We start from the raw sequence: 57,671 nt of genomic DNA on the forward strand, positions 1-57,671 counted from the left end.
ATTAATGAGTCCTGAGCCTAACATGGACGTCACAATCAGCAACGTTATCCGCCAATCAAAAGATGCGATCAGCCACGATACGATCAAAGGCAACAATGCCTGCCCGACAGACCCCATCGCCGAGGTGACACCAAGGTAAAAACCGCGTTTTTCCAGCGGTGCGGCCCGACCAACCACCGCAAGAACCGTTCCAAATGCGGTACCGGAAATACCCATACCCACCAAAACACCCGCCCCCAAATGCTGAGCCAACGGCGACGTTCCAGTCACACAAACGACCATTCCCAAAACATACAAAAAGAAGCCCAGCCAAATCGCGCGCCGGTCGCCAAATTTGTCAGCAATGATGCCAAAACCGGGCTGTGCAAGCCCCCAAACAAGGTTTTGAATGGCAATCGACAGGGAGAAAAACTCTATCCGGCCACCAAAAAGATCGTCTGACAACGGTTGGATAACCCCGCCAAAAACGGCACGGACACCAAATGCCAACGCCAGCACAACACTGCCTGCGGTTACAATTATCACTGTATCATTCCGTTGCTTGCTCGAAATCGTCGAAATCATTTGCCGTCCCTCATCCCTGTATCCCTGACAACCCAAGCCCGTGAATCACCAAAAGACGATAATTCACCCCTGAGCTTGATCAGAAGGGTAACAAGGACTAAAACTTAAAAATAACGAATATATCTGAACTCTTACTTTCGAAATTTTGAAATGAATCCTGCTTTCGACATAGATGCGCTACGCGCAATTGTAACGGGAAACGATCTTGGCAGTTTTGCGCAGGCCGCAATTCATTTGGGCCGGTCGCAATCGGCAATCAGCATGCAGTTAAAAAAAACTCGAACATCAAACCGGTCAGCAACTTTTCATTCGTAAAGGGCGTGGACTGGTCGCAACCGAGGCTGGCGAAACCTTTGTCGCTTATGCGCGACGAATTTTGGTGTTAAATGACGAAGCAGCATTTGCGATGGGTGCAGCAACAACCACCGCGTCGGTACGGCTTGGTCTGCCGCAGGATTTTTTTGACGACGTCATGCCTGCGACGCTAACGTCATTCGCGCAGGCACACGACAATGTTCATATCGACGTGCGCGCGGGCGAAAACCACAGCATTGCAGAAGAAGTCCGTGCGGGCCGCCTTGATGTCGCCATTGCGTTTTTCAGGTGTGGAAGCCCGGAAACAGGCGATGTTTTATGCAAATTGCCCATGCACTGGCTGGCACATGCCGAAACAGCAAACCAATTAGAGCAAGATCCGTTGCCACTGATACTGTTTAACCATCCCTGCCTGTTTCGCCAGGCCGCCCTTGCCGTGCTTGAACAAAAACGGCAACGCTGGCGCGCCGCGTTAACGACACCCAGTTTACCAGGTATATGGGCTGCATTGCGATGCGGTCTTGGTATTGCTGTGCGCACGGAACATGGTAAACCACAGGACATTACCTGCGTTGACAAGGCGTTAAATCTTCCCCCATTGCCTGACATTGAGGTGCGGTTACTATGTGCGCCAAATATTTCATCCATCGCCAAAGACGTGGCCGACACCCTTCGTCAGGAAACACAGGCAAGGGTCTGGTAGTTTTCCGACACCGACACACGGAACTGCAATGATTAACCAGCCGCAATCCCCCGCGCTCTCTCGCCCGATCGCAGCAACAATTGCCGTGGTCATCCGAAATGACCAGGTTTTACTGGTCCGCCGGGCAAATCCGCCTGATGCAGGCAAATGGGGGTTCCCCGGGGGAAAAATAGAACAGGGCGAAAAACTGGCAGACGCCGCCCTTCGCGAACTTAAGGAAGAAACCGGTATCTCGGCCGATATACTGCGTGTTTTTACCGCAACAGATGCCTTTGAACAGGATGAGCACGGGCATATACAGCGCCATTTCATTTTGATTGCCGTGTTATGTCGCTGGAACCATGGCGAACCGATGGCGGGTGATGATGCACTGGAAGCCCGCTGGTTTCCAATCAGCAACCTTGCAACGTCCGGTCTGGAACTCAGCCTTGATGTCACCGAAGTCGCGCAGCAAGCGGCACAGGTCATGTCAGAATGTTATCAGTAACCCGCCGATAAACACACGTGCCCAAAACTCTGCCAAACCTTCTGCCAAATGGATACGACATCCGGTGACAACGCTCATATAAATATGGCTCAGCCTGCTATCACAAGTTCGGTTCCCGCGGCATCGATCTGGCTGCACGCGGCATCAGAAGGGGTGGCATCGGTAATCACTGCGGAAAATGCCGAAAATGGCGCCAGAACATGTAAAGCCGTATGGTCGAACCGCAAATGATTTATCAACAATATTGATTGCGTTGCGGCATCCATCATCCGGCGTTTTGCCCGTGTGATGTCATCATCCATATGATAAACGCGCCCTTCACCCGCTGCAGGCGTCGATATAAATGCAAGATCGGCACGTAAAGCATCAAGGGCGTCCTCTGTTACCCGCCCAACCCAGGCATTGTATTTCGCTGAATAACGCCCCCCAAGCGCAATTACCGTAATCCCGGCTTCGGACTTCAATGTCTCCATCACGGCATCATTATTGGTAATAACCGTAAGCGGCCGTTTTTCTGGCAAAAGACTGCCCAGAACCGTGGCTGTGGAACCGTCATTGACCATCACGGTCATGCCCGGTTCAATCCGTTCAAGGGCGGCGCGTGCCATACGTTCCTTAAGGTCATGCCCCTGAAGATGACGAAACCGAAAATCGCTTTCAAATTGCGAACCCGGCTCAATCGTGGCCCCACCCCTTATCCGGCGCAGCAAACCTTCACCTTCCAGATCATCAAGATCACGGTGAATGGTCATCTTCGATACGCCGAAGGTTTCTGCCAGTTCATCCAGCTGCACTTCGCCATTGCGGACCAGTGCATCCAGAATCTGCTGCCTGCGGTCGTCTCGTTTCATGGGGTGTCCTTTTATGCGTCTTTATATGGTCAATCGAGAAGGGCGCGTGCCGTTCTTTCGTCGGTGATCAGCCCGGCCACCCGGCCCGACCGCAACACCGCCCGGATCGCATTGATCTTGTCCGGCCCACCCGCAACCGCAACAATATCCTCTTTGCGCTCAGGATCATAGCCCACCGCAAGCGTTCGGGCCGAAAGCGTGGTTTCAACAACATCCCCCGCCGCATTAAAGAAATCACCCAGCATTTCGCCCTGCGCCCCGGCTGCGGCAATTTCCTCGATTTCGGAAGGTTCAATCATACCGGATGAAACAAGCTGCGCTTCTGCCGTTGCCGTACCAATCCCGACAATTTTAAGCGTCGCTGCCTGTGCCATATGGAAAACTTCGTCTACGCCGCGCTGCGATAGCAACACTTCGCGATCTTCCACTGTATTGGCAAAAAACGGAACCGGCATAACATAGGCCCGCGCCCCGGTTTTTTCGGCCAGACGGTGCATCACATCATGCGGATTTGCTGAAAAATTCCGGGTCAGCCCGCCAAGAAGAGAAACAAAGTGAAGCCCCCTTGCATCAATCCGGGGTAATTGCCGGGTAATTTCGGCCAGGGTCCGTCCATGACCCAGCCCGATGATCGAATGCTCGCCCGCCTCGAACTGACGTTTCAGGTAAGCCGCCCCTGCCAACGCCAACGCCCGCACAGGCAGGCCTTCCTCGCCAATATCGGGGGCCACTTCGCAAAGTTTAAGATTATATGCCTCAAATAACCGCGTTTCGAGCTGAACACATTCAACAATATCGCCTTCAATCGTGACTTTGACACGCCCGTCAGCCACCGCCTTGGCGATAAGCCGGTGCGCCTTGACCGATGGCAGGCCAAGCCTTTTGGCGACCTTTGCCTGTGTAAGGCCACCGACGTAATGCATCCAGGCCGCCCGAATGGCGAGCGCTTCGTCCGTATCGTTCATAATGTCCTTCAGCCGGCCGGGCACCAACCAGCATGTTATTTTTTGATAAAGGCCCGGGCGCAGCCAGGGAAAAACATGCCCAAACAGCACGTTATCAGAGTTTGAGGGCCGATGCACCCGTATCAATATAAGGGGCCCAAAAGGCGATGCTTTCCGCGATTTGCGGGATCACTTCCCGATCATTGGGCTCACGCTCTTTAAAGGAAAGTTCCAGACAGATTTCATTATTCCGGGCGCCCCCTTCGGCAAAAGCCGCCAGCAATGGTTGGGGCTGAATACGCCCACGCGCATTAAATTCCGCCGTAAAAGGGCGATGCCCGCCCTTGTCCATCAGGCTTTGCTTGATATGAATAATCGGCGAAACACGCGGAACGGCACGCGCCCAGGCATAGGGGTCAAAATCATCCGGGTTGTCGGATGTGACATCGCCGTGGTCAATATCGGCCATCATCCACATGGGAATGGCCATATCAGCCGCCGTCAGCCGGTTCTGTAATGCCATACATTCCCCAATCGTTTCGCCAAATTCGCGTGCAATGCTCATAGGTTCCCAAAACACATAATCCAGGCCCGCAGCCTTGCCATGTTCGGCTACTTCGGCCCAACAATCCATTGCGGTGCGGATCATGTTTTCGCGTTTTACCGGATCATCCTGTTCACGATACGTCAGAATGGCAAATTGTGTCCCAACCGATTTCCCGCCCAGATCGGCGGTTATATCAGCAAAGGTTTTAAACCAGTCGACATAATAGCGTCGCACATCCCGATCGGGATGACCAAAATGGTTCAACCGGCCATAAGGGCCGGTCATGCCCGATGTTACACATACGCCAGTCCGCGCCAGTGCCGCCGCCATCTGGCGTGTCAAACGACGGATCACCGCAGCAGGCCAGGACGGATTAAGAAATTCATGGGTCAACTGCAAATCGCGGATCCGCAGGTCACGCGCTACGCAATTAATCAGGTCATCCGGGTCGGCAAAGCGATTGACCAGCGGATTGGTATTTAACGAAAGGGTCAGTGCCATCAGCTTGCCTCCGCCCGGGTTGCTTCAAACCAGTCGCCAAAGGCGGCGATTTCGTCCGGGGTCATATCCAACCGATGTTTGGTGCGCCGCCAGATAATATCTTCCGCGGTTAACGCCCATTCATTTTCGACCAGCCAGTGCACTTCTGCCTCGTAAAGATGCGCGCCAAAATACCGGCCCAGTCCATTCAGGCTGGTTGCCGAACCGACAATATTGCGAGTCAGCGTGCCATATCGACGCCCGTAATATTCACGCAACGCACGGGTCATCCACGGATATTCAGCTTTCAGGATTTCGCGAAAGGCCGAATAGTCGGCATTGGGCATATCCCCACCGGGCAGCGGAGCCGTTTCGGTCCAATCCTTGCCCATATCGGGGAAAATATGTCGAATTTCATGCATCCCGCGTTCGGCCAGTTCGCGGAAAGTGGTAATTTTACCGCCAAAAATATTCAAAAGCGGCGCGCCGGCCGTCTCATCAAGATCAAACACATAATCGCGCGTCACCGCCGAGGGATTACCATTGCCATCATCAAACAACGGTCGCACCCCGGAAAACGTTTCGAGAATATCCTCGCGACGAAGCTTTTCCTTAAAATAGCGGTTTACACATTCAAGAAGATAATTGATTTCATTATCGTCAATCGCAACGTCTTCGGCCCGCCCGTCATAGGCGATATCTGTCGTGCCGATCAGGGCTTTGTCCCCTTCATAGGCGTTGATGAAGATGACACGCTTGTCATCGTTCTGCACAAGATAACTGTGCGGGCCGTCCCAAAATTTGGGAACAATAATATGACTACCTTTCACCAGCCGGACATTGCGGGTAGAATTGGCCCCGGCAACCCTTGTCAGCACATCGGTCACCCAGGGGCCAGCGGCATTGACCAGGCATTTGGCAACAAATTCGCGTGTTTCGCCGGTCAACCGGTTTTGCATGGTGACGTGCCATTTGCCATTTTCGCGACGCGCGCTGATGGCGGGGGAGCGCGTCATAACAATCGCGCCACGCCGGGCGGCATCAAGGGCATTTAACGTTACCAGGCGGGCATCATCCACCCAGCAATCGGAATATTCAAAACCACGGGTATATTTATCAAGCAACGGCGCCCCCTCGGGATCGCGCAGCAAATCCAGCGTGCGGGTACCTGGCAGTTTTTTGCGCCCCCCCAAATGGTCGTAAAGAAATAAGCCAAGTCGTACCAGCCATGCCGGGCGGTCCTGCGGGGAATGGGGCAGCACAAAACGCAAAGGCCAAATGATATGCGGTGCGGCATTCATCAGAACCTCGCGCTCAATCAGGGCCTCGCGCACCAGCCGGAATTCATAATATTCCAGATAGCGCAATCCGCCATGCACCAGCTTGCCCGACCGTGACGATGTGCCTTCGGCCAGATCATCCTTTTCACAAAGGGCAACCTTCAGGCCACGCCCGGCTGCATCGCGGGCAAAGCCTGCCCCGTTAATGCCACCGCCGATCACAAACAGATCCAGTTCCTGCGTCCTCATGTCACGATCCTCCTTGCGTCACATGCGACGCATCAATGTCCGGGGCTGTATTACGCGCACGATGACTGGCCAACTGGTCCCAAACGGGTTCCAGTGCCTCGCGCGCGGCAGCATAAGCGGGGTAAAGGGCGGCATAGGTTGCCTGAAGGCCGGGATCAGGGGCTTCCGCATCGCCCAATAAGGGCGAAACCCATTCGGCAATACAGCTTTCCATATCCGAATAGGCACCAATCGCCACGGCCGCCATCATGGCACACCCCGCCGCTCCGGCTTCTTCACGCGACGATACCCTTACCGGCGCACCGACAGCGGCAGCCAAAATACCGCGCAATGCCTGCGAACGGGCAGCACCGCCCGTCAAACGCAATTCCTGTGGCAAGCTATCCATTGCGCCATAACAGTCACGTGCCGCCAGGCCCAGACTTTCCACCACCGCCCGGATCATGTCGGGGAACCTGTGGCCCGCCGACAAGCCAATAAAACCGGCCCGTGCATTGGCATTCACCATCGGCCCGCGTTCCCCCGCCTCGGAAACATAGGGATGATAGAGCATGGCACCGGGTTCGGACCGCGCCAACCAGCCATCAATGCGCGCAACCAGATCGGCGTAGTCGTGGGGATGGCCGGTTTCGCCCATCAAATCGGCGGCAACGCGCAACGCCCAGTCAATATTTAGCGTGGCGGCCATGTTGGTTTGAACCTGCGTCACCATACGGTTTGCGGGCAGGCAAATCACATATCCCGATTTGCCATTCAAACGAACCGCATCATCACGCACGGCACGCATATGCACCCCCGTTGAGCCAATGGTGGAACAGGCCGCGCCTGTCGTGCCGGTATAGACACCCGCGCCCAGGGCGGTCATCACCATATCCACATAACCAAGGGTTACGGGCGTTCCTGCATGCAGGCCGGTTTGTGTGGCGGCAGATTCAGTCAGGGGATGTGTTATCTGGCTGCCATCGATAATCTCGGGCAACAAATGGCGACGCGCGCCCAGTTCAAGCGCATCAATCACAAGATCGGAATATTGACGGGTACGAAAATCGCCAAAGGTAAAACTTGCTTCCGACGGGTCCGTGGCACGAATACCGGTCAGGTTAAGATACAGCCAGTCCTTGCAATGCAGGGCCACTTCGGCCTGATCAAGCAATTCCGGGCAATGGCGCTGCATATGTACCATTTGCGCGCCTTGCTGGCAGGTATTAAGTGCAGTACCGGTTGCGTTAAAGCGTGCTGCATCCGCCGGGTTTTGGGCCAGTCTTCGGGTGGTTTCTGCCGCCCGGGCATCAAGCCATAACCAGGCATCCCCTACCGGCCGATTTCCCTCTCCGACCAACCACGTACCGTCGCCCTGTGCTGTCACGGCAACGGCGGCTGTGCGGTCGGCAAGGCCGTCAATCCGTTTGCCAAGGTCGCGCAACGCGCTGGCACAATCGGCCCATGTCCGATCCATGTTCTGGGTGGCAGCACCATTTGGGCCACTGTCATACTGATTGGCAATGGCGGCGGCACCAAGCTGTCGCCCCGTCAGGCTGAACGCCACCGCCTTGATGACGGATGTGCCCGCGTCGATACCAATGATGATGTCACGCTCAGCCATGCCGCACCTTTTCGCCGTGCGAATGGTCAATCATGCAAAACGCATGCGCCATGTGACCTCCTCCCTATGTTTTTGCCCCACAGCCTGGCTGGCCGATGCGGTTCTTGCCGGGCCATTGCGCCCAGGTTGATTTCAGCATAGCCACACAAAGTCACATGTCGAGTGTAATTTTTTTCTTTAACAGAAATTTTTTTCAGTTATGGTGATGAACACGGACCGGATACACCGCCTGCCAGATGGTTCAAAAAGCTGGCGCAAAATAACGGGGGTTTCGGGGCGTGACAGGCGAAACGGGCGCAAGCACGTCTCGCATTGTGAAACGGGAGGATTATGGCCTGCACCAAGACAGGCCGGGCTGGTTCTCGTCCGCGACGCGCATTTTATTTGCACCCTTCAGGTGACACCAAAGTTGCGCATAAACCGGAACAGGAATCAGACAAAGCCGTACCCAGCGGCTTTGCACCAGCATCTCCCGCAAGGAAACAACAGGCCCCGTCGGGGTCGACGGGAGGAGCAAGAGGCCATGAGTGCCAACGATATATCCATTACCCCGATGAAACCGCGCCTTGGCAGGCGGGGCATAATCATCGGAGCAGCAGCATTTTGCGTTGTCGCTGCAATCGCCCTTGATACCACTGTCGTAACCATCGGGTCCGAACAGGACACCCGTGTGGCTGGCTTTTCGCCTGATGCCTATGGTGCCAAGGAATTCCCCCGAATTCGCAAGGATATTGAAGCCCGCGCCGTCGATGCGCCAACCCTTGCCACCGCGCTGACCACGGATAAAAAAGCCGCAGCAAAAAAATACGGCACCGGTGGCGCAATGCCGGTACTACCCGTCAAGCTGACCGGAACGGTTGGCGAAGGCAAAAGCGGCATTTACGACGTGACCGTAAAGGACGTTGAAAATGTGCGTATCCGGGTACAAACCGGCCCCGCCATTAACGGCACCGACCTGCGCGACGCGCCTGGCGACATCGCCTTTGGTGAATTTAAAAACCAGATCGAATATCAGGATGCGGGTGCCGGCATTAACCGGGCCATGAAAGCCGAAATTCTTGAAGGGTTTGATAATTCAGACCTGACCGGCAAAACAATTTCCGTCACTGGTGTTTTCAAACTGATCAACCCGAAGATGTGGCTGATCACACCGGTTGAGGTGCAGGTCCAATGACCGTGCAACAAAGCATACCCGACGAAAAAAAGACGGGTGAAGAAGTCGTTATGTCCGCCCGGCATGTTGCCAAGCATTACGGGCCGATCAAGGCCCTTAAAGGGGTGAATTTTGACATTCATCGCGGTCAGGTTACGACCCTTTTTGGCGAAAATGGTGCTGGTAAATCCACATTAATGAAAGTCCTGTCGGGTATTATTGCCCCGACATCGGGTCAGATTCTTCTGGACGGCAAACCTGTCAATTTTCATGGCGCAAATGATGCTCTGGCACATGGCATTTCAATTATTCACCAGGAACTGGCCCTCGCCCCGAACCTCAATGTCCGCGACAATATTTTCATGGGTCGCGAAATTCGAGCCGCCAGCGGCGTCAATTTCGCCGAGGAAGAACGCATTACCCGTGCGCTGATGAAGGAACTTGAAGAAGACCTTGATCCCCTGACCCCGGTTGAAGAGCTGCGCCTGGGCCAACAGCAGATTGTCGAAATCGCCCGCGCCCTTCAGGCCAAAAGCCGCATCCTGATCATGGATGAACCGACATCGGCCCTTTCTGCATCTGAAGTCGACGTGCTGTTCAAGGTAATTAACGATCTGACGGCCAAAGGTGTCAGCATCGTTTATATCTCGCATCATCTTGAAGAAGCCCTTGAAATAACTGACCACGCCGTTGTTTTGCGCGATGGCACAATGACAGCCTGGGCGCCACGCGCAGAGATTGATCTGGAATGGATCGTTCGCAACATGGTTGGCGAAAACTTTGATCTTGGCAGCCCGCCAAACAGCAAAATGGGCGATGCGGCCCTGACCATTGAAAATCTGTGCGTGCCCGATGCCTCGGGTCATGGGCTGGTCGTTGATCATTTAAACCTGAATGTCCGGTCGGGCGAAATTGTTTGTATTTACGGATTGATGGGCGCCGGGCGCACCGAAATGATGGAATGTGCGGCTGGCAGGCTTTCGGCGCAAAGCGGTACCATCAAATTGCAGGGCCGGGAAATTTCGCCTCTGTCTATCGCCCAACGTATTGATGCCGGGCTGGTTCTGGTCCCGGAAGACCGGCAACGTGATGGTCTTGTTCCCACAATGACAGTGGGACAAAACCTGTCGCTGGCCTCAATCGCGGCCTTTACCCGCGGGCTGTTTACCAGCCGAAAGGACGAGCGCGAGGTGATTGAGAATTCCATTCGCGAGGTGACCGTCAAAACCGATGGCGGCGGGGCCATGATCGGCTCGCTTTCGGGCGGCAACCAGCAAAAGGTTGTGATCGGCAAAATGCTTGCCACCCGACCCGAGGTCATTCTGCTCGACGAACCATCGCGCGGCATTGATATCGGCGCCAAGGCCGAGGTTTTCAAATTACTGGCAAAAACGGCCGAAACACGCGGGTTGGCGGTGGTTTACACAACCTCCGAAGTCAGCGAATGCCTCAGCATTGCGCATCGCATCATCGTTATGAACAAGGGCCGCATCGCGGCCGAGTTCGACCATACCGTAACCAAAGAACAGATCATGGCCGCCTCTGGCGAAGCCGTACATCATTAAGAGAGGCCAAGATGGCGGACATTACCAATTCCAAGCCCGCAACAGGTGGCATGAACTTCAACTTAGGTAAAATTCTTCTTGAAGGGCGCGCGTTTTTTGCCCTTGTCGTAATCATTGTCGCATTCTCATTCCTGTCGCCTGTTTACTTCAGCGCGAACAATTTCCTTATCATGTCATCACATGTCGCGATCTTTGGCCTTCTTGCGATCGGCATGCTGCTTGTCATTCTTAACGGCGGCATTGACCTTTCGGTTGGCTCAACCCTGGGTCTTTCGGGTGTGGTTGCAGGCTTTTTAATGCAGGGCGTCGAACTGCCATCTGCCGGTGTCATCCTGTATCCGCCGGTTTGGGCTGTTGTGGTGCTGACGGTTTTACTCGGCGCGTTTGTCGGCGCAATTAACGGTGTGCTGATCGCATTCTTTCGGGTGCCGGCCTTTGTCGCAACACTGGGTATGCTTTATGTCGCACGCGGTGTTGCCCTGCTAATGACCAACGGCCTGACCTATAACAACCTTGGCGGTGCCGAAGCATTAGGCAATACCGGTTTTGACTGGCTGGGCTTTAACCGCATCGCCGGTATACCGATTGGCGTTATCGTCCTTGCCCTGGTTGCGCTCGCCGTTGGCCTTGTTCTGATACGCACGGCCTTTGGCCGCTGGCTTTACGCGTCGGGCGGCAACGAACGTGCCGCCGAATTATCCGGCGTCCCAACACGCGGTGTTAAAATCTCGGTTTATGTGCTGTCAGGTGTTTGTGCCGCCATTGCCGGGCTGGTTCTTTCTTCGCAATTGACATCGGCGGGCCCGACAGCCGGGACCACTTATGAACTTACAGCCATTGCTGCCGTTGTTATTGGCGGTGCCGCCCTTACAGGCGGTCGCGGCAACGTGCGCGGCACTATGCTGGGCGCTTTTGTCATCGGGTTTCTTAGCGACGGCCTCGTCATCATCGGCGTATCCGCCTATTGGCAAACGGTTTTTACCGGTGCGGTGATCGTCCTTGCCGTGCTGCTTAACAGCCTGCAATACGGCCGCGCCGGCCGATAAAACACATCGAAATTCGCGGTCGCGGGACAGGGTGGTCCCGCGCCCGAATAACCGCCGGTCTTAACCGGCAAATATCAAAACCCACGGGAGGACACCCAAAATGAATCTTTTTAAACGCACAATCCTTGCATCCGTTTTAGCCTTGCCATTCATGGCACAGGCCGCAATGGCCGATGGCCTGATTTCGATCATCGTCAATGATCCGTCCAACCCCTATTGGCTGGCAGAAGGCAATGTTGCCAAGGCCACTGCCGAAAAACTGGGCTATAGCGCAAATGTTGGCGCACACAAGGGCGACACCAACACCGAAAGTAACCTTGTCGATACCGCAATTACCAATCAGGCAAAAGCCATCATCCTGGACCCGGCCAATGCCGATGGTTCCGTTGGTGCGGTGAAAAAGGCTGTGGAAGCCGGTATTCCGGTTTTCATCATCAATGCCGAAATCAACCAGACCGGCCTTGCCAAGGCGCAACTTGTTTCCAACAACGCCCAGGGTGCTGCCCTTGGCGCCATGGCGTGGGTTGATGCCATGGGCGACAAGGGTTCCTATGTCGAACTGTTTGGCGCACCGTCTGACAATAATGCCCAGACCCGTTCCAACGGTTTTGAAACAGTGTTAAGCCAGTATCCCGACCTTGAGAAAAAAGCACAGGAAGTTGCCAACTGGGACCGGACGCAGGGCTATAACAAAATGCAATCCATGTTGCAGGCTAACCCGGACATTAACGGTGTCATTTCCGGTAATGACGAAATGGCCCTGGGCGCTATCGCCGCCCTGAAAGAAGCAGGCAAACTTGAGGGTAAAGTCATTGGCGGCTTTGACGGCTCGCCCGATGCCGTCGCGGCAGTAAAGGCCGGTGAACTTACCTACACCGTGCTTCAGCCCGTCGCGATTTTTGCCAAAGACGCGGTAGAGCAGGCCGATTACTTTATCAAAAATGATAAGCTGAAAGTATCCGAAGAAAAGCAGCTCTTCGATTGCATTCTGATCGATTCCAGCATCCTCGACGTTTATTCCTTTGCTGGCCCGTTTCAACTCGACCGGTAATCAACCTTGCCGATCCGCTCCTGTCTGAACGACAAACCCCGGTCCAATTCAAATTGGCCGGGGTTTTGTTCTCTCAAAAGCATGAGGATAACGCAGGTATTGGCACCTTATCAGCACTGGAAAGATCTGCACGCACCAACAAAATCATTCTTCACGCCAGGCGCAGGGAATGATTTTGTTAACAGAATACAGAACACGATGAAGGCCTACATCACCTGGTTTCGACAATATCAAAATCAAGCACTGATCACGCCAGATGCCATCGCTTCTAGCGGTAATGGCTTAATACGATCCGCTTGCCCCGCCGTCCCAAATGCCTCAAACCGGGCCTGACACAGTTCCATCATCAGGGCCGTTCCTTCTTTTAAATATTTGCGCGGATCAAATTCAGCCGGATCATTGGCCAGAACACGACGGACACCCGCCGTCATCGCCATACGATTATCTGTATCAATATTCACTTTCCGCACACCGGAACGAATGCCACGTTGAATTTCCGCAACCGGCACCCCCCACGTTGGGCGCATGTCACCCCCAAAATTGTTAATCATCTGGCGCAAATCATCGGGGACAGAAGATGAGCCGTGCATCACCAAATGCGTATTGGGCAAGCGACGATTAATTTCTTCGATAACCGACATGGCAAGAATGTCGCCATCCGGCTGGCGCGTGAATTTATATGCCCCGTGACTGGTCCCCATCGCCACCGCCAGGGCATCAACCCCGGTCTCGCGCACAAACTGTTCAGCTTCTTCCGGGTCGGTTAAAAGCTGGTCCTCGGACAGTTTCCCGGTTGCGCCATGACCATCTTCCTGGTCGCCCATACCAGTTTCAAGCGACCCCAAAACGCCCAATTCGCCCTCAACCGAAACACCACAAGCATGGGCCATTTCAACCACACGCGCGGTAATATCGCGATTATAATCATAATCCGCCGGGGTTTTGCCATCCGCCAGCAGCGAGCCATCCATCATCACGGATGTAAAACCATGCTGGATTGCCGTTGCACAGGTTGCAAGGTTATTGCCATGATCAAGATGCATACAAACCGGGATTTCGGGAAAAGTTTCTACCAACCCGTCAATCAGTCGCGCCAGCAACCGATCTCCGGCATAGGCCCGCGCCCCGCGTGACGCGGCAAGGATCACCGGCGCATTGGCCTTGCGCGCCGCATTCATAATCGCAAGACCCATTTCCATGTTCGATATGTTAAAAGCCGGCACGGCATAGCCATGTTCGGCAGCATGATCAAGCAATTGGCGAAGCGTGATACGAGCCATTAATCAGGTCTCCCCGGATATGTATTTTGCGATAATGTCGACTTCATCAGAGGCACCAAACACAAGCGGCACATTCTGATGCGGTGTTTCGGGCACAAGGTCGAGAATACGATGCGTGCCATTGGTGGCCCGGCCCCTGGCCGCTTCGATCAGGCAGGCAATGGGCACGGCCTCATAGGCCAGGCGCAAGCGACCTTCACGATAGTTTTCCCGCTGGTCCGCCGGGTATAAAAACGCGCCGCCCTGCAATAAAATGCGGTGCAATTCGCCAACGGCGGCCGCCAGCCAGCGCATATTAAAATCACGGCCACGCGGGCCATCCGCCCCGGCACGCAAATCAACGGCCCATTGCTTCAAACCCGGGCACCAATGGCGTTCATTAGAGGCATTATAGGCAATTGTCGATGCCGCCGGTTTGACACGCACATCGCGTGCCGCCATTCGAAAATCCTGCCCGTCGTAGGTGGCGATATGCACACCCTGCCCGGTGGTAAAGCCAAAATCCAGCGAATGTCCAAAGGATGCATAGCCCGCGGCAACCGCTTCGCTGCCTTTACGGCAAAAATCGCCCGAACCGGCAGGGTAAATCACAAAAAGCATCCCCAGCGGCGCGCCAATACCAATCGATCCCGAACCATCAATTGGATCGATGGCAATATCGTAAACCCCCTCGGGATCAAGCAGTTCAACAGCTTCGGCTTCTTCTGAAAGCATATGGCGCACACCGCGGCCCTGAAGCACCGCTACCATGTGATTATGCGCGCCGACATCAAGCGCCTTTTGCGCATCGCCGCTTTCATTCTTGCCACACAGCGCGGCTGGATCACCGGGCAATTTCCCGGCCGCCAGCCGTGCTGCAATTGCGGGCAATGCACCGGCGATGGCATCAATAACGCCACCCAGTTTCCCGGCAGGCAGGCAGCTGTGCAGGATCGCCGCCTCCAGGGCACGATCATTTGGCAATGTCAGCATGTCGGGATATCCGTTACGTAAAGCATGTTAAAGGAAACATGCTTTCGTCAAAATGGCCAGGTTGTTTAAAGCCCCGGCGCGTAAACCTGCAATTCAGGCAGAGTGGTATTTTGCATCAACAGCGTCGATAGCATTAACGTTGCTGGCCGATTTGCCCTGCGGATCAAAAACAGCGGACAAAAACGCATCGGCAATATCCTTGGCAAGTTCTGTTCCCACAACGCGGGCACCCATCGTGATGATATGCGCGTTGTTAGATGTTGCCGCCTTCCCGGCCGAGTAGGTATCGTGCGTTTGTGCCGCACGGATGCCAGGTACCTTGTTGGCCGCAAGGCACACACCAATGCCGGTGCCGCAGCACAAAATTCCCCGGTCATAGGTACCCGCCTTGATTTCCGATGCCACCCGGTCCGACAGATTGGCATAAAAATCATCGGGGCCACTTTCGGTCCGCGACGCCTCTGTTACCTCATAAGCAGGGTTTTGGCTTAAATATTCTGCCAGAACCTTTGCCAGGCCTTCACCGGCACTGTCACCGGCCACTACGATTTTCATGTTGTTTCCTCCATTTTGGCTTGCGCATCCAGCGCTGCATCGCAGCGCCTTAAAATGTCGAGATAGCCCGCGACGTCCCAGGCTGACCGGCCGATAAACAGCCCGTCGATATGTGGGCAAGTCACCAGATCGGCGCAGTTTTCCGGGTTGACTGACCCGCCATACAGACAGGGAACCCGCCGCCCCAAAACATCCTCGGCCACGGCAATAATTTCGGCCTGGCGCGCATCGGCATAATCCGACGTTGCCGGTATGCCGTTTTCACCAATGGCCCAGACCGGCTCATAGGCCAGCCAGATTTGCGCCTGCTTTTGCATGTCGCTTAGTTTGGCAAGAGCACCGCGCACCTGGCGCGCCAAAACCTCGGCCGCCCGGCCCTGCTCACGATCCTGCAATGTTTCGCCAATGCAAATCAGCGGGATCAAACCGTGCCGCACAGCAGATTCGGCTTTCAAACCAACGGTTTCATCGGTTTCGCCAAAATGTTCCCGGCGCTCGGAATGACCCAACTCGACAATATCAAGCCCGCAATCCACCAGCATCGGGGCGGAAATTTCGCCGGTCCAGGCACCCTGATCGGCCCAGTGCATATTTTGCGCACCGACAAGAACAGGCACCTCGGCAAGGGCTGCCTTAACGTCCCGCATGACCGTAAAGGGCGGAATGACAAAACTTTGAATGCGCGACGACAGATCTGCCTTCGCGATCCCCTCAGCCCAGACAAGGGCTTCGGACAATGTCTTGTTCATTTTCCAACTGGTGCCGATCCAAACTTCGGGCATGACAAAAGCTCCTCTGTCTTCATTTCAAGAAATAACATCAAAAATGTAAAATTCAACATTAATTTTGTTATTTTGTTATTTTTAATTGTTAGATCACAACCTCACTGTTAGCTTATACGCCACAGGAGGAACTCATGAACGCTCAATCCCAAATCGCGGCCAAAACCGCCATCGACCCCGAAAACTTCGCCCTGGCAAACTGCTTGCGCGCCCTTGCCATTGATGCCGTTAACGCGGCGAATTCCGGCCATCCCGGTGCCCCGATGGGCATGGCCGATGCCGCAACGGTTTTGTTTCGCAAACATCTGAAATTCGATGCCTCGGCACCGGACTGGGCAGATCGTGACCGTTTTGTCCTGTCAAACGGCCACGCATCCATGCTGCTTTATGGCTTGCTGCATCTGACCGGCTATGAAGACATGACGATTGATCAGATCCGCAATTTCCGTCAATGGGGTTCGATCACGGCGGGCCACCCGGAATGGGGACATGCCAAAGGTATTGAAACCACCACCGGCCCGCTGGGGCAGGGTTTGGCAACCGCTGTTGGCATGGCCCTGGCCGAACGGGCACTGGCTGGCGAATTCCCCGGCCTTGTTGATCATCGTACATGGGTCATGCTAGGTGATGGCTGCCTGCAAGAAGGCATAGGGCAGGAAGCAATCTCGCTTGCCGGGCATCTTGGCCTGGGCAAACTTAATCTGCTTTATGATGACAACGACATCACCATTGATGGCCCAACCGCCATTTCCTTTTCCGAAGATGTCCCTGCCCGCTTTCGGGCGTGTGGCTGGCACGTCATCAGTTGTGACGGCCATGACGCAAATGCCCTTGATGCCGCAATGAGTGCGGCAAAAGCCGAAACCACCCGGCCGACACTGATTGCCATGAAAACCATCATCGGTTTTGGCTCCCCGAACCGCGCAGGAACAGCTAAGGCACATGGTGCCCCGCTGGGCGAGGAAGAAGGCGCGCTGGCAAAGGCCGCACTGGGCTGGAATGCCGCCCCCTTTGAAATACCGGCCGACCTTGCCGCATCCTGGAAAGAAATTGGCACACGCGGTACCGCGGAACGCAAAGCATGGGAAGCCAAACTTGCGGCCTCCAACCATGCCAATGCCTTTCGCGACCGCATTGCCGGTAAACTGCCCGACAATTATGAAAATAATGTCAGCAAGGCCCGAAACGCTCTGTTTGAAATGCCGCAAAAAGTTGCCACGCGCAAAGCATCGCAAATTGCGCTGGAACATCTTACCAGCGTCGTTCCGGCCATGATTGGCGGCAGTGCCGATCTTACCGGCTCCAACCTCACACGGGTCTCCGCTGTCGACAGCCAGTTCACCGCCGAAATGCCGGGCCGTTATATTGGTTATGGTGTTCGCGAATTTGGCATGGCGGCAGCAATGAACGGATTGGCATTGCATGGGGGCTTCAAACCCTATGGCGGCACTTTTCTGGTCTTCTCGGATTATGCCCGCAATGCCATCCGTCTTTCGGCCCTTATGGGGCTGGGTGTTACCTATGTTATGACCCACGATTCAATCGGCCTTGGCGAGGATGGGCCAACACATCAACCCGTCGAACATCTGGCATCCTTGCGGGCAATCCCCAATCTTAACGTTTTTCGCCCCGCCGATGCGGTGGAAACGTTCGAAGCATGGGATATCGCGTTAACGTCATCCACCACGCCGTCGCTCATGGCCCTGTCCCGGCAAGAAGTGCCGCAATTGCGCGACGCCGGAGACGAAAACTTAACCCGGCGCGGTGCCTATATCATCCGGCAATTTGGCAACGCGCGTGACATAACGCTTCTCGCCACCGGCACCGAGGTTTCACTGGCAATTGATGCAGCACACCTGTTGCACGACGAAGGATACTCGGTCGCCGTCGTATCAATGCCGTGCTGGGAATTGTTCGACGCGCAGGACGATGCCTATCGTGACGCGACACTGGGCGACGCTCCGCGCATTGCAATAGAGGCCGCCGCTGCATTTGGCTGGACACGCTATGTTGACCGCGAGGCTGATGTCATCGGCATGCCCGGCTTTGGCGCATCCGCCCCGGCCGAACGCCTGTATGAGGAATTTGGCATCACCACCAAGGCAATTGTCGCCTTGGCAAAAATGCGGATTGGCCGATAGAATGCACGGACCCGGAACTTAAAATCCGGGTCCGTCTCATCCGCATCTTTCGCACCAAACAGCCGAAAGGCGCGCCGCTTCCCGCAAAAAGTTAATCAGACAACATAGCCACAATACCGAAGATCATTGCATGTAACGGAAAATATCTGGCGCAATAATCTTGGATAGTGTTTTCAACACTTGGCAGACACTGTGACACTGTCCGTTGAATTTTGGCGAATTGCCGGTGGTTCCAGACCGATAAAATGGGAAATCGTCGCCAGCAAATCTGTCTGCGAAACAAGACCAACAATTTTTCCATTCTTTTCCGTAATGACAACCCCGTGCGTTGTACCACCGGCAAAGCGTGGGACAATATCAAACGCAGGACTATCGGGTGCGGCGACAACGGCTGGCACCATATGATCCTCGACCGGACCGACAGCAGTAACGATCTTGCTGTTTCACACGACATGCGTTGACCAACCGATATTACATCACGTGACATAATATCCTGACATTGCGGGTCACCACCATTTCGCGCCAACGCCTGAAGAACGACATCACCAATCAACCCTTCAAGGTCATCGGGGCATCATCTCGCGGCGTCGCCACCACACAGGATGCACTCTAAAAATAACATCGAAAAAAAACCTGAAGATATAACCTTGGCCGATTATCAGACATTGGCGGAATTTCGCTATGTCTTGATGTCTTGCGCTGCTCTCTGGACTTCAGCCAGAAGGCTGCCAAAAACATCGGTCTTACGCCGCGCCAGCATCAAGCTTTGCTGGCAATAAAAGGATTTCCAGAGGACCGCAAGGTCACAATCGGTGACCTTGCCAAACGTTTGCTGATCCGCCATCACAGTGCGGTTGAACTGGTCAACCGGCTTGTCGAGGCCGGACTGGTGCAACGCGAACCCAGCCCCGATGACAACCGGCAGGTAATCCTTGAACTTACCGAGCTTGCAAATCAGGACCTGGCAGAGCTCTCGGCTGCCCACCTTGAAGAACTTACGCGCATTCGCCCCTTGTTAGGAGATTTTCTGTAATAAAACGGAAATGACCACACGGCTTTTTGCGATCAGGTGTTCATGAAATTATGCTTATACCAGTTTTCTATCCGTGAAACTCATTGAGAACTTGTTAGGCGCGACGCCGCCGCGCGGCCTAAGAGCGATTGGCAAGGGCTTCAGAGAATCCCGCCCGCCGATTGAGGGTTGCACTGATCAATTTCGATCAGTGCAGATTGGTATTTGGCCCTGTCGGACAAAACACATCGCTGTCCCGCCACCTCGGCCAATGCTCCGGGGCCCAACGCAGGACCACCGGAACAGACTTTAAATATCAACTGGCATCAGCGTTCAAAACGCGGGAACAAAACCCTGTTTTCAATATAGATATGCGCAACCAGATCCTCGATCAGCTTTGCAACACCATCATAAAGAGCGCGCCAGGAATTACACGCACCACCTGGAAGCGAAAGATGCGACGTTACGGCCTCAAGCCTATGAATATATTCGCCATGATTTTCGTGCTCGAACCGCATCTGGGCAATTGGCCCCATCACCATTGCATCCGCGTTTAGCATGACCGGAAACAAAACCGTTTCTTCCTTGATCATGTGATCGTTCAAGTCGATCAACAATTCTTCAAGAATGGCAGAAAGGCCTATCGGACAGTTTTCGTCATTGGCATGTACACGCTCAACTTTGCGTGCCAGCAAAACCAGTTCTTGCAACTCGGCACGATGGGTATCGTGGTAGCGGTTCAAAATAAACGTAATCAATGTTGGTGTATCCGCAGCAACAGGCAACGCATCATCAACATTTTCAAGCGCGACAAGCTCGTCAACGATCACTTGTGCATCCAGCCCGCGCTTTTCGATGGCCTGGATCAGTTCCCGTTCTCCGGCACAGCAAAAATTAATCCTGTGCCGACGAAATACGCGCGTAGCACCAGGGATAGATGCTGCCAGTTCACCGACACGTCGGTTTAAAAAATCTGAAGCTACAGGTACAGTTTGAGCATCGGCGCACATTGCGGATCTCCATCGGGAAAAGGGTATATCTGGCCAAGTCCGCCTGCGGTCTTTAGTCGAGGAAAATGGCTCTCGATCCGAATAACAAGCGGATGCTTCTTACCAAAAAAGCCAGCGGATTTTATCCTCGTAACGGAACCTGCATCTTGACTATCGTCAAAAGTTAATCATCCGGCCTGTAACATCTTAACCGGTTTTTCATTCGCCACAGGCAAGCCAAGCACCAAAGAAACCCGGGTTAAAGGCAGCACGGTTGCAATTTCAGCCGGTGCCATTACAGAAAATGCAGTTGATAAGGCATCTGCTTCGGTTGCACTGGCTGCCCTTACCGACAGACTATCCCATATTACCGGTGAAGCCCCGGTTCGGGGATCCAGCAAATGGGATCTTTTGCCTGGCAAGTCAAAACGAAACCCGTATCCGCCCGATGTCGCCAGAGCGTCGGCAAATAAACTGATCGCTTCACGCCCGGGCAAGCCTGTAACAGGCGATTTTATCCGCACATTCCACGGATCACCGCTGATACGCGGCCCGGTGGCGCGGTGTTCACCCAAATCCACCAACACATTGCAAAAACCATTTTCAGACAACATGTTGGCAATGCGATCGGTCATATAGCCTTGGGCAATACCATTTAATGTCGCTTGCATACCCGGTCGATTGAACGATACACGCCCCTCGGAAACAATCAGGTTTTTATATCCAACATCGTCCAATGCGCGCAAAACCGTTCGGTCAATCAGGGCCTCGTCACGCACTTTGTTAACCGACAAATCGGCAAGCGCTTGCCATAACGGTTGCACAGTGGGATCAAAAGCCCCACCAGTTATTTCTGCAAAATGCTGCGCCAATGCCAGCAGTTCAGTGAATTCCTGCTCGGGGCCGATAACAACGCCCTTTGCATTAAGACGCGACAAGGTTGATTCCGGTCTATACAGGCTAAAAATACCTTCGAGACGGTCAATCTCCTGCGTGATCTGGCCGATCAGGCGATCTGCTGTCTTTTCGTCCACCCCTTCGAAAAAAATGGTCGCCTCGGCCCCCATCGCGGTGCCGCGCCAACGACGAGGATGATCATCGCGCACCGCGCCCGCACGGACCAAACGTGGCAGACAGCTTCCCGCCAGCACACTGGCGAATACAGTCAGGCTGCGCCTTTTTGCCAGATCGGTCATGACTTTACCTCCGGGTTATCACCACCGCCAAGCACATAGCTTTGCGGAATTTCCTGAAAGGAAACGACCTGACCGTGATGCACCCCAACATAATCGTTTGCCGCCTTGCGGGTAGAAAACGGAACCGTTTCCCCCACCCCCATGCCGCTGGTCTGGTCGTTATCAATTACGAAAAAGGCGTCTTTAGCTAAAATCCAGTGTTGGGGCGGGTTTTTCCAGTCGCGGTAACCGGTCATATCCGTTACATAAATTGCGACAATATCAATGGCTTCGCCGGGCATCATGGTATAGGCGATGGCATCGCGAACAGACGGAAACCACAACGGGCTTTCACCCGTCTGCTTATGTATTTGCGCCTTCGGGCCGGGATGGTCAAAAACGATCATTCCGCAAAAATATCCCGATACATCACGTGTCAATGCCACCGGATCGGGCATTGTCGCCGGGCTTTCAGGCTTGCATGCGGCAAGTGCGGCCAGCGACAGAAAAATAACTGAAAAAAGTTTGTTCATATCTGTTTCCTGCGGAAAACCATAACCGATAGCAGCAACGGCACAACCATCCACAATACCATTGAAATCAATGGCGTAATGCCCGCAACAGGCCCTGTCATTTCGGTACCGAGTAACCCGGCGGCGGCGCGAACATCTTCAATGCCTGCCAGGTTCGTCATACGAAAGGCATCCGCCGGATTAAGAACCAAAAGGAAATTAAACAACCACGCCCCGATGGATTGCCCGCCATCAGCAACCAGCCATCCCAATAACGCCATGTCGTACATCACCACCAGCAGCAACCAGACAATAAAGGCAAAAGCCGCTGCTGCCGCCCGCTGACGGGGGAAAGCACTGATCAGTAACCCAATGGCAACAAAAATGCCGCCCAGCATAATCGATGTTCCCACCAGCACCAGGTAGCCAAACCAGTTGGTACTTTGCGGTGCCAGCCAGACAAGACACCCCGCCGCCACCCCGAAACTGATCGCCGTTGCACAACCAAGACCGACAGTTTGCCCCAGAAACTTGCCAATCACCACCTGCCACCGCGCAACAGGATACGTCAGCAGCAATGCCATCGTGCCACGTTCAACCTCGCCCACAAGGGCATCATAGGACAATAGCAAAGCCATCAGCGGCAACAAAAACACCGACAGGCTGGCCTGACTAACAATTGTTACGGCCAACCGGTCCACGCCCACCGACCCGGAAGGCGCGCTGCCCAGAAATGTTAACCCAAGTGCAAATACTGTGAGGGCACCCGCCGCGCCAAGAAACCAGCGATTACGTATACCGTCACGAAATTCCTTGATTGCGATGATCAAAATCGATCTCATGACGGGACACTCTGGTTTTGAAAATACAAATACAAATCCCCCAGAGACGGCAAGCAAACCTCGAGATCGGCGATACCGTCTGAGGTGCTGGTAAGATGACGAAGAATTTCCATTTTGCGTATCGCGGGTAAGGCAAGCTCAATCGCGTGGCCGTTAAAACGCTTTGGGGTTATGCCATTGGGTAATTGCGACATAATGTTATCGCTGGCACCGGTGTCTTCCGTCCGAAGCCTGACATGGATTGGCAGATTGGCGCGCTCTCTCAGTTCGGGCAGGGTTCCTGCCGCGATCAATACACCATTGCGTAAAATCGCAATTTTACGGGTATGCGCTTCCAGTTCGGTCAAGGCATGAGACGATAGAATAACGCTCACCCCTTCTTCTTCGAGATGACGCACGATTTCGTAAAATCCGTTGCGCAATTCCGGGTCAAGGCCGGTTGTCGGTTCATCAAGCAGCATGACTTTGGGGCTACCGATCAGGGTTTGCGCCAAACCAAGACGCTGTCGCATGCCTTTGGAATAAGCCCCAACCCGTTTGCCCGCCGCCCCGGCCAGGCCAACACGGTCAAGTATGCGCGCGCAATCGCTGACCGGGTGATGTTTAAGACGTGCATAAAAAGCCAGCGTTTCCGCCCCGGTTAAAGACGGATAAAAAGCGATATTTTCGGGCAAATATCCGAGAAAACGGCGGGCCGTATCGGCCCCTTTTCCAACCGGATCAACCCCAAGGATACGAACCTGGCCAGCATCGGGCCGCAACAGACCAAGTATCAGTTTCATCAACGTCGTTTTGCCCGCACCATTATGGCCAAGCAATGCCAGGCTTTCACCCGCACCAACCGACAAAGTAAGGTTCTGAAGGGCGTACTGGGTGGCAAAAATTTTGGTGACACCCTGTATTTCAACGGCATTTTCAACCGGCATGGCGGGTCTCTTTTCGGGTTATGTTCACGGCTGGCGGTGCCATTAAAGGTGCGCTGTCTACTACGCCGCCGGGATGCAAGGCAGGAAACCGCGATTGCGCCCATTTAAGAATTTGAAGGGCTGGCGAATTAATAAGAAGCTTGGCCGCCGGATATGCCCAGATCACCTGGTCAATAACATCATTGGGCCGATAAGGCTGGTCGGCAATGCCATCACCATTAAGGTCAAAGGCAACATTGTCGCTCCAGTAATTGCCACGGCCATTTTCCGACCATTCCAGCCATCGCGTCCCGACATATTTGACCTGGGTACGGTTGCCGACAAACGCATTGCCAACAATTGCGTTCCGTTCAGACCCGGCCGTAAAATGAATACCGATCTGGCAATTGCGAAACAGGTTATCTTCGAACCTGTTTTTATTGGAGTTGTAGATAAAAACGCATTTGGTGCCGCCATCTTCAACGGCATTTCCCTTAAAGACCGAGGAATTGGCGTAATTCATCATAATGCCGTGGTCGCGATCTCCGCGGGAAAGATTGTCAAACACCCGCAAATGATCGGAATACATCAACGCATATCCAACGGTGTTACCATAAGAACGGTTACCGCGAATTTCACTATCGTTGGTGTACATGTAATGCACCGCAAAACGAACGTCGCGAAAGACGTTATCGGCAAACAGATTTCTTTTACTGGTCGTGACAAAGATGCCATCGCGCCCTTGCGAGACACGATTGCCAACGATCTTTGAACCCGGCGTATTCCATAACTGCACGCCATTGCCCCGTTCGTTGACACGCAAATCACGGCGGCCAACAATATCGTTATTCATGACCACCGCATTTTCCGGCCCCGACAAATAAACACCAATCAGGTTATCAAGGATCCGGTTATCCTCAATCCGGGCGCGATCCCCGTTTTCAGTTACAAAAATGCCGGAATCCTGCGTCGATAACGTCAAACCGGAACCCGTAACCGTAAGTCCGTGTATCCGCACATCCGGTGCATCAACTGTAATTGCGTTTCCTGTGCCGGCCCCCTCTATCACCGCGCCGGCAAAGCCTGTCAGGTCAATAGAACGCGAAATGATCACTGGCCCGCGATGAACCCCTGGCGCAAGTATCAAGTGATCGCCATCTTTTGCATCCATCAATGCCTTTTCAAGCGTCCCGGGCGCAGCCGGGACGGTGATTTCCACCGCCCGCCCCGAAACAGGAACCTGAAAAAGCAGGACGCTCGCAAGACAGACCACCTTCACCCAAAAAGTCCATCGCGAAACCAGTAACATCAGTTTCCCCTGTTAGGCCGGTTTAACCAGCATACGACCGCGCATTTCCATGTGCAGCGCATGACAGAACCACTGGCAATAGAACCAGTGAACGCCCGGACGATCGGCCTTAAAGGTGACAGAAGCAGTCGCTTGTGGTGCCACCTCCATCGCAATGCCATAATTTGCAATGGTGAAACCATGTGTCAGGTCATCAACGTCATCAATATTGGTGATGAAAACGGTAACTTCGTCGCCCTGATTAACCTCGAATTTTTCCAGGCTATACATCGGCGCGCTGGAATACATGTAGACGCGCACCTTGTTACCATCGCGGATAACATCCTCGGCACTTTCAAGATCAATACCATCCTTTTTCGCCCATGCGCGCGCATCATCCCAGGTCGGATCATTACGATCCCAAACCCGAAGCGGATTCACGATTGAACGTTTAACGATGATACAATCATGCGGTTCGGCAAAGGTTGGGCCATCGTGAACAATCACCGGAGTATCCCCGGTAATATCCATCAACTGATCATTTTCCGGTTTTAACGGACCAACATTGATAAACCGGTCTTTGGAAAACTTGTTAAGGCTGACCAGCCACTTGCCATCGGCTTCCTTGGTTTCCCCCATCGAGGTATGGTTATGGCCCGGCTGATATTCGACATCGACCTTGTTCAGGATCGGATCAACTTCTTCGCCCTTGAACTTCCGCAGGGCTTTATCAATGTTCCACTTGCAAATCTGGCTATCGATAAACAGGGTGGTAAAGGCATTTCCCTGACCATCGAAAGCTGTGTGTAGCGGACCAAGGCCCAATTCCGGTTCGGCAACAACCACACCGCGCGGTTTGATTTTATCGTTAAAGCAATCTTCAAACAGGGTGACATCCAGAACCGTAACGGTCGGCGACAGTTTACCATTAATCACAACATGGCGGCCATCCGGTGCCGTATTACAACCATGCGGGCTGTTCGATACCGGCACATAACGCGTCAGGGGCGACCCATGGCGACCATCAAGCACCTTAACGCCATTCATAACCTTGAACTTGCCGTCACGAACGGCCTGTTCAATACGTTCAATCGAGAAAATAACGGCCCAATCCTGCTCTTTTGACGTCATCTCGGCCAGGGTCGTGCCTTCTTCCGAGTTATAGCAAGTCGAAATCGCGTATTTGCCCTGATAATCGGCATCGCAGTTATCCAGATTACCGTCGACGATCACCTGCCACGCCACTTCCATGCTGTCGCCATCAATGGCCGTAAAAATAGCATGGTATTTTTTCGGTTCGTCGAGAATGGAACCGTCATTGGGCATCGGCACACGATGCTCGCCATTGGCAAACACATAACCGGTACGCGGGTATTTCTGTGGCCGCAAACCGTGAATGTCCGACGCATTGGGGATTTCGGTAATTTTATCGCATTTCATAACATCGCAACGAATACGCCCAACCCGGGTGTTGGCTTTGTCATTTACAAACAAATAACGTCCGTCATAGGTGCCATCGGTAAAGGACATATGCGGGTGGTGCAAATCGCCATTCACCCAGACCCCGCCTTTATCCGCCAGAAATTTCTTCGTATCTTCGGTCAAACCTTCGGTTAAGATCTTCCGGCTTTCATTGGTTTGCCCCCAACCTGTGGCACTGCACCGGTTAAAAACGGGAATGCGCATTAATTCACGCATTGATGGCACGCCCATAATACGCACTTCACCCGCCTGGCCGCTGCTCCAGAAGCCGTAATATTCATCAAGGTCGCCTGGCGCGACCGTGGCAGATTCATGTGCAGATGCGGCTTTTGCAGAACGGCTGTTACCCAACAGCACCGAACTTCCCGCGATACCAGCAGCACCGGTGGCCGTTGCAAGACCCGCCAGTCCGGCGACTTTTGCAGTGCCTCCCAACAGGCTTCGACGTGTTAATTTCATGTTCTCGTCGTGATTAGACATAATAATGCTCCTGAAGGTGCAGGTTATGTGCCGTTCCCGGCATTCGGATCGGAATCAGGCCCAGCTTTCCCCCCGCCACCGGAAACACCCGTGGCAGGATTATTCGAAATGGGAGAAGCTGGAGGTTTGGTTTGCAAAGCCAGACGACGTTCAATCCGGGCCATTTGTTTAATGACCACCGGGCAATCATGTTCGTCGTAATAAAGTTCCTGGCAATGCAGGCAATAAAGGCATTCATTGGGGTCAATATGCCCGTCAGGGTGAATGGCCTGAACCATGCATTCGACCGAACACCGCTGACAGGGCGACCCGCAATCGCGATAGCGTTTAAGCCAGTCATTTACCCGTAAACGCGCCGGAATGGCCAATGCTGCCCCCAACGGGCAAAGATAGCGGCAATAAAACCGTTCAACAAAAAGCCCGATCACCAGCAAGATGACGGCGTAAAGAACAAACGGCCAATCGCGGACAAAAGACAAAATAATCGCGGTTTTAAACGGTTCGATTTCGGCAATACGCTCGGCCTGGTCAAAGGCATGAAACGCCACGCCAAACAACACCAGGAACGCGATGTATTTTAGCGGCCACAATCGTTGATGAACAGAAAACGGTATGGTCAGTTGCGGAATACGTATTGCTTTCGCAAGTTTGTTCAGTAATTCCTGCAATGCGCCAAACGGACACAGCCAGCCACAATAAGCCCCACGTCCCCAAAAAATCATCGCCGCCGCAACCGCAAACCACAAAATGAAGATTATCGGGTCCATCAGGAAATAGCCCCAATCGAAACCGGAACCAAACGATGTTGCCACCGTTAACACATTGATGACGGACAGTTGGGCGTGGGCGTAATACCCAATCCAGATAACAGTAAACAACAGGAAGCCAACACGGATCCGCGCAGTTAGTTTGCGACGGCGAACGAACCAGTCCTGGAAAAAGAACAGCCCGGTTAACAGCAGCATCGCTGTAATCAGCACCGCTATATCAACAACCCGTCCTTTCCAAACCCGAACCCATAGCGCGTCACGGCCATCGTCGTCATCCGCGATGACGGTGTTTCCATTTGGTGTCGACGTCGCCATCGGTGCGGCAACAGGCTCGGATTTGGCGATCTTGCGCAGATATTTGACGGGTGGTGTATAATCAAGCCCGACAATCGTGAAGATTTTATCCAGTGCACCCAATTGGCGCTGCACCAATAATTGCAAATGCCACGGTGCCGCCGGATCGAGTTTCACATCGCGCGGAACAACAAACAGGGAAACTTCGCTAAATTTTGGGGCACCCACCGCGGCAATATCACCCAACCGTTTATGATGGCGGTCCCGAAACCGGATACTGCTATCCCCTTGATTAACCTGAATACGATCGAACACACCGCCCCGAACATAGCCGGAACCCTTAAACGAATATTCGCCGTTTGCCGCAATCAGGATTGCTTGCTGGTCCGGTTTCAACATTTTTTGCAGGTTTGAATATTCAGCATCGCCCAGAAGGCTGCGTCCAATCGTCGGGATAGAGACCAGTGCTGCATAAAGATCAATAAACGTTGTATCGCCCGGAGGTGGCAGCGCCTTGCTGACGGCCCGGGGATCGGCATTACTTTCAAACGCCTGATTTATGTCATCCCGTGTGACGTTAAGCCGCCGTACAGACCCGTCACCCAACAAAGTTTGCCAGTCAACGATGGTGCTTTGGGTTGTATCAACGGCATATTGATCGGCAACACCCCCCGAAATACGCAAACCACCCAATTGCAAAGCCCGGGCAACCTTGATCGCGGACCGGCGCATTGAATCGTCAATCACCATAATGGTAACCGTTGCACCGCTTACAATATCGGAAGGCAACGCATCCTGAGTTCCGCTTTTGGCATATCCTGCCACGTCGAAACCCTTATAATTATCAATATAGTGGGTGATTTTACTTTCAGGAATTCCGACCAGAACAATCGGTTCCTTATGCGCGACCATACGGCCACCGGCAAGAACACCGTCAGCGGTAATCCCCAGCACAATATCGATTGGCTTTCCCGAATACCCAATCGAATTGGCCCAGTCGCTATTGAGGAATAAATAACCCAATAAACGGCTGCCTTGAAAAACCGGCGCCACCGGGACATCATCCTGAATGGCCCCGACACTGTCTGCTTCAGGGAAAAAGTCGGTAAGGGTGATTTTATCAAGGTAAGTGGACAAACGTTCGGCATGTGCGCCGACACTGCACAATACCAAGATCAACCCCACCAGAAAGGCACACGCCCTTCGTCCCCAAACTGTTCGGCAATATTCAGGCACGTTCCCAATTCCCCGCGTACGGGCGGTTTCAGATAAAACCGCGACCAACGTGCGAAGAACCTATCCCTTTGAGCGCGCCCCTCACTTGACTTTGGTCATTTTCTGTACGCGAGCTGGAATTGATCTAAAAGATAATTTGAAACAATAACTTAATGAAAATGATGCCATAGAATTACGTCATCAGAACAAGGGGGGAATGGTCCCTTTATTAGCCAGGCTGCCCTTGCAGCAGCCCTATTCCGTTAACGGCACGTCAGATTCATCAATTAGCGGGCTGGGCTTTGCCAAATTTTGCAGCGCGTCAAAATCGGCAATTTTTACATGCTGGGCGTCAATTTCAACGCCATAGGGCCGGAGCCCACGAATAGCACGCGACAGGTTTTCAGGGGTCATCCCTAAAAAAGAAGCGATCTTGCGTTTTTCGATCGGCAAATCAAACTCGGCATTGCATCCTTCAATCTCATATTGATGCAGCAAATAATTTGCCAACCTTTCCAAAGAACTGCGCAATTTCAAATTTTTGGTGTTTTTAATTACTGTACGATACCGTGCCGAAAGTTCCCGAACCACACTACGGGCAAAAGCACCATCCGCATCAAAGACCTTCCGCACATCGGACGACGGCAACAAAATCAACCGCGATTTTTCCAATGTTCGCGCCGACATAAGATAAGGGGCATCGTTAATTGTCGCCGCCAGAATAAAGGTCGCAATCGGTTCTACCGTTGCAATCGTGGTCTCATGACCGTTCCATGATGCAAATAATTCCACCCTGCCTTCCAAAACGACATGCAGAAAATCACTCATATCCCCCTCGGTGATCAGGTCAACCATTGGCGGAAAAGTCTGCACGTACGCACCATGCATCAAGTCCTCGAATCGTTCTTCCGACATCTCACGGAACAACTCAAGATCACGCAAATCAGGCACATCCGACGGGCGCATGATGTTTATCCTTCTTCTCACTTGATAATTATCAAGCATAAACAAAAAATTACTCAACCAAGTAAGCAATAAATATTTACTTCAATACTGAATAATCAATATTTATAATTATCACCTTTTGTGTCCACGATTATTTTACACGACTAAAATGATTTATTGATTCTGATCAAGTTTTTGACCTCTCCCTGACGCATTACTGCATTCCGAAAGGCGCACGGATATCGCGCCAACGGAAAAGAGAGGGACGAAAATGTATGCTCTCAGCAAGGTAACCCGAACAGATCAGGCGCGAGCCCTGGGGTTAAGCACCTTTGCATTCACCACGTGTTTTGCTGTCTGGACTATTTTCTCCATTATTGGTGTCAAGATCAAAGGCGAACTTGGACTTACAGATACCCAATTTGGCCTGCTCGTCGCAACACCTGTGCTGACCGGGTCGATCAGCCGGATTTTTCTCGGCATCTGGACTGAGCAGTTCGGCGGGCGAATTATTTTTCCGCTGCAAATGCTGATAACCGCAATTGCCGTGTGGTTACTTACCTCGGTTCACAGCTATCCGGTATTCCTGCTAGCCGCCCTTGGACTGGGTCTGGCGGGCGGGTCCTTTATTGTTGGCGTGGCCTATGTATCACGCTGGTTTGAAAAGGATCGCCAGGGAACGGCGCTTGGCATTTTCGGGGCTGGCAATGTCGGTGCCGCCGTTACCAATTTTGCCGCCCCCTTTCTTGTTGTTGCGTTGGGTTGGCAGGGTACGGCCAAGGTATATGCCATCGTACTGGCAATCATCGCGGTGCTTTTTTTCGTGTTTGCCAAAACAGACCCGGTACATCTGGAACGCAAACGCTCCGGTGAAGGTCCAGTATCGACCAGTGCCCAACTCGCCCCTCTAAAGAACATGCAGGTGTGGCGTTTTTCAATCTATTACTTCTTCGTTTTCGGCGGCTTTGTGGCGCTGGCATCGTTTCTGCCACGCTATTATGTCGGGGCATATGGCCTTGAGCTGACAACAGCGGGTGTATTTGCCGGTCTTTATTCCTTGCCGGGGTCAATCTTCCGGGCATTAGGCGGCTGGATGTCAGACAAATGGGGCGCACGCGCCGTGATGTATCTGACCTTCATCGTCTCGCTAATCTGCCTGTTTTTCCTAAGTTACCCGACGACAGCCTATACCATTTCAGGCATTCACGGACCGATCTCGTTTAATTTCGGGGTATCGCTGCACGTTTTTGTCGCCCTTACCATTGCGCTTGGTTTTGTCATGAGTTTGGGTAAAGCCGCCGTTTACAAACATATACCGGTTTATTACCCGCACCATGTCGGCGCGGTGGGTGGCCTGGTTGGTATGATTGGCGGACTGGGTGGTTTTTTCCTGCCCGTCGCCTTTGGGATGCTGCTGGATGCAACCGGGGTCTGGACCGCGCCCTTCATGCTGTTATTTGCCATCGTCGCAATTTCAACGGTGTGGATGCATGTCGTGATCCGCAAAATGGAACACCGTCGCCATCCGGCCCTTGCCGACGAAAGATACCTTTCCGATTTGCCCGACCATCCCCTGGGCGCTCCAACATCGCGTGCCAAAACGATGTCTGACACCACTGGTGTGAACACCACCGGTCGGCCAACTGCACGCTAAAGGAAACTTGTCATGAATGTTCAAACTCGCCAAAATCGCTATATCCTTACCGATTGGCGCCCGGAAGATAACAGGTTTTGGGACACAACCGGGGCCTCTGTTGCGTCCCGCAATCTCTGGATTTCCATTCCGTGCCTGCTGCTGGCCTTTTCTGTCTGGATGGTGTGGTCGGTGGTGGTGGCAAAATTGCCCGCCATCGGATTTAACTACACTACGGGCGAATTATTCTGGCTGGCGGCTTTGCCTGGTTTGTCTGGTGCAACCCTGCGCATTTTTTACAGCTTCATGGTGCCAATTTTCGGTGGCCGTTTGTGGACAACCCTGTCAACCGCATCACTTTTGCTCCCCGCTATTGGCATCGGCTTTGCCGTACAAACCCCGGATACACCCTATTATATCTTTTTGATATTGGCCCTGCTTTGCGGGCTGGGGGGCGGAAATTTTGCCTCATCAATGGCGAATATTGCCTTTTTCTACCCTAAAAAAAGCAAAGGGAATGCCCTGGCCTTAAATGCCGGATTGGGCAATCTGGGCGTATCGGTCATGCAATTTGCCGTGCCAATGGCAATTACCACCAGTGTGTTTGGTGTACTGGGCGGCGACGGGCAAACGCTTTCTGATGGCGGGCAGTTGTGGGTGCAAAATGCCGGTTTTATCTGGGTACCATTTTTGATCATCGGTTCTATCGCCGCCTGGTTTGGCATGAATGATATTGCCGACGCCAAAGCCAGCTTCAAGGAACAGTCGGTTATCCTCAAACGCCGTCATAACTGGATCATGTGCATCCTTTATACGGGTACTTTTGGCTCGTTCATCGGGTATTCCGCCGGTTTCCCGCTTCTGATGAAAACCCAGTTCCCCAGTGTTGATGTTTTGGCATTTGCCTTTCTTGGCCCGCTTGTCGGGGCTCTGTCACGCGCGGCCACCGGCTGGATCTCGGATCGCTTTGGCGGCGGGCGTGTCACCTTGTGGACGTTTATCGCAATGATCGCCGCTGTCATCGGTGTTTTGCATTACCTGCCTTCGGGCAATGTACCGGGTGACTTCTGGGGCTTTTTCACATGCTTCATGGCGCTGTTTTTCCTGACCGGCGTTGGCAATGCGTCCACCTTTCAAATGATCCCGTCAATTATGCGTCAGGAAGTGCCGCGTTTGATGCCCACGCTTGACGGTGCGGCAACCCTCAAACAGGCCGAACGCGAAAGTGCTGCGATTATCGCCTTCACCTCTGCGATTGCCGCATACGGCGCATTCTTCATTCCCAAAGCCTATGGCACGTCAATCGGGCTTACCGGTGGCCCCGAAGCCGCCCTTTGGTTGTTTGCCGCCTTTTATGCGGTTTGCGTGGTCATTACCTGGGCTTGCTATGCCCGCAAAGGGGCAAAGGTTCCCTGCTAAGTCCCCGCTGGCAAGTCCCGCCTTGCTACGCCCCTGCCTTCAGGAGAGAGAGAGAGAAAGAAAAATGAGCCATCTGCTCGACAGACTGAACTTTTTTCAGTCCAAAGAACTGGAAACATTTGCCAATGGTCACGGTCAGGTCACACGTGAAAACCGTGATTGGGAAGATACCTATCGTAATCGCTGGCGCCACGATAAAATTGTTCGTTCGACACACGGGGTAAATTGTACCGGGTCGTGTTCCTGGAAAATCTATGTCAAATCCGGCATTGTTACCTGGGAAACCCAGCAAACCGATTATCCGCGCACACGACCCGACCTTCCCAACCATGAACCGCGCGGCTGTGCACGTGGTGCCAGCTATAGCTGGTATCTATATTCGGCAAACCGGGTGAAACACCCCCTTATTCGCAGCAGGCTTTTGCGGGCCTGGCGCAAAATGCGTCAGTCCATGAATGCCACCGATGCCTGGACGGCCTTACAGAACGATCCAATCTTGCGCGCATCCTATGTTAAAATGCGCGGCAAGGGCGGGCTGGTGCGTGCCACATGGGATGAAGCCACCGAAATCATCGCCGCTGCCAACGCCTATACCACCAAAAAATATGGCCCGGACCGCGTATTTGGCTTTTCGCCCATTCCGGCGATGTCGATGGTGTCCTATGCTGCGGGTTCGCGCTATCTGTCGCTGCTTGGCGGCGTATGCATGAGCTTTTATGACTGGTATTGCGACCTGCCACCTGCCAGCCCGATGACATGGGGCGAACAAACCGACGTTCCTGAAAGTGCTGACTGGTATAATGCCGGCTTTTTATTGCTGTGGGGTTCAAACGTTCCACAAACCCGAACACCCGATGCCCATTTCTATACCGAAGCCCGCTATCGTGGTGCAAAATCAGCCGTCATTTGCCCGGACTATTCCGAAGCCGCCAAATTTGGCGATATATGGCTGGCCCCTAAACAGGGGACCGACAGTGCCCTGTCGATGGCAATGGGACATGTCATTCTGCGCGAATTTCATCTGGACCGGCAGGCAGACTATTTTGAGGATTATTGCCGCCGCTATAGCGATATGCCAATGCTGGTTCGCCTGGAAGAAAAAGACGGCAAACTAATCGCCGGGCGTTTTTTACGTGCCGATGACCTGGCAGACAAGGCCGGTGCCACCAATAACCCGGAATGGAAAACACTGGCCCTTGACCAGGTTTCGGGCAACATTGTCGCCCCCAACGGCTCGATTGGTTTTCGCTGGGGCGAAGACGGCAACTGGAACCTGGAAGACCGGGCTGGCACAAACAAGACCGAGCTGAAAATGTCCCTGATCCTGGAACAGGATCATGATGAGGTTGTTGCGGTTGATTTCCCCTATTTCGGCGGGGCCGCCAGTGACAGCTTTGTCAAATGTGAACATCCCGATATACTTACCCGTAATATTCCGGTCAAAAACATTGAGCTTGCCGATGGCACGGCAAAAGTCACCACAGTATTTGATCTGTTTTGCGCCAATTATGGCCTTGATCGCGGGCTGGGCGGCGCATGGGTTGCCAAAAGCTATGATGACGATGTGCCCTATACCCCGGCATGGGCCGAAAAAATCACCGGCGTTCCAGCCGCAAAAATTACCATGGTCGCCCGCGAATTTGCCCTGAATGCGGAAAAAACCCGTGGCAAATCGATGGTCATTCTGGGGGCCGGGCTGAACCACTGGTACCACATGGACATGAACTATCGCGGCATCATCAACATGCTGGTGATGTGCGGCTGCGTCGGGCAATCTGGCGGCGGTTGGAGCCACTATGTCGGCCAGGAAAAACTGCGCCCGCAAACCGGCTGGCAACCGCTGGCCTTTGGCCTGGACTGGTCCCGCCCACCGCGTCATATGAATGCGACATCCGCGTGGTATGCCCATACCGACCAATGGCGTTATGAAACCCTTAAGGCCGATAAAATCCTGTCCCCCACGGCCCCTGCAGGTGATTGGGATGTCAGCCTGATTGACTATAACATCCGGGCCGAACGCATGGGCTGGCTGCCTTCAGCCCCGCAATTGCGGACCAATCCGCTTGATGTTGCAAAATCAGCAAAAGCCACAGGTTTGGACGTTAAGGACTACATCGTCCAAAATCTGAAATCGGGTGATTTGCAAATGTCTTGCGAAGATCCTGACGCCCCTGAAAACTGGCCGCGCAACCTGTTTGTCTGGCGTTCGAACCTTTTGGGGTCTTCAGGCAAAGGGCACGAATATTTCCTTAAGCACCTTTTGGGCACCGATCACGGTGTTCTGGGCAAAGACCTGGGCCAGGAAGGCAACGTTGAAACCAAAGAAGCCGTTTGGCACGACAAAGCCCCGGAAGGCAAACTTGACCTTCTGGTCTGCATTGATTTTCGCATGTCTACCACGGCGGTTTATTCCGATATCGTCCTGCCAACGGCAAGTTGGTACGAAAAGAATGACCTGAATACATCGGATATGCATCCGTTTATCCATCCGCTTCAGGCGGCAGTTGACCCGGCCTATGAGTCCAAATCCGACTGGGAAATTTTTAAATCCATTGCTAAAAAGTTTTCCGAGGTTGCGCCGCAAATTCTCGGTGTTGAAACCGATGTCGTTGCTTTGCCGATCCTGCATGATACCCCGGCAGAAATTGCGCAAGACCAGGTTCGCGACTGGAAAAAAGGCGAATGCGACCTTATTCCAGGCAAAACCGCGCCCAACTATATTACCGTGGAACGCAATTATCCGGCCCTTTACGACCAGTTTGTCGCAGTCGGCCCGTTACTTGACAAAATGGGTAACGGCGGCAAAGGCATTTCGTGGCCAACCAAACCCGAAATACAGCATCTGCGGGACCTTAACGGCGAATGGACAGAAGGCCCGGCCAAAGGTTGCGCCAAAATCGTCACCGATATTGACGCCACCGAAGTCATCCTGATGCTGGCCCCGGAAACCAACGGCGAAGTTGCGATCAAGGCCTGGGAAGCGCTGGGCAAGTTTACCGGGCGTGATCACACCCATCTGGCGCGATCCAAGGAAGACGAAAAAATACGCTTCCGCGATATTGCCGCCCAGCCGCGCAAAATCATCTCGTCGCCGACATGGTCAGGCATCGAAAGTGACGAAGTTTGCTATAACGCCGGATACACCAATGTTCATGAACTGATCCCGTGGCGGACCCTGACAGGTCGTCAGCAGCTTTATCAGGATCACTTGTGGATGCGGGCCTTTGGCGAGGGCTTGTGCTGTTATCGGCCTCCGGTCGATCTTAAAACCATAACGCAGGAAGTTAATTCCGACGCGCGCGACGGACAACCCCATGTGGTGTTAAACTTTATTACCCCACACCAGAAATGGGGCATTCACTCCACCTATTCCGACAACCTTTTGATGCTGACCCTCAATCGCGGCGGTCCGGTCGTATGGATCAGTGAAACCGATGCAAAAACGGCGGGTATTGTCGATAACGACTGGGTGGAAGTTTACAATGTGAACGGCGCACTTACAGCACGCGCCGTGGTGTCACAGCGCATCAAGGACGGCACGTTGTTCATGTATCACGCGCAAGAAAAAATTGTGAACACACCGGGTTCGGAAAAAACCGGCAAACGTGGTGGCATTCATAATTCAGTGACCCGCACAACCCTTAAACCCACCCATATGATCGGCGGTTATGCCCATCAAAGTTACGGTTTTAACTATTACGGCACCGTTGGTTCCAACCGCGACGAATTTGTCATCGTTCGCAAAATGAACCGTGTGGACTGGCTCGACCAGCCCGCCGCCATCGAGGAGGCAGCACAATGAGAATTCGCGCACAAATCGGCATGGTGCTGAACCTTGATAAATGTATCGGCTGCCACACTTGCTCGGTCACGTGTAAAAACGTATGGACCAGCCGTGACGGTGTTGAATACGCCTGGTTTAACAATGTCGAAACCAAACCCGGCATGGGCTACCCGCATGACTGGGAAAACCAGAAACGCTGGAAAGGGGGCTGGGAACGCACCAAATCGGGCAAACTTCAGCCCAAACAGGGGGCAAAATGGCGCATCCTTGCCAATATTTTCGCCAACCCGTCCCTGCCCGAAATTGACGATTATTACGAACCGTTTGATTTCGACTACGACCATTTAAAATCCGCTCCGGAAATGCAGGCATTTCCGACAGCACGCCCGCGGTCAAAGATCACCGGCGAACGGATGGAAAAAATTACAGCCGGCCCCAACTGGGAAGAAATCCTGGGCGGCGAGTTTTCCAAACGGTCACAGGATTACAATTTTGAAGGCATTCAAAAGGAAATCTACGGGCAATACGAAAATACCTTCATGATGTACTTGCCCCGATTGTGCGAACATTGCCTTAATCCGGCCTGTGCCGCGTCGTGCCCGTCTGGCGCGATTTATAAACGCGAAGAAGACGGCATTGTCCTGATTGATCAGGAAAAATGCCGGGGTTGGCGCATGTGCGTTTCGGGTTGTCCCTATAAAAAGGTCTATTATAACTGGTCGACCGGCAAATCGGAAAAATGCACCTTTTGCTATCCGCGCATTGAAAGCGGCAATCCAACTGTTTGCTCGGAAACCTGTGTCGGTCGTATCCGCTATCTCGGGGTCATGCTTTATGATGCTGATGCCATCGAAACCGCGGCAAACATGGAAGACGAAAAAGATCTGTATCAGGCCCAGCTTGATATTTTTCTCGATCCGAATGACCCCGAAATACAAAAACAGGCTATTGCCGATGGCATTCCGCCTGCATGGGTAGAATCAGCCAAAAACTCGCCCGTCTGGAAAATGGCGATGGACTGGAAAGTTGCTTTTCCACTTCACCCCGAATACCGGACCTTGCCGATGGTTTGGTATATTCCGCCGTTATCCCCCATTCAAAATGCCGCCGAAGCAGGCCAAATTGGCCATGACGGCGAAATGCCCGACGTTCGCAGCCTGCGCATTCCGGTACGCTACCTTGCCAATATGCTCACTGCTGGTGACGAAGCACCGGTTATTTCCGCCCTTGAACGTATGCTGGCAATGCGAACCTATATGCGGTCCAAAACCATTGATGGCGTTATTAATACCGGCATTGCTGACCGTGTTGGCCTTAGCCCGGCCATGATCGAAGACATGTACAAAATCATGGCTTTGGCAAACTACGAAGACAGGTTTGTCATTCCCACGACACATCGGGAAGTCGTTGAAGAAGCCTACGACCTGCGTGGCGGCTGCGGCTTTACCGATGGCAATGGCTGCTCGGGTGGTATCAGCCAGGCCTCGCTGTTTGGTGGCGGCAAAAAGAAAACAATGACCCTTCCCTCGGAGGCATTCTGATGATCATGACATTCAAGGCCCTTTCGGCATTGTTAACCTATCCCGGTCAGGAACTTCAGGAAGCGTGCGCGGAAATTCCAACTGTTTTGCACAACGAGGCACTTCTCTCGTCTACGACAATCGCACAGATCACCCCTTTATTAACCGAACTGGCGACAAACGACATTTATGATCTGCAAGAACGTTTCGTAACCCTGTTTGATCGTTCCCGCACCCTGTCGCTTAACCTGTTCGAGCATGTTCACGGCGAAAGCCGTGATCGTGGGGCAGCAATGGTTGATTTGTTAGAAACCTACCGCGCGGCCGGGTTTGAACCAGCCACCACCGAACTGCCCGATCATTTACCGGTATTGCTGGAATTTCTGGCAACCCGCCCCCTGACCGAGGGCTGCGAAACCCTTGCCGATGCGGCCCATATTATTGACGCCCTGCGTGATCGGCTTTCTCGCCGCGACAGCAGCTATGCTGCGGTTTTTGCGGCCCTTAACGAATTGGCACTGGGCGACACCAACAAAACCGCGCTTGCCGAACTTTTGGCAATCCCCGAAGACGACCCCGACGATCTCGCCGCCCTGGATGCCGTTTGGGAAGAAAGCGAAATCGTTTTTGGACCCGACCCCAACGGAGATTGCCCCCAGGTTCGCGACATATTGAACCGTATGGATGATCGCACTTCGTCACAGGCCGCAACAGCCGGTTTTAAATAAAGGAAAACACAATGCATAATTTTCTTTTTGGTGTTTATCCCTACATCGCCTTAACCGTTCTGGTTGTGGGTTCCATTGCGCGGTATGAACGTGATCCTTTCACATGGAAGTCATCGTCCAGCCAGTTATTGCGCCGCAAACAACTGATTGCCGGATCAATCCTGTTTCACGTCGGTGTTCTAACCATTTTTGCCGGCCATTTTGTTGGTTTGCTTACCCCCATTGCCCTGTTTGACACCCTGGGGATCAGCCATGGCGCAAAACAGACCCTAGCCATTGTTGCAGGCGGCATTGCCGGAATTATGGCGCTAGCGGGCGGAGCGATGCTGCTACATCGTCGCCTGACCGACCCGCGCATTCGGGCAACGTCCAGTTTTGCCGATACCGGTATTCTGGTTGTGTTACTGGTGCAACTTGTGTTGGGTATCAGCACTATTTTTGTATCGCTACAACATCTTGATGGTCATGAAATGACCAAGTTCATGGCGTGGGCACAGGGCATTTTCACCCTTCAATCAAACGCAGCCAGCCATATCAGCGATGTCGCATGGATCTTTAAAATTCATCTGGTGCTAGGGCTAACGATATTTGTTTTGTTCCCCTTTACCCGACTGGTTCACATGTTGTCTGTCCCAATCAGGTTCTTGTTTCGCCCCGGCTATCAAGTGGTGCGGTCACGTCGGCAGTCCCCGCTGCCCCCACGTAAAGCAAACGCAACTGCACATTCCAGCCTCACCAAACCGGCGGAGTAATATCATGAGCGACGCATTTTTACCTGATATCGTTGTTAATGGCGACACGATCCCGGCAAGTGAAGTATCGGCAGAACTGCAAAATCACGACGTCCCGCAAGGTCAACAAGCCATGGCATGGCGCCGAGCGGCCCGTGCGCTAACCATTCGCACCCTGTTATTGCAAGAAGCAAAAAAACGGGACCTTGTCGCGACGGCCCAAAATATTGCCCCGGGCAAAAACGAAACTGAAACCGAGGCGTTGATCCGGGCCTTGCTTGAACAGGCGCTCCCTGAAACCAAACCCGATGAAACCACCTTGCGCGCCTATTACGACGCCAATCCCGAACGTTTCCGCGCCCCGTCGTTATACGAAGCATCACATATCCTTTTTTCGGCCGACGAAACCGAACCGGCACGCCAAAAAGCACGGGCAAAAGCAATAGCCGCGTTGCAGATTCTTTCGCAAGACCCGGAACAGTTTCGCAAGCTCGCCCGCACCGAAAGCGATTGTTCCTCGCGCCAATCCGACGGGCGTTTAGGGCAAATAAGTCGCGGTGAAACCATGGAAGCATTTGACAGGATGCTTGATCAGTTAGAGCCGGGCTCGATCGCCCCGGAACCCGTTGAAACCCGTTTTGGCTTTCACATCCTGCGTCTTGATGCGCGGGCCGAAGGTGCAATATTGCCGTTTGAAAATGCCCGGCCCCGAATTGCTGAAGCAACTGAAAAAGCCGCATGGACACGCGCAGCCAATGATTTTGTCACAAGCCTTGTCAAACATGCCGACATTTCAGGCATCGACATGCGCCCCGAATAACGGCCACAAGAACAGGAGCACGCACGTTATGGAAATCGCATTCATAAGTTCGAACGAACGCGGTGGCACAGACCGAGTATTGGCCAGGGTTGCATCCCGGCTTGAAAAACAGGGTTTTCGACTGGCTGGTGTTGTGCAAACCAATTTCGACCGACCGGGAACGCATCATTGCGATATGGATGTCCGCGTATTACCCCACGGGCCCGTTGTGCGGATTTCTCAAAATCTTGGTGCTGAATCACATGGGTGCCGCTTGGATCCGAATGCGCTTGAAACCGCAGTTGCTTCGGTTGAAACCATGTTTAATGACGGATCGCCAATTGATTTTCTGATCCTAAACAAATTTGGTAAACACGAGGCCGAAGGACGTGGATTCCGAACCTTGATCGGTGAAGCCATGATACGGAATATTCCGGTCTTAACGGGCGTCAATACCCTTAACCGCGAAGCATTTGATACATTCACCGATGGACTTGCCCAGCCATTGGCAAATGATGAAAACACCGTATTAGACTGGTGCCTGCAGCAAAAATCGCTAACAGCCGCTTGATATAAAATATTGCTGAGATTAACGAGGATCGGGGCTTACATCGGTATAATGCAAGCCCCGGTTGTTTGTATTGCGCCAGCCATTTGGCACGTAAATAAAGTCTTTCCACATCCCGGCTGGATCAATTTTTTCAACTTGCATTCAGGGCTGATTGTTCCAGAATTTTACGGTCAAGAATTTTCAGATGTGTTCCTTTGGCAATGGCGCCTGCCGCCTCAAGTTTACGTAAAGACCGGGAAAACGTTTCCGGCGTCACACCAATCAGACTGGCGATTTGACGTTTTTCGGGATAGGCAACATGGCTACCACCATTTGGCTGAGCTGCGCTGCTCCTACCCTCAAAATCAATCAGAAACGATGCTATGCGTTGCAAGGGTGTGGTGTGGCGAAGCTGGTATAATTCGCCCAGAAAAAACCGTTCCCATTCTATCAGGCGAACAAGAACGTCGATTGACGCCTTGGGTGTTTCACGCAAAAGCGCAATGCACGCCTCGCGGGGAATAAGGACAACTTCACATTCTTCCATTACCTGGCAATTAACCGGATATGTTGCACCGGCCAGCGAAACCGCCTCGGCGAAAGCACCTGGCCGGGTTAGAAAATGCATGACGGTTTCTTCGCCATGTGCCGAAATTTTAACAAGCCGTAACTTGCCAGACAGCAAAAAATATAGATGTTCGGCAACGTCACCCGCCTGAAACAGATATTCGCCAACAGCACGGCGTTCAACCCGGCACTTAACGATCAGACTGCGAAAAATCTGCTTTCCCAATGCTGAAAACAAAGGGGCCGTTGCGACAAGATCACATTCTGTTTCAGACAGCGGTCTTGAATGCATTTTCATCCCCTTCATTTCCTGCAAGACCACACCATTCCGCCAGGGCCTGCATGTTGGCAATGCGAACGATATGCCCTTTGGAATGCTGGGAAACCCCGACTTCAGCAAGTTTTTTAAACGCCCGCGATATGGTTTCGCTGGTCATGCCAAGTTTGCGCGCCAATGCCGATTTTTCCAAGGTCAGTGGTATTTCATATACCCCGTCAACCAACACGGCATCGGCCAGAAAATAAATTCCCAAACGCTGTGCTGCCGACCGGCATTTAAGTTCTTCGGCCTGTCGTAACATCTGGCACAGCCGTTCCGTCATCGCCGACATCATGGTAAGAGCACGGTCAAAATGGTCCGCCAGGAAATCCGAGAAACCCTGTCCGTCAATGCGAATTGCCGTTGTTGCTTCAAGTGTACGCACCGAAATGGCATAGGCCCCTTCAGGCACAAGTGCACACTCTCCAACCAATTGCCCGTTCCCTAAAAGGTCAATCAGCCCGCTTTTACCGTTATGATTTTCAAACGATAGCTCGACATGTCCGTTCACTATCAAAAAAAGGGCCAAGGCCGGCTCGCCAGACGAAATCATTTCTGTATTCGCATCCAGACGGACCCATTCGCACAGGTTTGCCAGTTCCAGAATATCTTCCTGCGGCCATGTTCGGAAATACGTCGCAAAGCGAAGAACACCAGCGATACGTTCTAAATCGGTTATCATGACATAATCCGTGACACGTATACGGTTGTAAACTGTATTCACTCTAACATTGCAGGGGTATGTGGGCCTTGTTCCATATCAAGCCGGTGAAACCACCATGTGTTATCACTGCGCAAACCGGATCAGACCATCCCGGTCCAGAATGGTCATGTCGGCATCGCGTTCAATAAATCCGTCGTCCTCAAGCCTGCGCAGGGCGCGTGAAAACGTTTCCGGCGTCACACCAATTCGATTGGCAATAATATGTTTGGGAACCGACAATTTGTCGTCATCCTCGTGCGCCAGTAAAAAGCCTGCCAGCCGTTGTGAAGGGCTGCGTTGCCGCAAATCATGTAATTCCTGATAAAAGAAACGTTCCCGTTCGATCAGCGACTGGATCATACGTCCAATCATGGCGCGGTCTGCCTTCAAGTGCGCAACAAACTCGCTTTTACTAATCGCAACAACCTCGCTTCCAGGGGCACATTCTGCCGAAACCGGGTAATTTTGCCCGGCCAGGACCACCGCCTCGGCAAGGGGTTCCCCTGCTGCCACCAAATGAAAAAGCGTTACCCGGCCATCGCCAAGAACACGAAACAACCGCACCTGGCCTTTAACCACGATAAAGAATTTATCCGCCGCCTCGCCTTCGCTAAATAAAATCTGACATGCAGGATAAATATTTACCGCCGTGCCGCTAATCAGATCTGCAATCTCTGGCCGGGAAAAAGTTGACATAATGGCAACATTGGAAATCAGGTCATAATCAGCGGCAACCAGGTTTCGGCGTGACATTGTTCATGCTCCCTGACAAATACGACAGAAAACAGGCACCGCATAGCGGTCAAAAATACATCCGCACAAAACACCGCTATTTGCCCGTTTTCAAACCGAAAATATTATAAGAATTCAAAAGGAAGGAAGTTACAATGCGCAACCGCAATTTATCTCGTCATTTAGAGCACGTCTTCCCCGGAAGTTGCTTGCTTCGGGCCAGGAGAGACATCTGCTCATTGCACTAATTTTCAACTATCTATAGGCACAGGGGCCTATTGCCGCCAAAAGACCGCTTTCCTGTTGTGATCAGATAGCATCACCGGCTGATCATTATGATCGCCGCCTGGGCCGCAAGAACACCCGCAACAATCACACTCAAAAATGCGGCAAATAACCCGGTCCAACTGCCCTGAGCATTTCGCAACCCCAGATAAAACCGCAAAATCAGCCATGCCTTGCAACTCGCGACTGCCATAACAACAGCAACAGGCAAAAACCGGGACAAAAATGCCCCGCCCGGTAGATGTTCCAATGTTGCGGTCAAAGCAAGGATCGTTGCCCCGCTGGCAACAGCCCAAACCATTGTTGCAGTTCGCGCAGAAACGGCTTTATGTTCCATCATCGCACCAGATAAATTACCGGAAAAACCAGCACCCAAATCAGATCGACCATATGCCAGAACGCCGTGCCTGTTTCGATATTGACCCGGCTGGGCCACATGCCAACCACACATAAAATGCCCAGTCCCATCACCACATGCAGGGCGTGAAAGCCCGTGATCAGAAAATAAAGGGTGAAAAACGTGCTGGTATCGATGGTGATGCCAGCATTAATTTTCGCGCCATATTCAACCAGCTTAACAACCAAAAAAACCAGCCCAAGCAACGCCGTGCCGCCCAGCCATATTCGACAGGACAGAATTCTTTTCCGTTCCATCGCACGCATGGCAAAAACCGCAGATAAACCGCTGCTGAGCAAAATAATGGTATTGATCCCCCCGGCTAACGGACTTAAATGCAACTGGTCGGCTGCAAACCTGGCGGGGTCCATAATCCGCACTGCGGAAAAAACCAGCAAGAACGCCCCAAACACCACAAGTTCGGATAAAATCAGTACCCACATCAACGGATGACCGGGTAAAAATTCCAGCCCGCCCCACCCGCTTGTATCTTCGTTTCCTTCGGGCGATGCTATCCCGGCGGCATCATCACAAACCGGGCAATCAGCGGTATTTTTATCACCCATCATTGCACAAGCTGCCTGTAGATGCGTGGCAGGGCCGCTGGCAAATTTTCAAGCGTGCCGACAATGGCATGGCCCGCTGCGCCAAAAATATAGGGGAAATAATCCTGTGCCTTGCGATCCACCGTAACCCCGAACAAAGCCAGCCCGTTACGGCGACATTCCCGAACCGCCCGGCGGCTGTCTTCAATGCCATAACGGCCTTCATAGTGGTCAACATCGTTGGGTTTGCCATCGGTAATCACCAGCATCAGACGGTTTTGATGCGGGCGGTCGGCCAGCAATTTTCCGGTATGGCGAATAGCCGCCCCCAACCGGGTATAATAGCCTGGCCGCAATGCCTGAATGCGCTTTTGGCACAAAGGCGACCAATCTTCGGCAAATTCCTTAATAGCATTGATCCGCACCCAGTCGCGGCGGCGCGAGGTAAAACTGAAAATACCAAATTCATCACCACACACATCCAGCCCGCTCGCCAGAACCGACAATGCCTGTTTTTCAACGTCCAGCACCCGATGATCCTTGACCCAGGCATCGGTCGACAGGGATACATCAATTAAAACCGCAACTGACAGATCACGCGCCCGACGCACATGATCCAGATAAACACGGCTGTTTAACTCGCCCGTCGCACTTTGATCACATCGCGCCCGCACCAGGGCTTCCAAATCAAGTTCCGCCCCTTCAAGTTGCCCGCGCAAAACCTCGTTACGGGGTCGAAAGGCTTCGAACTGGCGGCGCACGCGACCAATTTGCCGTTGTTCGGTCTCATCGGGGTGCCACATGCTGGCGTCATCTTGTGCATCACTGGCAGCCTGCACGATAACTTTGCAATAATCAGGACGGTACGCCTGTTGGCGGTAATCCCATTCGGGGTAAACCCATTGGCCGGTTATGCGTCCGTCATCGGCCCCGGCAGGCGGTAAATCCAGATCAAACCGCAGTTTGGTTGCCGCCTTGCGCTTGCAGTCGGAAATTTCCATTTCCTCAAGCTCGTCAGCGGCCTTTTTGGCGTCCTCGGCATCTTCATCGTCCATCGGGCGGTTAACATTAACCATTTCAGCAATCGACAGAATTTTTTCAAACCGGTTTAACGCCAGCGGGTCGTCCCGCCCTGCCTGATCATTTTTGCGTCGTCGCGCATTTTTTTTCCGATCCCGGTCCCCATCGGCGGATTCCGCCTCCGCATCGTCCTCATCGCCATGCTTTCGCATCGTTGTACCGGTAAAATAGACCTCTCCCCACAAGGGTACCGGCAAAAACGGCGCATATCGCCCTGGCTGCCGCACATCTGCTTTTGGTAACAATTCGGGCATTGCAGAATCTGACGGGTGCCGGATAATCAACTGCCATAAATCGGGCTGTTGCCCCCTCAGGTTGCGCTGTAAAATTGCCAAAACGCAGGTTTCAACCTGCTGTTCCCCTTTGGGCAACACACGCTGTGGCCGTAAATCGACAAAGGCATCATACAACCGCCTGCGCATTGCCATAATGCCGGGAAACAACCGGCATAGCGTAACATCGGTGCGATAAGCCCGGCGCAACCGGGCGATATCGACATCAAAAGGACTGGCGGATGGCGCCGTTATTACAGCTTGCCGTGCCGAGGCCGCAAACCATGCCATCAACCATATATAAAGATCACGGTTTAGCGCACGCGACGGAAACAGCGACAGTGCTGGTGGCAGTTTAACCGCCATTTCCGTCATTTCTGCCACGGCGATTTGTTCATCAACCAAACCAATCTTTTGGCGCCAACCTAAACGGTGCCCGGATACCCGCTTGTCGATCTGGGCAAATTCAAGGGCCGGGTCCCCGCCAAGGGCGCGAAATATGACTGGCAAATATCCCCGTACGTCGGCAAAGGCAACCGCACAGGATTTATGGTCAACATAACTTTCCTGATTGTGCGAAGCCAGCCGGTGCCACAGCATCCCGATTTGTTCTTCAAATTCCAGAAAATCAAAAGCCATTTAAGCCTCCTGGCCTAACCACGGATAATGGCAATGGCTTCGCGCAGCCCGGCCTTGATGTCAGCATCATCTGACAGTGGCTCGATAATCGCTGCGGCCACAGCATTGTCAAAATCGACCCCCGCCATCAACAGGGTTGCACAATAAACCAGTAAACGGGTGGAAGCGGCTTCTTCCAGATCAATACCCGAAAGTTTGCGAATATTGCCTGCGATACGCACCAGTATTGCCGCACGATCGCGGTCAATGCCGGTTTCACACATGATGACGACTGTTTCGCTTTCGGGATCGGGAAAATCAAATTCCATCGCCAAAAAACGCTGCCGGGTAGAGGGCTTAAGCTGTTTTAACAGGTTCTGATAACCGGGGTTATATGACACCACCAGCATAAAGCCGGGCGGAGCCTGCAAAACTTCACCGGTACGATCAAGCGGCAAAATACGCCGGTCATCGGTTAACGGGTGCAACACCACGGTGACATCCTTGCGCGCCTCAACCACTTCATCGAGGTAACAAATGCCACCAGTTCTCACCGCACGGGTCAAGGGTCCATCGGCCCAAACCGTTTCCCCACCTTTGATTAAAAACCGCCCGGTCAAATCGGCAGCAGTTAAATCGTCGTGGCAGGACACAGTATAAAGTGGCACGCCCAGCCGGGCGGCCATGTGGCTGACAAAGCGGGTTTTGCCACAGCCGGTCGGCCCTTTAAGCAACAAGGGAAGTTGTTGGGCAAAAGCGGTTTCAAACAGGCGTTCTTCGTTGCCCGTTGCATGATAAAACGGAACATCATCCACAACAGGGCTTTCTTTATAGATAACAGACATTTGCATGTACCCGGCAAAACAGGAAGATCAAAAGATAACGACCGGTCCACACGTGAACCGGCCCTTATCCGCGACGTGTCTATGACCAAGGGGAGCATGGACGACGACACGTTGCCTTGACTTTAGTCACATTCCAGATTGGCGACCTGTAGCATTTGCCAACCGTTGGCGCGGTGCCACCACCAGCGACCATATGATCAGGCTGACACCTAACAAAACCACCACCCCGGCCCCAAGTCGCATCCAGTAGAACAACTGAATCTGGTCTTGCACTTCCATATAGGCCATGCCCAGAACACGCTGAAGATGAACCTGCACAATCCCGGCGAAGGTCAAAGTAAAGGTCATGAAAGCCATGCCGCTGGTCGTAATCCAGAAGCCCCACATGTTAAGTTGCTGGTTATAGGGCGCGCGCCCCCGCAAATACGGCAAGGCATAAGTGAAGATCGCCAGATTAAGCATCACATAGGCCCCGTAAAAGGCCAGATGCCCGTGTGCAGCCGTAATCTGGGTGCCGTGGCTGTAATAATTGATCGAGGAAATGGTGTGCATGAACCCCCACACCCCGGCCCCGAAAAATGCCATAACGGAACACCCCAGCGCCCACAACAAGGCCGCCTTGTTGGGATGTTCGCGGCCCCCTTTCCACACCATGTAAAAACAGAACACGACCATGGCGAAAAACGGCACAATTTCCAATGTGGAAAACACATTGCCAATCCATTGCCAATAACCCGGTGTGCCGATCCACAAATAATGGTGGCCGGTCCCAAGGATGCCGGTAAACAGACTAAGCGACACCATGACATACAGCCATTTTTCGATCACTTCGCGGTCAACCCCGGTCATCTTGATCATCAGGAAGGCCAGGATAGAGGCCATGATCAGTTCCCAAACACCTTCGACCCACAGATGGACAACATACCACCAGTACATTTTATCGACGGCAAGGTTACCCGGATTGTAAAAAGCAAACAAAAACAGCAAGGCAACAAACCACAACCCGACAATCAGAACATTTGAAATCGCGGTTTTACGGCCTTTAAGCAAAGTAAGCGTTGAATTGTACAGAAAGATCAGGGCGACAACGACAATCGCAACCTTGATCGGCAAGGGTTGTTCAAGAAATTCCCGGCCTTCGTGAATGCCCAGAATATAACAAACAACCGCCGCCAAAGCCGCCGCCATGAACAGCCAGAACTGAATGATCGCCAACCTGGGGCTGTGAATTTCCGTTTCGCATTCTTCGGGCAACAAATAATATGCCGCGCCAAAATATCCCATCAACAACCACACGATCAGTGCGTTGGTATGAATCATGCGGATAACGTTAAACGGCAAAAGTTCCGATAAGAAGTTTGGAAAAACATAAACTGTGCCCGCAACAACACCGAACAGAATTTGGGCTGCGAACAATGTCAGGGCACCATATATGTAATATAGTGCTACCTTTTGGGATTGATATTTCATTGTGGCCTCGTTTCCATCAGCATCACGTTATCCCGCCTCGTTTGGCGGCCAGCCCTGGGTGTTGATTTCACTTGTCCATTTCAAAAAATCGACAAGTTCATCCAGCTCCTGATCTGACAGATTGAATTGTGGCATCTGGCGGCGGCCTTCGACGCCGCTGGGCTGAGATTGCATCCAGGCTTTTAACGAATCACGCGCGCCTTCCGGGTCTTCCTTGCCGCCATACCGCACCCAGACATTGCCAAGTTCCGGGGCGAAGTAAGCCCCCTCGCCCAAAAGGGTATGGCAATTAATGCAGGCATGACGTTCCCAGATATGCTTGCCTGCCACAACAGACGGCGTCAGTTCATCCTCGTTGGTGGAGGTGGTGACGATGTAATTGTGACTTTGGAAAGTCAGCCCGAGAAAGATGACCAGGAAGAAGATCGTGCCGCCGTAGAAAATATTTCGCGCGGCGGATTTTGTCAGACGTTCCGACATGTGAACGGATCCTCACTCCGATTGAAATTTCGAAACCGTTCTGTCGCCAAAACGGTACTGTGAAATCATTTATCGGATAAGGATCTGACACCTTGACGATGGTCAAATGGTTGATCGTGGCAGTCTGCGGTGCCGTTTCTAACCATCGCTTGATTGTTTTCATTACATAACAAACAAAAACCCCGCTGACCGGTTTTGGTCAACGGGGCTTTCACGTTACCGGTCCCACATAAAACACACCTGACACAGGTCTGTTCTAGCAGCAGCACAGAACAATTATTCAGGCACAGTCGCAGTTTCACCAATATCCCAGAACACACCCGCCATGATCTGCAAGGCTTCGCGGCTAAGCCCCTTTAAAATATGTTCATTTGGGGCATGCTGCGAACATGCGGCATAGGAATGCGGGATCCATACCGTGGGCATCCCCAAAATATAGGCAAATGTTTCATTGGGAAGCGACCCGCCCAGATTGGGCAGAATTGCCGGCGATTTTCCCGTTGTACGCATAATCGATTCCCGCGTCCATGACACCCAGGGATGGTCGGGATCCAGACGGGTTGCTTTGAAAAAGCCCTTCTCGGCCGGTACAATTTCGATGTCGGTGAAACCGTGCTGATCGAGATGACGGCGCAACGCAGGTAAAATATCATCAGGGTTGGTGCCGACAACATACCGCAACTGGCAATGGGCAATCGACCACGGGGCGATCGCATTTACCGGTTTTTCCGGGTCGCCACTTTTCATCGCCAGAATGGCAAAGCTGTTCCAGCCAAAAACCTTCTCAGCAAGGCTAAGGCTTTCTTCCCCCCAGTCGGGATCAATTTTGGGGCCGGTGGGGTTTTCGGTAATGGCACAATCTTTTAACGCCTTGCGCACGGGGTCGGTCAGGCTATCGGGCCGCCATTCGGGAATCTGGATTTGCCCGCGCACATCCGTGATTGTTGCCAGCGCATGGGACAGAACCATACCCGGGTCCTTGAGCAAGCCCCCCCAGTTACCCGAATGGTGACCACCCTCGCGATATCTCAGCGACAGGGCAAAATTGATCGCCCCGCGTGATCCCATAAACATAGTCGGGCGATCCGCACTCAGGCGCGGCCCGTCTGACGCAATCAAAACATCGGCGGCAAACAGGTCCCTGTTTTGTTCAAACAGTTCCGCCAACCCCGGCGACCCTGTTTCCTCGCCGGTTTCAATGATCACTTTGCAGTTAAAACCAAGCCTTCCGCGTTCCTCAATAACAGCCCGCAAGGCAGCAAGATTAATGCAATGCTGCCCTTTGTTATCGGCTGTTCCGCGCCCGTAAATACGGTCATCTTCCACCGTGATTTTAAACGGGTTTAAACCTTCACGCCATTCACCTTCCTGTCCCAAAATCACATCGCCATGGCCATATGTAAGGATGGTAGGCAAATCGTCGCCTTCGTGACGTTGTGCAAACAAAAAAGGGCCAAACCCGGTTTTTGGATTTTCGATCACACGGGTGGAAAATTCCATTCCGCGTAGCATCGGTATCATTTTCTCGTCCAGATAACGTTGCAATTGGTCCGCACGCGCCGGGTTCTGGCTTTCGCTGGGAATTTCCACAAGTGCCGTCAGCTCGCGAAGAAAACCTCCATCGTCAAAATATCGGGTAATACGCTCAATTGCCTGTTCACGGGTGGTCATATTCACTGTTTCCTTTTCTTATTTATGCTTTTCCGCCACCGCATCGCCCCATGGCGACATGATTTCGGTCGCGCCGTAATTCACATTCCCGGCCCGCTCAACCCCGGCAGGGCAGGCAAAGGCATAAGGAAACATCGTGCGTCGCGTAGTTACGGTTGGGTAATGCTGCTGTAATTGCGTAAGAATTTCATCAGGCAGGCTTTGGTCGGCAATAACAGTATCGCCGCCACTGCTGTCGATACGTTGCTGATGTATCGCCTCTTCCAGCGTCATGCCAAAGTCGGTCATAAAGGATGTCAGTTGCAAGATTGCGGGTAAAATCTTGCGCCCGCCCGATGCCCCAATGGCAAAGCGTCGGCCATTCATCTCGCCCAGGGCCGGGCAAACATTCATCAGGCAGCGTTTCGACGGGGCCAGTGAGTTGGGTTTGTCCTTTTCCGGATCAAACCACAAAATGCCGTTATTCATCAAAAGCCCGCTTTGCGGCAACACAACCTTGGAGCCAAAAATTGACAACAAAGTTTGGGTAACCGCAACCATATTGCCATGACGATCGACCACACTGAAATGGGTGGTACAGGTCGGGGCGCGGTCGTCGTTAATATCCCCCATTTCACGCAGGCGACGATGATATGTTTTGCGCAACGCGTCGACATAGGCAAGATAGGCCTGCGCACCGGGTCGATCCCCGCTAAAGGTTTGCTGGCCCAAAATTTCAAGGCATTCGGCCAGGTTCTCGCCAGCGGTTAAATGCGCAGGTGCAAACACCCTGCCGCCACGATAACTAACGTCCAGCGGAGACTGAATTTCAGCACGATAATCACGCAAATCCTGCGCGCTCAGGCACCCGCCAGCGTCCTGCACATCGGCAGCCATTTCGTGGGCAAGGTCCCCTTCATAAAATTCGCGCGGGCCCTTTTCCGCCAGGCGACGCAGCGTTCCTGCCATCGCCGACATATCAATGCGTTTGTCCGAAAGGGCAGTCCACCCTGCAATGGTCGGCCATTGACCATCTTCAAGATAGGTCTTTGCAGCGGCCGGATTTTTTGCCAACTCACGGGTGCTCGAAGCAATAATCAGGGCAGCATACCAATCCACATGTAGACCTTCATCGGCAAACTTAACCGCCGGGCCTAGCAGGTCACGCCAGGCCAGCTTGCCAAATTTACCGTGGGCGGCTTCCATACCCGCCACCGTACCTGGCACTGCGATAGCGGTTGCACCAACCTGATTACGATCGTCAACCACATGCGACCATGGAAACAAATCGCCCGCCTTGCCCTGCCCCGACAAAGGATAATCGGCCGGGTTAAGCCCTGCGGGCGACCGCATGCCAAAATATACCGTATAGGCGCGGTCTTCGTCGGCGCGGTAAACCATCATCGCGCCCCCGCCGGCAGGGCCGCTCATCCAGGGTTCAAGAACCCCCATGGCAAAGGATGTGGCAACAGCCGCATCAACCGCGTCGCCGCCCTCGGCAAGGATCGCGGCACCGGCTTCTGCACCTCGTTTGTGCTGGGCCGCAACGATCCCGCCATTGGCACTTCTGGTTGCGGGCTTGCGAATGATTTGAGAATTGGAAAAACTGTCCATTATCTATGCTTCTTGTTGGGCCAGATCATAAGGAAACGATAGTCTCGCCCCTAACTTTCGGCATAAAGGTGACATTCCACACGGCGAAGCTCTTCACGTAAACAGGGCGGTGCCGTTGTCGAACAAATATCCATTGCTTTCGCGCAGCGCGGGTGAAAATGGCACCCGCCGGGCGGGTCAATCGGGTTAGGATAAACTGCGCCCAAATGATTTTCGGGAACCCCCAAAAACGGGTCGGGTGTCAGCACTGATTCCAGCAAGGCAGAACTATAGGGATGGCGCGGTTCGGCAAATAACGGGGCCGCCGCAGATTCCTCGACCACCCGGCCAAGATACATCACCGCAACCCGGGTCGCGAGATGTTCGATTACCGCAAGGTTATGGCTGATAAACAAATAAGTCAGGCCAAGTTCATTCCGTAAATCAACCAGAAGATTAAGAATTTGCGACTGTACCGACACATCAAGCGCGGATGTCGGCTCGTCACAAATGACGATCTCGGGTTTCATGATCAGGGCACGCGCAATGGCGACACGCTGGCGTTGCCCCCCGGAAAGCTGATTGGGGAAACTGCGTAAAACGCGCTTGGGCAAACCAACAAAATCAAGGATATCGGTCGTTTTTTTGTCCCATTCACGGGCATTGCCAATTTTATGCACCCGCAATGGCAGGGAGATGATATCGGCAATACTTTTGCGCGGGTTCAGCGAAGAATACGGGTCCTGAAAAATCGGCTGAATACGGCGCGCCAGATACGAACGATCCTGTGTGCCGATATCTTGTCCATCAACCAGTACCTGACCGTGGGTCGGTTTCTCAAGACCAAGAAGAATACGCGCAATCGTGCTTTTTCCGCAGCCGGATTCCCCAACCAGGCCAAGAACTTCACCTTTGTTCAAACGCAAATCAACTTCGTTAACCGCCTTTAACGGCTTGCGTTTGCCAAACATGCCCTGCCTGATCGAGAAAATCTTTGAAACGTTTTTCAGTTCAAGAACAGCTGTTTCATGAGAGGAGGTCATAGGCGGCCCTCGCTTTGGCTGGTGGTGTTGATCTCGCCAGACGCCGAAAATTGCGTTTGACTGTTGTCATGCACACACCGGTAAAGGTGACCTTCAACACTGGCACGTTCGGGAATGTCATGCGCGCAGGCATCAATCGCAACATCGCACCGCCCGCGAAAGGCACAGCCCTGTGTCTTGCCAATCAGCGAAGGGACAATACCGGGAATTGACCCCAAATGTTCACCAGGTTTGGTTTTGCCCGGCACCGGAATACAACGTAACAAGCCACGGGTATAAGGGTGCTGTGGCGCGGTAAACACGTCCTTTGAACTGCCCGATTCAATCACCTCGCCCGCATACATAATGGCCACTTTGTCGGCAACGCGGGCAACAACGCCCAGATCATGGGTGATCAAAATCATCGCCATGTTCATTTCGCGCTGCAAATCGACCAGCAATCGCAAAATTTGCGCCTGGATCGTCACGTCAAGGGCGGTTGTGGGTTCATCCGCAATGATCAGGTCGGGTTCGGCCATTAACGCCATTGCAATCATCACGCGCTGGCGCAACCCGCCGGATAATTGATGGGGGTATTGTTCCAGCCGGCTGGCCGCTGCCGTAATGCCAACTTTTTCCAGCAATTCAATCGCGCGCGCCTCGGCTGCCTTCCGCCCCACCTTGCGGTGAAGCAACAATGCTTCGGTCAACTGATCGCCTATGGTATAAGCAGGGTTAAGCGACGTCATCGGTTCCTGAAAAATCATCGAAATCCGATCGCCGCGCAAACTGCGCATCTGCCGGTTTTTTGCCGATGACAAATCAATACCGGAAAATTCAAGCTTGTCGGCCCGGCGCTGGGCCATCTTGGGCAAAAGCCCCATAATCGCAAGCGACGTTAGCGATTTACCACTGCCAGATTCCCCAACGATACACAGGGTTTCCCCACGGGCGAGATCAAAATTCAGGCCCCGAACGGCATGAAGTGTTCCACCAGCCAGCGGAATATCAACCCTGAGATCGCGTACAGAGAGAATATTATCCATTGCTTCTCTCCTTTCCTTAATTGCGGTTTTCCGGAGCGGAGACATCGCGCAGGCCATCGCCCAGCAGATTAATCACCAACACCAGAACAAACAGCGCCACACCTGGAATGGCGATAAGCCACGGTTCAAACAGCAGCATCTTTTTGCCCTCGGCCACCATCAAACCCCAAGACGGGGTTGGTGGCTGCACACCCAGCCCCAAAAAGGAAAGGGCGGCTTCAAGCAGGATCGCGTGCGCCATTTCCAGCGTAACAACCACAATCAGGCTGTTAACGATGTTGGGCATAATTTCGCTAAAGACGATGCGTGAGGTCGAACAACCAATTGCACGTGCCGCATTGACATATTCCATAGACCGCAATTGCTGGGTCGAAGACCGCATCACCACCGCAAACCGGTCCCACAACAAAAGCCCCAGCACCAGAATGACGACCTGAAGCGATCCGCCGAAAACGGCAACCACAGCCAAGGCCACCAGAACCACCGGCATCGCAAGGCGCACATTGATGATAAAGGTCACCACGGTATCGACCTTGCCACCGAAATAACCTGCTGCAACCCCCATCAGGGTGCCAATCAGGCCGGAAATCAGGGCTGCAACGCCGCCAATCAACAGTGAAATACGGGCGCCATAAATCAAACGCGACAAATAATCACGGCCCAGATGATCGGTACCTAGCGGGTGATCCCACGTGCCTTTGTCAAACCAGACAGGCGGTTGCATCCGCGCCAGCAGGTTTTGGCTATATGGATCATGCGGGGCAAGAACAGGTGCCAGCAGGGCCACAATGCAAATTGCCGCCAAAACCACGCCCCCGAACATCAACCCGCGATGGCCGAAAATGCGCCCGCGCAGGACCTGCCCCGGTGTTGGGCCACTAAGGGCAGCCTCGACGGTTTCAATTGTTTTTGCCATGTCAGCCCACCCTCATGCGCGGGTCAAGCCACGCATTCAACAAATCGGAAAGGAAGGTAAAAACGATATAGAACAGCGCGAAAATCAGAATCAGGGCCTGCACGGTCGGCAAATCGTTACGCCCGATAGATTCCCAGGCCAGATACCCCGCCCCGTGCAGGGCAAAGATCGATTCAACCACAATTGATCCACCCAGCATGAACCCCATCTGTACAGCCGACAGGCTAACCACCGGGATGATGGCATTGCGAAGCGCGTGTTTGAACATAACCCGCATTTCACTTGCCCCTTTGGCCCGTGCCGTACGCACGTAATCCGCACTTAAAACATCGAGCATTCCGGCGCGTGTCAGGCGCATAATAGCGGGCATCGCGTAATAGCCCAGCACCACGGTTGGCATGACGAAATTCTGCCAGCCATCTGTGCCCGAAGGCGGCAGCAGCCGAAACTTGATGCTAAAAATCACCACCAGAACCAGGCCAAACCAGAAACTGGGCATGGCCTGCCCCATGACCGAAATAAACAGAGCAACCCGGTCAATCATGCTGTTGGGACGGACGGCGGCGGCAACCCCCAAAGGCACAGCCGTCAGAATGGCAAAGGTAATGCCACAAATGCCAAGTGTCATCGTGATCGATAACCGGTCGCCAATCAGTTGGGCAACAGGCAGTTGAAAGTAATAACTTTCACCAAAATCACCCCGAAGCGCACTAAAAAGCCAGTCAGCATATTGCACGATCAATGGCCGGTCGAACCCGTAAAAGGCGCGAATGGCCGCAATGTCTGCATCGGTAGCGGACTCTCCGGCAATTGCCGAAGCCGGATCCCCCGAAAGATGCAGCAAGGTAAAACTTAGCATCGAGACGGCAAGGGCAACCAATATGGCCAACCCCAGCCTTTTGAGTGTGTAAATCAACACCGTCCGTACCCCGTTTCTGGTTACCGGAAGTTTATTTCCAGCTCATCTGGAAGAACCGCGGAATAGCGTCCGTGGTTGGCGTGTAATCCAGATCCTTGGTGAAGACGTAGTTGGCGTTATAGGAGAACAAGGGCACCCAATAAGCCTGATCGGCAATCTTCTTGAAGGCCTTGGCGTAATATTCCTTACGCTTTTCAGGGTCGATGGAGCTATCGGCTACGTCCAGCCATTTCTTGATTTCTTCGTCACGGGCGGTATCAAGCGACCCGAGTTTGAAGAACTGGCTAACAATTGCCGATGCATCATTGATCGAATAGGACCCCCACGTCTGGAAAGACATCGGCGTACCTTGCTTCATGCGCAATTCACGCAATGCCGAATATTGCAAAAGTTTGAAATTGGTTTTGATACCAACCGCATTAAGGTAATTCGCAAGGGCTTCGGCATATTCGCGATCCCGATAGGCATAAAAATCGATGGTGAAACCATCGGGATATCCGGCCTCGGCCAGAAGTTCCTTGGCCTTCTCGGGATCATAATCGTATTTGGTGACATCGTCGGTGCAGCCAAA

Annotated in this window: 53 protein-coding genes (1 of these 53 running past the window's edge); 17 read left to right on the forward strand and 36 right to left on the reverse strand. The window is 53.1% G+C overall.

Features of this window, described 5'->3' with window-relative positions; all coding sequences use genetic code 11:
• The coding region (locus THS27_RS17080; protein WP_139835624.1) for an MFS transporter at positions 1-564 on the reverse strand (564 nt) is incomplete at its 3' end.
• 150 nt (positions 565-714) lie between these two features.
• On the opposite strand from THS27_RS17080, the gene THS27_RS27745 reads away from it, so the two are divergent.
• The 3 genes from THS27_RS27745 to THS27_RS17090 all read left to right on the forward strand — a co-directional run bounded on the left by THS27_RS27745 (position 715) and on the right by THS27_RS17090 (position 2,069).
• Positions 715-879, forward strand: coding sequence for a LysR family transcriptional regulator (locus THS27_RS27745; RefSeq protein ID WP_210402933.1), 165 nt, complete (start codon positions 715-717; stop codon positions 877-879).
• Between the two features lie 91 nt (positions 880-970).
• Entirely contained in the window at positions 971-1,582 is a 612-nt protein-coding gene (locus THS27_RS17085) for a LysR substrate-binding domain-containing protein (protein WP_210402934.1), read from the forward strand.
• 28 nt (positions 1,583-1,610) lie between these two features.
• Positions 1,611-2,069 carry an NUDIX hydrolase gene (locus THS27_RS17090; protein WP_085593037.1) on the forward strand — a complete coding sequence of 153 codons (459 nt, stop codon included), beginning with the start codon at positions 1,611-1,613 and terminating at the stop codon, positions 2,067-2,069.
• Between the two features lie 89 nt (positions 2,070-2,158).
• Here the strand turns inward: THS27_RS17090 and THS27_RS17095 are convergent, their stop codons facing one another.
• The 5 genes from THS27_RS17095 to THS27_RS17115 form a co-directional block, all read right to left on the reverse strand.
• Positions 2,159-2,920, reverse strand: coding sequence for a DeoR/GlpR family DNA-binding transcription regulator (locus tag THS27_RS17095; RefSeq protein WP_085593039.1), 762 nt, complete (start codon positions 2,918-2,920; stop codon positions 2,159-2,161).
• 29 nt (positions 2,921-2,949) lie between these two features.
• Positions 2,950-3,885: a sugar-binding transcriptional regulator gene (locus tag THS27_RS17100; protein WP_085593136.1), complete on the reverse strand. Its 936-nt coding sequence runs from the start codon at positions 3,883-3,885 to the stop codon at positions 2,950-2,952.
• A gap of 94 nt (positions 3,886-3,979) precedes the next feature.
• Entirely contained in the window at positions 3,980-4,912 is a 933-nt protein-coding gene (locus THS27_RS17105) for a TIM barrel protein (protein ID WP_085593041.1), read from the reverse strand.
• Positions 4,912-6,420: a glycerol-3-phosphate dehydrogenase gene (locus THS27_RS17110; RefSeq protein WP_085593043.1), complete on the reverse strand. Its 1,509-nt coding sequence runs from the start codon at positions 6,418-6,420 to the stop codon at positions 4,912-4,914. Before THS27_RS17110 ends, THS27_RS17105 begins: the two co-directional genes overlap by 1 nt.
• Position 6,421: 1 nt before the next feature.
• The gene (locus THS27_RS17115; protein WP_085593045.1) at positions 6,422-8,023 is read right to left on the reverse strand and encodes an FGGY-family carbohydrate kinase; all 1,602 of its coding nucleotides are present in this window, start codon (positions 8,021-8,023) and stop codon (positions 6,422-6,424) included.
• Positions 8,024-8,546: 523 nt separating this feature from the next.
• On the opposite strand from THS27_RS17115, the gene THS27_RS17120 reads away from it, so the two are divergent.
• The 4 genes from THS27_RS17120 (at position 8,547) to THS27_RS17135 (ending at position 12,838) form a co-directional block, all read left to right on the forward strand.
• The gene (locus THS27_RS17120; protein WP_085593047.1) at positions 8,547-9,197 is read left to right on the forward strand and encodes a DUF2291 family protein; all 651 of its coding nucleotides are present in this window, start codon (positions 8,547-8,549) and stop codon (positions 9,195-9,197) included.
• Positions 9,194-10,741, forward strand: coding sequence for a sugar ABC transporter ATP-binding protein (locus tag THS27_RS17125; RefSeq protein WP_085593049.1), 1,548 nt, complete (start codon positions 9,194-9,196; stop codon positions 10,739-10,741). Before THS27_RS17120 ends, THS27_RS17125 begins: the two co-directional genes overlap by 4 nt.
• An 11-nt stretch (positions 10,742-10,752) precedes the next feature.
• Positions 10,753-11,787, forward strand: coding sequence for an ABC transporter permease (locus THS27_RS17130; protein WP_085593051.1), 1,035 nt, complete (start codon positions 10,753-10,755; stop codon positions 11,785-11,787).
• Positions 11,788-11,887: 100 nt separating this feature from the next.
• Positions 11,888-12,838 (forward strand): D-ribose ABC transporter substrate-binding protein, encoded by a 951-nt coding sequence (locus THS27_RS17135; protein WP_085593053.1) that lies wholly within the window; start codon positions 11,888-11,890, stop codon positions 12,836-12,838.
• 236 nt (positions 12,839-13,074) lie between these two features.
• Here the strand turns inward: THS27_RS17135 and fba are convergent, their stop codons facing one another.
• The 4 genes from fba to THS27_RS17155 all read right to left on the reverse strand — a co-directional run bounded on the left by fba (position 13,075) and on the right by THS27_RS17155 (position 16,427).
• A complete protein-coding gene (fba, locus tag THS27_RS17140; RefSeq protein ID WP_085593055.1) occupies positions 13,075-14,118 on the reverse strand; it encodes a class II fructose-bisphosphate aldolase in 1,044 nt (347 codons plus the stop codon).
• 3 nt (positions 14,119-14,121) lie between these two features.
• A complete protein-coding gene (locus THS27_RS17145) occupies positions 14,122-15,090 on the reverse strand; it encodes a class 1 fructose-1,6-bisphosphatase (RefSeq protein WP_085593057.1) in 969 nt (322 codons plus the stop codon).
• A 93-nt stretch (positions 15,091-15,183) separates the two neighbouring features.
• Positions 15,184-15,645, reverse strand: a complete 462-nt coding sequence (locus THS27_RS17150) for an RpiB/LacA/LacB family sugar-phosphate isomerase (RefSeq protein ID WP_085593059.1) — start codon at positions 15,643-15,645, stop codon at positions 15,184-15,186.
• The gene (locus THS27_RS17155) at positions 15,642-16,427 is read right to left on the reverse strand and encodes a triose-phosphate isomerase (protein ID WP_085593060.1); all 786 of its coding nucleotides are present in this window, start codon (positions 16,425-16,427) and stop codon (positions 15,642-15,644) included. Before THS27_RS17155 ends, THS27_RS17150 begins: the two co-directional genes overlap by 4 nt.
• A gap of 134 nt (positions 16,428-16,561) precedes the next feature.
• Between THS27_RS17155 and tkt the strand changes: the two genes are divergently transcribed.
• A complete protein-coding gene (tkt, locus tag THS27_RS17160) occupies positions 16,562-18,568 on the forward strand; it encodes a transketolase (protein WP_085593062.1) in 2,007 nt (668 codons plus the stop codon).
• A gap of 173 nt (positions 18,569-18,741) precedes the next feature.
• On the opposite strand, the gene THS27_RS17165 is transcribed toward tkt, so the two are convergent.
• On the reverse strand, positions 18,742-18,969 hold the full coding sequence (locus THS27_RS17165) for a CBS domain-containing protein (protein ID WP_085593064.1): 228 nt from the start codon (positions 18,967-18,969) through the stop codon (positions 18,742-18,744).
• 365 nt (positions 18,970-19,334) lie between these two features.
• Here THS27_RS17165 and THS27_RS27195 point away from each other — a divergent pair, with 365 nt between their 5' ends.
• The gene (locus THS27_RS27195) at positions 19,335-19,601 is read left to right on the forward strand and encodes a MarR family winged helix-turn-helix transcriptional regulator (protein WP_210402935.1); all 267 of its coding nucleotides are present in this window, start codon (positions 19,335-19,337) and stop codon (positions 19,599-19,601) included.
• 305 nt (positions 19,602-19,906) lie between these two features.
• Here the strand turns inward: THS27_RS27195 and ric are convergent, their stop codons facing one another.
• The 9 genes from ric to THS27_RS17215 form a co-directional block, all read right to left on the reverse strand.
• Complete coding sequence (gene ric, locus THS27_RS17175; RefSeq protein ID WP_085593065.1) at positions 19,907-20,590, reverse strand: iron-sulfur cluster repair di-iron protein; 684 nt, start codon at positions 20,588-20,590, stop codon at positions 19,907-19,909.
• Positions 20,591-20,757: 167 nt separating this feature from the next.
• On the reverse strand, positions 20,758-21,765 hold the full coding sequence (locus THS27_RS17180; RefSeq protein ID WP_085593067.1) for an FAD:protein FMN transferase: 1,008 nt from the start codon (positions 21,763-21,765) through the stop codon (positions 20,758-20,760).
• Complete coding sequence (locus THS27_RS17185; RefSeq protein WP_085593069.1) at positions 21,762-22,277, reverse strand: nitrous oxide reductase accessory protein NosL; 516 nt, start codon at positions 22,275-22,277, stop codon at positions 21,762-21,764. The genes THS27_RS17180 and THS27_RS17185 overlap by 4 nt, the downstream gene beginning before the upstream one ends.
• Entirely contained in the window at positions 22,274-23,098 is an 825-nt protein-coding gene (locus THS27_RS17190) for an ABC transporter permease subunit (RefSeq protein ID WP_085593071.1), read from the reverse strand. The genes THS27_RS17185 and THS27_RS17190 overlap by 4 nt, the downstream gene beginning before the upstream one ends.
• Entirely contained in the window at positions 23,095-24,024 is a 930-nt protein-coding gene (locus THS27_RS17195; protein WP_085593073.1) for an ABC transporter ATP-binding protein, read from the reverse strand. The genes THS27_RS17190 and THS27_RS17195 overlap by 4 nt, the downstream gene beginning before the upstream one ends.
• Positions 24,014-25,312 (reverse strand): nitrous oxide reductase family maturation protein NosD, encoded by a 1,299-nt coding sequence (locus tag THS27_RS17200; protein ID WP_085593075.1) that lies wholly within the window; start codon positions 25,310-25,312, stop codon positions 24,014-24,016. Before THS27_RS17200 ends, THS27_RS17195 begins: the two co-directional genes overlap by 11 nt.
• 12 nt (positions 25,313-25,324) lie before the next feature.
• On the reverse strand, positions 25,325-27,253 hold the full coding sequence (nosZ, locus tag THS27_RS17205) for a TAT-dependent nitrous-oxide reductase (protein WP_085593077.1): 1,929 nt from the start codon (positions 27,251-27,253) through the stop codon (positions 25,325-25,327).
• Between the two features lie 23 nt (positions 27,254-27,276).
• Positions 27,277-29,490 (reverse strand): NosR/NirI family protein, encoded by a 2,214-nt coding sequence (locus THS27_RS17210; RefSeq protein ID WP_246833004.1) that lies wholly within the window; start codon positions 29,488-29,490, stop codon positions 27,277-27,279.
• Positions 29,491-29,787: 297 nt separating this feature from the next.
• A complete protein-coding gene (locus THS27_RS17215) occupies positions 29,788-30,498 on the reverse strand; it encodes a cyclic nucleotide-binding domain-containing protein (RefSeq protein WP_085593079.1) in 711 nt (236 codons plus the stop codon).
• Between the two features lie 250 nt (positions 30,499-30,748).
• Here THS27_RS17215 and THS27_RS17220 point away from each other — a divergent pair, with 250 nt between their 5' ends.
• The 8 genes from THS27_RS17220 to THS27_RS17255 all read left to right on the forward strand — a co-directional run bounded on the left by THS27_RS17220 (position 30,749) and on the right by THS27_RS17255 (position 41,662).
• Complete coding sequence (locus THS27_RS17220; protein ID WP_085593081.1) at positions 30,749-32,131, forward strand: nitrate/nitrite transporter; 1,383 nt, start codon at positions 30,749-30,751, stop codon at positions 32,129-32,131.
• Between the two features lie 12 nt (positions 32,132-32,143).
• Positions 32,144-33,529: a NarK family nitrate/nitrite MFS transporter gene (locus tag THS27_RS17225; protein ID WP_085593083.1), complete on the forward strand. Its 1,386-nt coding sequence runs from the start codon at positions 32,144-32,146 to the stop codon at positions 33,527-33,529.
• Positions 33,530-33,593: 64 nt separating this feature from the next.
• A complete protein-coding gene (locus THS27_RS17230) occupies positions 33,594-37,331 on the forward strand; it encodes a nitrate reductase subunit alpha (RefSeq protein WP_085593085.1) in 3,738 nt (1,245 codons plus the stop codon).
• Positions 37,328-38,854, forward strand: a complete 1,527-nt coding sequence (gene narH, locus THS27_RS17235; protein WP_085593087.1) for a nitrate reductase subunit beta — start codon at positions 37,328-37,330, stop codon at positions 38,852-38,854. The genes THS27_RS17230 and narH overlap by 4 nt, the downstream gene beginning before the upstream one ends.
• Entirely contained in the window at positions 38,854-39,561 is a 708-nt protein-coding gene (gene narJ, locus THS27_RS17240) for a nitrate reductase molybdenum cofactor assembly chaperone (RefSeq protein ID WP_085593089.1), read from the forward strand. Before narH ends, narJ begins: the two co-directional genes overlap by 1 nt.
• Positions 39,562-39,572: 11 nt before the next feature.
• Positions 39,573-40,313, forward strand: coding sequence for a respiratory nitrate reductase subunit gamma (gene narI, locus THS27_RS17245; protein WP_085593091.1), 741 nt, complete (start codon positions 39,573-39,575; stop codon positions 40,311-40,313).
• A gap of 4 nt (positions 40,314-40,317) precedes the next feature.
• Positions 40,318-41,112: a peptidylprolyl isomerase gene (locus THS27_RS17250; RefSeq protein WP_085593093.1), complete on the forward strand. Its 795-nt coding sequence runs from the start codon at positions 40,318-40,320 to the stop codon at positions 41,110-41,112.
• 28 nt (positions 41,113-41,140) lie between these two features.
• A complete protein-coding gene (locus THS27_RS17255; RefSeq protein ID WP_085593095.1) occupies positions 41,141-41,662 on the forward strand; it encodes a DUF2478 domain-containing protein in 522 nt (173 codons plus the stop codon).
• Positions 41,663-41,792: 130 nt separating this feature from the next.
• On the opposite strand, the gene THS27_RS17260 is transcribed toward THS27_RS17255, so the two are convergent.
• From THS27_RS17260 to THS27_RS17335, 16 genes are all read right to left on the reverse strand, one after another.
• Positions 41,793-42,500 carry a Crp/Fnr family transcriptional regulator gene (locus tag THS27_RS17260; RefSeq protein WP_168184927.1) on the reverse strand — a complete coding sequence of 236 codons (708 nt, stop codon included), beginning with the start codon at positions 42,498-42,500 and terminating at the stop codon, positions 41,793-41,795.
• On the reverse strand, positions 42,478-43,209 hold the full coding sequence (locus tag THS27_RS17265; RefSeq protein ID WP_085593099.1) for a Crp/Fnr family transcriptional regulator: 732 nt from the start codon (positions 43,207-43,209) through the stop codon (positions 42,478-42,480). Before THS27_RS17265 ends, THS27_RS17260 begins: the two co-directional genes overlap by 23 nt.
• A gap of 105 nt (positions 43,210-43,314) precedes the next feature.
• On the reverse strand, positions 43,315-43,983 hold the full coding sequence (locus tag THS27_RS17270) for a Crp/Fnr family transcriptional regulator (protein ID WP_085593101.1): 669 nt from the start codon (positions 43,981-43,983) through the stop codon (positions 43,315-43,317).
• Between the two features lie 298 nt (positions 43,984-44,281).
• The gene (locus THS27_RS17275; protein WP_139835626.1) at positions 44,282-44,587 is read right to left on the reverse strand and encodes a cytochrome C oxidase subunit IV family protein; all 306 of its coding nucleotides are present in this window, start codon (positions 44,585-44,587) and stop codon (positions 44,282-44,284) included.
• Complete coding sequence (locus tag THS27_RS17280; protein ID WP_246833005.1) at positions 44,584-45,213, reverse strand: cytochrome c oxidase subunit 3 family protein; 630 nt, start codon at positions 45,211-45,213, stop codon at positions 44,584-44,586. Before THS27_RS17280 ends, THS27_RS17275 begins: the two co-directional genes overlap by 4 nt.
• Complete coding sequence (locus THS27_RS17285) at positions 45,210-47,180, reverse strand: nitric oxide reductase activation protein NorD (protein WP_085593105.1); 1,971 nt, start codon at positions 47,178-47,180, stop codon at positions 45,210-45,212. Before THS27_RS17285 ends, THS27_RS17280 begins: the two co-directional genes overlap by 4 nt.
• A gap of 14 nt (positions 47,181-47,194) precedes the next feature.
• Positions 47,195-48,004: a CbbQ/NirQ/NorQ/GpvN family protein gene (locus tag THS27_RS17290; protein ID WP_085593107.1), complete on the reverse strand. Its 810-nt coding sequence runs from the start codon at positions 48,002-48,004 to the stop codon at positions 47,195-47,197.
• Between the two features lie 126 nt (positions 48,005-48,130).
• Positions 48,131-49,474 (reverse strand): cbb3-type cytochrome c oxidase subunit I, encoded by a 1,344-nt coding sequence (locus THS27_RS17295; RefSeq protein ID WP_085593109.1) that lies wholly within the window; start codon positions 49,472-49,474, stop codon positions 48,131-48,133.
• A 27-nt stretch (positions 49,475-49,501) separates the two neighbouring features.
• Positions 49,502-49,954: a cytochrome c gene (locus tag THS27_RS17300; protein ID WP_085593111.1), complete on the reverse strand. Its 453-nt coding sequence runs from the start codon at positions 49,952-49,954 to the stop codon at positions 49,502-49,504.
• Between the two features lie 276 nt (positions 49,955-50,230).
• Entirely contained in the window at positions 50,231-51,625 is a 1,395-nt protein-coding gene (locus THS27_RS17305; protein ID WP_085593113.1) for a M20 family metallopeptidase, read from the reverse strand.
• 18 nt (positions 51,626-51,643) lie between these two features.
• Positions 51,644-53,218, reverse strand: a complete 1,575-nt coding sequence (locus tag THS27_RS17310) for a gamma-glutamyltransferase family protein (protein WP_085593115.1) — start codon at positions 53,216-53,218, stop codon at positions 51,644-51,646.
• A gap of 50 nt (positions 53,219-53,268) precedes the next feature.
• A complete protein-coding gene (locus THS27_RS17315) occupies positions 53,269-54,240 on the reverse strand; it encodes an ABC transporter ATP-binding protein (protein ID WP_085593116.1) in 972 nt (323 codons plus the stop codon).
• Positions 54,237-55,265 carry an ABC transporter ATP-binding protein gene (locus THS27_RS17320; protein WP_085593118.1) on the reverse strand — a complete coding sequence of 343 codons (1,029 nt, stop codon included), beginning with the start codon at positions 55,263-55,265 and terminating at the stop codon, positions 54,237-54,239. The genes THS27_RS17315 and THS27_RS17320 overlap by 4 nt, the downstream gene beginning before the upstream one ends.
• 16 nt (positions 55,266-55,281) lie before the next feature.
• A complete protein-coding gene (locus tag THS27_RS17325) occupies positions 55,282-56,181 on the reverse strand; it encodes an ABC transporter permease (RefSeq protein WP_085593120.1) in 900 nt (299 codons plus the stop codon).
• A 1-nt stretch (position 56,182) separates the two neighbouring features.
• Entirely contained in the window at positions 56,183-57,100 is a 918-nt protein-coding gene (locus THS27_RS17330) for an ABC transporter permease (RefSeq protein ID WP_085593121.1), read from the reverse strand.
• Positions 57,101-57,131: 31 nt separating this feature from the next.
• On the reverse strand, positions 57,132-57,671 hold the 3' portion of the coding sequence (locus tag THS27_RS17335) for an ABC transporter substrate-binding protein (RefSeq protein ID WP_085593123.1). The gene runs 981 nt beyond the window's last position; only the last 540 of its 1,521 coding nucleotides appear in the window; its start codon lies beyond the right edge, outside the window — the gene reads right to left on this strand; the stop codon is at positions 57,132-57,134.

The organism is Thalassospira sp. MCCC 1A01428, from assembly GCF_002115825.1.
In the GTDB taxonomy this organism is placed as follows: Bacteria; Pseudomonadota; Alphaproteobacteria; order Rhodospirillales; family Thalassospiraceae; genus Thalassospira.

What these genes read in the sequence shown, in the direction of transcription:
- THS27_RS17255 (WP_085593095.1), top strand. Translation starts at nt 41,141, where the DNA reads ATGGAAATCGCATTCATAAGTTCGAACGAACGCGGTGGCACAGACCGA.
- THS27_RS27745 (WP_210402933.1), top strand. Translation starts at nt 715, where the DNA reads ATGAATCCTGCTTTCGACATAGATGCGCTACGCGCAATTGTAACGGGA.
- fba (WP_085593055.1), bottom strand. Translation starts at nt 14,118, where the DNA reads ATGGCTCGTATCACGCTTCGCCAATTGCTTGATCATGCTGCCGAACAT.
- ric (WP_085593065.1), bottom strand. Translation starts at nt 20,590, where the DNA reads ATGTGCGCCGATGCTCAAACTGTACCTGTAGCTTCAGATTTTTTAAAC.
- THS27_RS17165 (WP_085593064.1), bottom strand. Translation starts at nt 18,969, where the DNA reads ATGGTGCCAGCCGTTGTCGCCGCACCCGATAGTCCTGCGTTTGATATT.
- THS27_RS17300 (WP_085593111.1), bottom strand. Translation starts at nt 49,954, where the DNA reads ATGTCGGAACGTCTGACAAAATCCGCCGCGCGAAATATTTTCTACGGC.
- narJ (WP_085593089.1), top strand. Translation starts at nt 38,854, where the DNA reads ATGATCATGACATTCAAGGCCCTTTCGGCATTGTTAACCTATCCCGGT.
- THS27_RS17150 (WP_085593059.1), bottom strand. Translation starts at nt 15,645, where the DNA reads ATGAAAATCGTAGTGGCCGGTGACAGTGCCGGTGAAGGCCTGGCAAAG.
- THS27_RS17190 (WP_085593071.1), bottom strand. Translation starts at nt 23,098, where the DNA reads ATGAGATCGATTTTGATCATCGCAATCAAGGAATTTCGTGACGGTATA.
- THS27_RS17180 (WP_085593067.1), bottom strand. Translation starts at nt 21,765, where the DNA reads ATGACCGATCTGGCAAAAAGGCGCAGCCTGACTGTATTCGCCAGTGTG.
- THS27_RS17280 (WP_246833005.1), bottom strand. Translation starts at nt 45,213, where the DNA reads ATGATGGGTGATAAAAATACCGCTGATTGCCCGGTTTGTGATGATGCC.
- THS27_RS17310 (WP_085593115.1), bottom strand. Translation starts at nt 53,218, where the DNA reads ATGGACAGTTTTTCCAATTCTCAAATCATTCGCAAGCCCGCAACCAGA.
- THS27_RS17155 (WP_085593060.1), bottom strand. Translation starts at nt 16,427, where the DNA reads ATGCCCGAAGTTTGGATCGGCACCAGTTGGAAAATGAACAAGACATTG.
- THS27_RS17200 (WP_085593075.1), bottom strand. Translation starts at nt 25,312, where the DNA reads ATGTTACTGGTTTCGCGATGGACTTTTTGGGTGAAGGTGGTCTGTCTT.
- THS27_RS17230 (WP_085593085.1), top strand. Translation starts at nt 33,594, where the DNA reads ATGAGCCATCTGCTCGACAGACTGAACTTTTTTCAGTCCAAAGAACTG.
- THS27_RS17105 (WP_085593041.1), bottom strand. Translation starts at nt 4,912, where the DNA reads ATGGCACTGACCCTTTCGTTAAATACCAATCCGCTGGTCAATCGCTTT.
- THS27_RS17315 (WP_085593116.1), bottom strand. Translation starts at nt 54,240, where the DNA reads ATGACCTCCTCTCATGAAACAGCTGTTCTTGAACTGAAAAACGTTTCA.
- THS27_RS17225 (WP_085593083.1), top strand. Translation starts at nt 32,144, where the DNA reads ATGAATGTTCAAACTCGCCAAAATCGCTATATCCTTACCGATTGGCGC.
- THS27_RS17250 (WP_085593093.1), top strand. Translation starts at nt 40,318, where the DNA reads ATGAGCGACGCATTTTTACCTGATATCGTTGTTAATGGCGACACGATC.
- THS27_RS17090 (WP_085593037.1), top strand. Translation starts at nt 1,611, where the DNA reads ATGATTAACCAGCCGCAATCCCCCGCGCTCTCTCGCCCGATCGCAGCA.
- THS27_RS17305 (WP_085593113.1), bottom strand. Translation starts at nt 51,625, where the DNA reads ATGACCACCCGTGAACAGGCAATTGAGCGTATTACCCGATATTTTGAC.
- THS27_RS17290 (WP_085593107.1), bottom strand. Translation starts at nt 48,004, where the DNA reads ATGTCTGTTATCTATAAAGAAAGCCCTGTTGTGGATGATGTTCCGTTT.
- THS27_RS17275 (WP_139835626.1), bottom strand. Translation starts at nt 44,587, where the DNA reads ATGATGGAACATAAAGCCGTTTCTGCGCGAACTGCAACAATGGTTTGG.
- THS27_RS17145 (WP_085593057.1), bottom strand. Translation starts at nt 15,090, where the DNA reads ATGCTGACATTGCCAAATGATCGTGCCCTGGAGGCGGCGATCCTGCAC.
- narH (WP_085593087.1), top strand. Translation starts at nt 37,328, where the DNA reads ATGAGAATTCGCGCACAAATCGGCATGGTGCTGAACCTTGATAAATGT.
- tkt (WP_085593062.1), top strand. Translation starts at nt 16,562, where the DNA reads ATGAACGCTCAATCCCAAATCGCGGCCAAAACCGCCATCGACCCCGAA.
- THS27_RS17215 (WP_085593079.1), bottom strand. Translation starts at nt 30,498, where the DNA reads ATGCGCCCGTCGGATGTGCCTGATTTGCGTGATCTTGAGTTGTTCCGT.
- THS27_RS17320 (WP_085593118.1), bottom strand. Translation starts at nt 55,265, where the DNA reads ATGGATAATATTCTCTCTGTACGCGATCTCAGGGTTGATATTCCGCTG.
- THS27_RS17265 (WP_085593099.1), bottom strand. Translation starts at nt 43,209, where the DNA reads ATGATAACCGATTTAGAACGTATCGCTGGTGTTCTTCGCTTTGCGACG.
- THS27_RS17220 (WP_085593081.1), top strand. Translation starts at nt 30,749, where the DNA reads ATGTATGCTCTCAGCAAGGTAACCCGAACAGATCAGGCGCGAGCCCTG.
- THS27_RS17110 (WP_085593043.1), bottom strand. Translation starts at nt 6,420, where the DNA reads ATGAGGACGCAGGAACTGGATCTGTTTGTGATCGGCGGTGGCATTAAC.
- THS27_RS17115 (WP_085593045.1), bottom strand. Translation starts at nt 8,023, where the DNA reads ATGGCTGAGCGTGACATCATCATTGGTATCGACGCGGGCACATCCGTC.
- THS27_RS17085 (WP_210402934.1), top strand. Translation starts at nt 971, where the DNA reads ATGGGTGCAGCAACAACCACCGCGTCGGTACGGCTTGGTCTGCCGCAG.
- THS27_RS17260 (WP_168184927.1), bottom strand. Translation starts at nt 42,500, where the DNA reads ATGCATTCAAGACCGCTGTCTGAAACAGAATGTGATCTTGTCGCAACG.
- THS27_RS17185 (WP_085593069.1), bottom strand. Translation starts at nt 22,277, where the DNA reads ATGAACAAACTTTTTTCAGTTATTTTTCTGTCGCTGGCCGCACTTGCC.
- THS27_RS17135 (WP_085593053.1), top strand. Translation starts at nt 11,888, where the DNA reads ATGAATCTTTTTAAACGCACAATCCTTGCATCCGTTTTAGCCTTGCCA.
- THS27_RS17195 (WP_085593073.1), bottom strand. Translation starts at nt 24,024, where the DNA reads ATGCCGGTTGAAAATGCCGTTGAAATACAGGGTGTCACCAAAATTTTT.
- nosZ (WP_085593077.1), bottom strand. Translation starts at nt 27,253, where the DNA reads ATGTCTAATCACGACGAGAACATGAAATTAACACGTCGAAGCCTGTTG.
- THS27_RS17285 (WP_085593105.1), bottom strand. Translation starts at nt 47,180, where the DNA reads ATGGCTTTTGATTTTCTGGAATTTGAAGAACAAATCGGGATGCTGTGG.
- THS27_RS17130 (WP_085593051.1), top strand. Translation starts at nt 10,753, where the DNA reads ATGGCGGACATTACCAATTCCAAGCCCGCAACAGGTGGCATGAACTTC.
- THS27_RS17100 (WP_085593136.1), bottom strand. Translation starts at nt 3,885, where the DNA reads ATGAACGATACGGACGAAGCGCTCGCCATTCGGGCGGCCTGGATGCAT.
- THS27_RS17325 (WP_085593120.1), bottom strand. Translation starts at nt 56,181, where the DNA reads ATGGCAAAAACAATTGAAACCGTCGAGGCTGCCCTTAGTGGCCCAACA.
- THS27_RS17095 (WP_085593039.1), bottom strand. Translation starts at nt 2,920, where the DNA reads ATGAAACGAGACGACCGCAGGCAGCAGATTCTGGATGCACTGGTCCGC.
- THS27_RS17295 (WP_085593109.1), bottom strand. Translation starts at nt 49,474, where the DNA reads ATGAAATATCAATCCCAAAAGGTAGCACTATATTACATATATGGTGCC.
- narI (WP_085593091.1), top strand. Translation starts at nt 39,573, where the DNA reads ATGCATAATTTTCTTTTTGGTGTTTATCCCTACATCGCCTTAACCGTT.
- THS27_RS17120 (WP_085593047.1), top strand. Translation starts at nt 8,547, where the DNA reads ATGAGTGCCAACGATATATCCATTACCCCGATGAAACCGCGCCTTGGC.
- THS27_RS17125 (WP_085593049.1), top strand. Translation starts at nt 9,194, where the DNA reads ATGACCGTGCAACAAAGCATACCCGACGAAAAAAAGACGGGTGAAGAA.
- THS27_RS17270 (WP_085593101.1), bottom strand. Translation starts at nt 43,983, where the DNA reads ATGTCACGCCGAAACCTGGTTGCCGCTGATTATGACCTGATTTCCAAT.